Source organism: Mycolicibacterium septicum DSM 44393, assembly GCF_000455325.1.
Taxonomy (GTDB): domain Bacteria; phylum Actinomycetota; class Actinomycetes; order Mycobacteriales; family Mycobacteriaceae; genus Mycobacterium; species Mycobacterium septicum.
Genome location: NZ_HG322952.1, coordinates 1001702 through 1059372, shown reverse-complemented (window position 1 = coordinate 1059372; position 57671 = coordinate 1001702). Strand labels below are relative to the sequence as shown.

Annotated in this window: 32 protein-coding genes and 2 pseudogenes (1 of these 34 cut by a window edge); 20 read left to right on the top strand and 14 right to left on the bottom strand. The window is 64.3% G+C overall.

Translation table 11 applies throughout. From position 1 onward, the window contains the following. From TX88_RS34000 to TX88_RS25090, 3 genes are all read left to right on the top strand, one after another. Positions 1-2568, top strand: partial view of a non-ribosomal peptide synthetase gene (locus TX88_RS34000; protein WP_049925352.1) — the final stretch only. The gene continues 9693 nt to the left of window position 1, outside the view; the window shows 2568 of its 12261 coding nt (coding positions 9694-12261); the start codon falls outside the window, past its left edge; it ends in the stop codon at positions 2566-2568. Between the two features lie 119 nt (positions 2569-2687). Continuing rightward, positions 2688-4028: a wax ester/triacylglycerol synthase domain-containing protein gene (locus TX88_RS25095; RefSeq protein WP_044520655.1), complete on the top strand. Its 1341-nt coding sequence runs from the start codon at positions 2688-2690 to the stop codon at positions 4026-4028. Positions 4029-4060: 32 nt separating this feature from the next. Beyond that, positions 4061-4735, top strand: coding sequence for a methyltransferase family protein (locus TX88_RS25090; protein WP_044520654.1), 675 nt, complete (start codon positions 4061-4063; stop codon positions 4733-4735). A 48-nt stretch (positions 4736-4783) separates the two neighbouring features. On the opposite strand, the gene TX88_RS25085 is transcribed toward TX88_RS25090, so the two are convergent. Beyond that, positions 4784-6118 (bottom strand): WS/DGAT/MGAT family O-acyltransferase, encoded by a 1335-nt coding sequence (locus tag TX88_RS25085; RefSeq protein ID WP_044520652.1) that lies wholly within the window; start codon positions 6116-6118, stop codon positions 4784-4786. Between the two features lie 82 nt (positions 6119-6200). Further along, positions 6201-8152: pseudogene (htpG, locus tag TX88_RS25080) on the bottom strand (molecular chaperone HtpG). An 891-nt stretch (positions 8153-9043) separates the two neighbouring features. On the opposite strand from htpG, the gene TX88_RS25075 reads away from it, so the two are divergent. Both TX88_RS25075 and TX88_RS25070 read left to right on the top strand, forming a co-directional pair. Next, positions 9044-9274 carry an MbtH family protein gene (locus TX88_RS25075; protein WP_044520650.1) on the top strand — a complete coding sequence of 77 codons (231 nt, stop codon included), beginning with the start codon at positions 9044-9046 and terminating at the stop codon, positions 9272-9274. 161 nt (positions 9275-9435) lie between these two features. Next, positions 9436-22986: a non-ribosomal peptide synthetase gene (locus TX88_RS25070; protein WP_049925349.1), complete on the top strand. Its 13551-nt coding sequence runs from the start codon at positions 9436-9438 to the stop codon at positions 22984-22986. Between the two features lie 54 nt (positions 22987-23040). On the opposite strand, the gene TX88_RS25065 is transcribed toward TX88_RS25070, so the two are convergent. The 3 genes from TX88_RS25065 to pks2 form a co-directional block, all read right to left on the bottom strand. Next, positions 23041-23706 (bottom strand): methyltransferase family protein, encoded by a 666-nt coding sequence (locus tag TX88_RS25065; protein ID WP_044520645.1) that lies wholly within the window; start codon positions 23704-23706, stop codon positions 23041-23043. 36 nt (positions 23707-23742) lie between these two features. Continuing rightward, the gene (locus TX88_RS25060) at positions 23743-24627 is read right to left on the bottom strand and encodes a GAP family protein (protein ID WP_244438608.1); all 885 of its coding nucleotides are present in this window, start codon (positions 24625-24627) and stop codon (positions 23743-23745) included. 378 nt (positions 24628-25005) lie between these two features. Continuing rightward, positions 25006-31317 (bottom strand): sulfolipid-1 biosynthesis phthioceranic/hydroxyphthioceranic acid synthase, encoded by a 6312-nt coding sequence (gene pks2 / locus TX88_RS25055; protein WP_044520643.1) that lies wholly within the window; start codon positions 31315-31317, stop codon positions 25006-25008. 410 nt (positions 31318-31727) lie between these two features. Here pks2 and TX88_RS25050 point away from each other — a divergent pair, with 410 nt between their 5' ends. From TX88_RS25050 to TX88_RS25025, 6 genes are all read left to right on the top strand, one after another. Beyond that, complete coding sequence (locus TX88_RS25050) at positions 31728-33455, top strand: AMP-binding protein (RefSeq protein WP_044520641.1); 1728 nt, start codon at positions 31728-31730, stop codon at positions 33453-33455. A 23-nt stretch (positions 33456-33478) separates the two neighbouring features. Next, positions 33479-34279: an alpha/beta fold hydrolase gene (locus tag TX88_RS25045; protein WP_044520640.1), complete on the top strand. Its 801-nt coding sequence runs from the start codon at positions 33479-33481 to the stop codon at positions 34277-34279. Positions 34280-34582: 303 nt separating this feature from the next. Further along, on the top strand, positions 34583-35002 hold the full coding sequence (locus TX88_RS25040) for an MmpS family transport accessory protein (RefSeq protein WP_044521906.1): 420 nt from the start codon (positions 34583-34585) through the stop codon (positions 35000-35002). After that, positions 34999-37881: an MMPL/RND family transporter gene (locus TX88_RS25035; protein WP_044520639.1), complete on the top strand. Its 2883-nt coding sequence runs from the start codon at positions 34999-35001 to the stop codon at positions 37879-37881. The genes TX88_RS25040 and TX88_RS25035 overlap by 4 nt, the downstream gene beginning before the upstream one ends. Before the next feature lie 35 nt (positions 37882-37916). Further along, a complete protein-coding gene (locus TX88_RS25030; RefSeq protein WP_044520637.1) occupies positions 37917-40751 on the top strand; it encodes an MMPL/RND family transporter in 2835 nt (944 codons plus the stop codon). 135 nt (positions 40752-40886) lie between these two features. Beyond that, the gene (locus TX88_RS25025) at positions 40887-41210 is read left to right on the top strand and encodes a hemophore-related protein (RefSeq protein WP_044520634.1); all 324 of its coding nucleotides are present in this window, start codon (positions 40887-40889) and stop codon (positions 41208-41210) included. Positions 41211-41221: 11 nt separating this feature from the next. Here the strand turns inward: TX88_RS25025 and TX88_RS25020 are convergent, their stop codons facing one another. After that, a complete protein-coding gene (locus tag TX88_RS25020; protein ID WP_044520632.1) occupies positions 41222-42139 on the bottom strand; it encodes an IclR family transcriptional regulator in 918 nt (305 codons plus the stop codon). A 109-nt stretch (positions 42140-42248) separates the two neighbouring features. Between TX88_RS25020 and TX88_RS25015 the strand changes: the two genes are divergently transcribed. From TX88_RS25015 to TX88_RS25000, 4 genes are all read left to right on the top strand, one after another. Next, positions 42249-43376: a hypothetical protein gene (locus TX88_RS25015; protein ID WP_044521902.1), complete on the top strand. Its 1128-nt coding sequence runs from the start codon at positions 42249-42251 to the stop codon at positions 43374-43376. 3 nt (positions 43377-43379) lie between these two features. Then, the gene (locus TX88_RS25010) at positions 43380-44162 is read left to right on the top strand and encodes an SDR family oxidoreductase (protein WP_044520630.1); all 783 of its coding nucleotides are present in this window, start codon (positions 43380-43382) and stop codon (positions 44160-44162) included. Next, positions 44159-45307 carry a sulfotransferase family protein gene (locus TX88_RS25005; RefSeq protein WP_044520629.1) on the top strand — a complete coding sequence of 383 codons (1149 nt, stop codon included), beginning with the start codon at positions 44159-44161 and terminating at the stop codon, positions 45305-45307. Before TX88_RS25010 ends, TX88_RS25005 begins: the two co-directional genes overlap by 4 nt. Before the next feature lie 83 nt (positions 45308-45390). After that, positions 45391-46413 (top strand): TIGR03617 family F420-dependent LLM class oxidoreductase, encoded by a 1023-nt coding sequence (locus tag TX88_RS25000; protein WP_044521897.1) that lies wholly within the window; start codon positions 45391-45393, stop codon positions 46411-46413. Positions 46414-46422: 9 nt separating this feature from the next. On the opposite strand, the gene TX88_RS24995 is transcribed toward TX88_RS25000, so the two are convergent. The 3 genes from TX88_RS24995 to TX88_RS24985 form a co-directional block, all read right to left on the bottom strand. Next, the gene (locus TX88_RS24995; protein WP_044520627.1) at positions 46423-46902 is read right to left on the bottom strand and encodes a hypothetical protein; all 480 of its coding nucleotides are present in this window, start codon (positions 46900-46902) and stop codon (positions 46423-46425) included. Then, positions 46902-48065: a 3-ketosteroid-9-alpha-monooxygenase, oxygenase component gene (locus tag TX88_RS24990; protein WP_044520625.1), complete on the bottom strand. Its 1164-nt coding sequence runs from the start codon at positions 48063-48065 to the stop codon at positions 46902-46904. Before TX88_RS24990 ends, TX88_RS24995 begins: the two co-directional genes overlap by 1 nt. 107 nt (positions 48066-48172) lie before the next feature. Beyond that, entirely contained in the window at positions 48173-48808 is a 636-nt protein-coding gene (locus tag TX88_RS24985) for a hypothetical protein (protein WP_044520623.1), read from the bottom strand. A gap of 61 nt (positions 48809-48869) precedes the next feature. On the opposite strand from TX88_RS24985, the gene TX88_RS24980 reads away from it, so the two are divergent. Then, the gene (locus tag TX88_RS24980; RefSeq protein ID WP_044521892.1) at positions 48870-49394 is read left to right on the top strand and encodes a gamma carbonic anhydrase family protein; all 525 of its coding nucleotides are present in this window, start codon (positions 48870-48872) and stop codon (positions 49392-49394) included. Here TX88_RS24980 and TX88_RS24975 read toward each other — a convergent pair. The 5 genes from TX88_RS24975 to TX88_RS24955 are packed head-to-tail and all read right to left on the bottom strand — an operon-like array spanning position 49391 to position 54028. Next, a complete protein-coding gene (locus TX88_RS24975; RefSeq protein ID WP_044520622.1) occupies positions 49391-49810 on the bottom strand; it encodes a nuclear transport factor 2 family protein in 420 nt (139 codons plus the stop codon). The genes TX88_RS24980 and TX88_RS24975 overlap by 4 nt on opposite strands. Before the next feature lies 1 nt (position 49811). Continuing rightward, positions 49812-50690, bottom strand: coding sequence for a TIGR03619 family F420-dependent LLM class oxidoreductase (locus TX88_RS24970; protein ID WP_044520620.1), 879 nt, complete (start codon positions 50688-50690; stop codon positions 49812-49814). Between the two features lie 37 nt (positions 50691-50727). Beyond that, a complete protein-coding gene (locus tag TX88_RS24965) occupies positions 50728-51912 on the bottom strand; it encodes a thiolase family protein (RefSeq protein WP_044520619.1) in 1185 nt (394 codons plus the stop codon). Positions 51913-51916: 4 nt separating this feature from the next. Beyond that, complete coding sequence (locus tag TX88_RS24960) at positions 51917-52972, bottom strand: thiolase family protein (protein WP_044520617.1); 1056 nt, start codon at positions 52970-52972, stop codon at positions 51917-51919. A gap of 45 nt (positions 52973-53017) precedes the next feature. Then, a complete protein-coding gene (locus TX88_RS24955) occupies positions 53018-54028 on the bottom strand; it encodes a Zn-ribbon domain-containing OB-fold protein (protein ID WP_084622111.1) in 1011 nt (336 codons plus the stop codon). 58 nt (positions 54029-54086) lie between these two features. Between TX88_RS24955 and TX88_RS24950 the strand changes: the two genes are divergently transcribed. The 4 genes and pseudogenes from TX88_RS24950 to TX88_RS35335 all read left to right on the top strand — a co-directional run. Further along, positions 54087-55118 carry an LLM class F420-dependent oxidoreductase gene (locus TX88_RS24950; protein WP_044520612.1) on the top strand — a complete coding sequence of 344 codons (1032 nt, stop codon included), beginning with the start codon at positions 54087-54089 and terminating at the stop codon, positions 55116-55118. A gap of 194 nt (positions 55119-55312) precedes the next feature. Next, positions 55313-56020 (top strand): acetoacetate decarboxylase family protein, encoded by a 708-nt coding sequence (locus tag TX88_RS24945; protein ID WP_044521888.1) that lies wholly within the window; start codon positions 55313-55315, stop codon positions 56018-56020. Further along, on the top strand, positions 56017-57222 hold the full coding sequence (locus TX88_RS24940) for a cytochrome P450 (protein ID WP_044520610.1): 1206 nt from the start codon (positions 56017-56019) through the stop codon (positions 57220-57222). Before TX88_RS24945 ends, TX88_RS24940 begins: the two co-directional genes overlap by 4 nt. A gap of 238 nt (positions 57223-57460) precedes the next feature. After that, positions 57461-57671: pseudogene (locus TX88_RS35335) on the top strand (hypothetical protein); the annotation flags it as partial.

The following is a 57671-nucleotide window of genomic DNA, read 5'->3' as shown; positions in this document are numbered from 1 at the left end:
GCGGGTTCGATTCCGGAGGTGTTCGCGGCTCAGGTTGGGCGGGTACCTGATGCGGTGGCGGTGAGGTTCGACGGGCGTGCGTGGTCGTATCGGGAACTGGACGAGGCGTCGAATCGGTTGGCGCACTTGCTTGTCGGACTTGGTGCGGGTCCGGGTGAATGCGTGGCGCTGCTGCTGAATCGTTCGGCCGAGGCGATTGTGGCGATCTTGGCGGTGTTGAAGTCGGGCGCGGCGTATCTGCCGATTGATCCGGCTCATCCGGACGCGCGGATCGCGGTGGTGGTTGGCGATGCCCGGCCGGTCGTCGCGGTCACCACCGGTGGGCTGGCCGAGCGATTCGATGGCCTGGGTGTGGCCGTTGTCGATGTGGCCGATCCGAAGATCGATGTCCAGCCGAGCAGTGCGCTGCCGGCTCCGGGGCCGGACGACATCGCTTACCTCATATACACGTCGGGTACGACGGGTGTGCCGAAGGGGGTGGCGGTTCCGCACAGCAATGTGACGGGGTTGCTGACGTCGTTGGATGTGGGGTTGCCGGCTGCCGGTGTGTGGTCGCAGTGGCATTCGTATGCGTTTGACGTGTCGGTGTGGGAGATCTTTGGTGCGTTGCTCAGTGGCGGGCGCCTGGTGGTCGTGCCGGATACGGTCGCGGGTTCGCCGGATGAGCTGCACGCGTTGCTGATTGCCGAGCAGGTCACGGTTCTGAATCAGACTCCGTCGGCCGCGTCGGCACTGTCGTCGGAAGGCCTGGAGTCGGTGGCGTTGGTGGTGGCCGGTGAGGCCTGTCCGACCGAGTTGGTGGATCGGTGGGCGCCGGGCCGGCTGATGCTCAACGGTTACGGACCAACCGAGACGTGGTACACGTCGTTCAGCGCGCCCTTGACGAAGTCGGAGGCGGCCGGACCGAGCGCTGTCCCGATCGGTGTGCCGGTGCCGGGGGCGGGATTCTTCGTGTTGGATCGGTGGTTGCGTCCGGTGCCTGCCGGGGTGGTCGGTGAGTTGTATGTGGCCGGGTCCGGCCTTGCGAGCGGGTATCTGGGTCGGGGTGGGCTGACGGCGTCCCGGTTCGTGGCGTGTCCCTTTGCCGCGGGACAGCGGATGTATCGGACCGGGGATCTGGTGTCCTGGGCAGCCGACGGGCAGTTGCATTATCTGGGTCGGGCTGATGAGCAGGTCAAGATTCGCGGGTATCGCATCGAGTTGGGTGAGGTTCAGGCGGTGCTGGCTGAGGTGGAGGGTGTGGATCAGGCGGCGGTCATCGTCCGCGAGGATCGCCTCGGCGACAAGCGCCTCGTCGGTTACGTCACCGGTACCGCGGAACCGGCAGATGTCCGCGCTTCCCTGGCGGAGCGGTTGCCCAGCTATATGGTGCCCGCCGCCGTCGTCGCCCTCGATGCTTTGCCGTTGACTGTCAACGGGAAGCTGGATCGTCGCGCGTTGCCGGCCCCGGACTACGTCGATGGCCGGCGGTACCGTGCTCCCTCCACGCTGACCGAGGAGATCTTGGCCGGTATCTATGCCGAGGTTTTGGGTGTGGAGCGGGTCGGGGTCGATGATTCGTTCTTCGATCTGGGTGGGGATTCGTTGTCGGCGATGCGGGTGATCGCTGCGGCGAATGCCGGTTTGGGTGCCGAGTTGGCGGTGCGGGTGATGTTCGATACGCCGACGGTGCATGGTTTGGCCCAGCAGGTGGGCCGGGCCGAGAGCTCGCGGGAAGTCGTTCCGGTCGAAGTGCTCAAACCGGGTAGCGGTGTGCCGTTGTGTTGTGTTCATGACGGTTTCGGGTTGAGTTGGTCGTATCGGGCGTTGGGTCGGTATGTGGAGGGCCCGATCGTCGGGATCAACCGAGCGTCAGCCGATGGCGAGCCCGAGCCAGAGTCGATTCAGAGCATGGCGGTCAGCTACGCCGATCGGCTCCAGGAGCTGTATCCGGTTGGGCCGTATCGGATTCTGGGCTGGTCGTTTGGTGGTGTGGTCGCTCATGCGTTGGCTGTCGAGCTTCAGCGGCGTGGTTGTGAGGTTCAGCAGCTGGTGCTGCTCGATGGCTTGCTCAACCCGAACAGGTTCCGGAAAAGCATCACCAGGAAGATTGCGAAGAACGAGGCGGTGGCCGAGGGATGGGTTCTGGATTACATCCTTCGGACCAACAAGGTCCGGATTCCGTTGCATATCGGGCTGCTGTCGTATTCGCGGGTGGCCGACATCATCGCCCGGCACGGGGCCAGTCCTCCGTCGCGTCAGTTGGTGAAGTTCATGGCGCGCAGTGTGAGTACGGGGCAGTTGTTCCTTCTCGATCATCGGCCGGAATTGTTCGATGGTGATGTCGTGATGTTCTCGGCTGCCCGTCCTCGATGCGAGGAGACCGGGAAGGATGGGCTCAGGTCGAGGTTGGCGCGGCTACGCAACCGCAAGGCTGCCGGAGCGATGCTGCGCGGTTGGCGCCCTTATGTTTCCGGGAAGATCACGGTGCTACCGGTGGGGTGCACCCACTTCGAGATGTTCACCCCCGAAGCACTGGGTGAATACGTCGAGAAGCTCAAGTCTGTCCTGGAAAGAACTTCGGAATAGTTTGGCAACGATGCTCTAACGCACAAGCGTTGAGCGGCTGACGTGGGGACGGTGATCGCCAAATGCGGACCACTTACAAACACGAGAGGCGCGAATTCGACGCGGATACAGTTCCAAAAATGAGCAACGTCCTCGATGTGCTCGACCAGCGTACGTTCGATCTCGGGCTGGCGATAGGAGTGAACAGCCTTCTGCAGAGCGCCTGGATCTATGACCGCCCGATCGACATCGACGGCGTTCGGCTGTTCCACGACCATCTTCGGCGGGGACGACTGTCCCGTGGCATCGAGCGTTCACCACTGTCGTTCGGCCGCCACCGCTGGGTGGCGACGGACAATTCGACCGACCTCGAGGTCGTCGAAATACCGAGGCCGCGTGAAGAATTCGACGACTGGCTTGACGAGCAGATCAATGCTCCTCTTGATTGCGAGCACGGACCCGGCTGGCACCTTGCAGTGCTCCCGTTCACCGACGGCGGCTCAGGTGTGAGCCTGGTCGTCTCGCATTGCCTCATCGACGGGGTCGGTCTGTGTGAGGCACTCGCTGATGCCGCATTCGGCCGTGACGATCCGATCAGCTGGCCTGCTGCCGCGTCGCGCGGTCACTGGAAAGCCCTGAGGCAGGACGCCTGGCAAACCGTGCTCGACATCCCCGCCATGGCGCGGGGCGTTGTCGCCGCGATTCGGCTGGCCCGGCGCAGCCGGGAGGGGGCCGAAGCTGCGGCCCCGGCCACTCCGCCGACCACCACATCACCTGCGCCGGCCGTCATTTCAGACGAACCGATCCCGGTTCCGATGGCAACGATCCTCGTCGATGCCGACGAATGGGATTCTCGCGCAGAGGCACTCGGTGGGACCAGCAACGCTCTTCTTGTGGGTTTGGCGGCTCGGCTCGCCCAGCGCGCGGGACGGGTCGGCGCAGACGGATCGGTGATCGTCATGATGCCGGTCAATCAGCGCGCCGACGGAGATACCCGCGCCAACGCGAGAAGCAGTGTCGCCGTCACGGTCGACCCCGCGCTGGCGACCACGGACCTGCGTGAGATCCGGGCTGCGGTCAAACAAGCACTGATCCGTCACGGGGAAGCGCCCGACGAGGAACAAGCGGTGAATGCCATCATTCCCCTCTTGCCGAAGCGGTTCCTCGGGGCTACGTCCCGTGTCAGTTCACTCAACCAGGTCGGTTCGTCCAACCTCGGTGTGGTCAACCCGGCCGCCAGTCGTGCGGATGGTACGGACGCCGACCATTTCGCCGTGAAAGTTCTCCCGTACCTGGGGCTGACGGAGGCGATGCTGCACCGGTTCGGCGGGACCCAGTCATTTCTCTCCGGGCGGGCGAACGGACGGGTATTTGTCTCGGCCTTCTCGTATCTACCCGGTCGAGTCAACACGAATGAGCGATTGAGGCAAGACCTTTCACATGCATTGAACGACTTCTCGCTGACCGGCGCGCATCTTTGAGCGTCCCAGAATCGCACAAGTAGGAGGATGACATGAGCACCAATCTCCGGGTGGCTATCCAATCAGTTCTCGGCCTCGTGGCGCTGGGCGCGCTGCTGTTCGTGCCGGCGGGGACGTTCAACTACTGGCAGGCATGGGTTTTCCTGGCCGTGTACTCGGTCATGGCAATTCTGTCCACCGTCTACTTGTTGAGAAAGGACAAGGCGGTTGTCGAGCGGCGCATGCGCGTCGGACAGAAGGCCGAGTCGAGACCGGTGCAGAAGGCGGTACTCGTCGTCATCACGGTGCTGTCCATTGGGCTGCCGGTGTTCTGTGGTCTCGATCATCGCTTCGGATGGTCCCCCGTGCCCACAACCGTGTCGTGGCTCGGTAACGCGATGTTCGCGATCGGTCTCGTGATCACCATATTCACGATCGTCCAGAACAGCTACGCGTCGGCCAACATCACCGTCGAGTCCGAGCAGACGCTCGTCTCCACCGGCCTCTACGGGCTTGTGCGGCATCCGATGTACATGGGGGCGCTGCTCATGGTGGCGGGAATGCCCCTCGCACTCGGTTCATGGTGGGGACTGGCCGTTCTCGTTCCCGTCCTGGTCATCTACGCCTTCCGCATTCAGGACGAGGAGAAGCTGCTTCGGCAGCAGCTCGCCGGATATAGGGAGTACATGCAGAAGGTGCACTACCGGCTCGTACCACTCGTCTGGTGACCGTTGTGCCTCAGAGTCGTCTTCGAGGCCCGTCCAGTACAGGTTGGTTCAGAGATGCGTGCCGCTGAGCGAGAACTCACTCAGGGTGGTTGAAAGCTCCTGTCGCAATTCATCGTTCGTGTTCAGACGGTCCGGCAGAGTAGAGACCAACGAGACAAAGATCCGTCCGTCCACTGCCCCTGACAGCATCGTCTGGACTCCGCCGTACCGGTGCAGCGTCGACGTGGCCACACCGAGGTGGTGGAGCCTCAAAGCGAAGGCGTCGGCGGTTGTGCCGTCTGGACGGTTGGCAGCGGCGTCGATCACTCCGACGTTCGATGCGCCGACCAGATTGAACGGGTTGCCCCTTGTCACCCCGCGGGCGGCTTTGAGAAGCCGCTGAGACAAGAGTGGAACCAGGGCATTCACCACCTGCTGGGGGTCGGGTTCCTCGGAGTGGCGCATCAAGGCTTGTTTGACTGCTGTTCGAATCCCACTCAGGTCGGTTGTTGCTGATGCCGGGTCGACTGTGGCGCGCACGCCGCCGAGCGCGTTGGCGCGGGTATCGTCTGCGGCGCGCTCGTTGACCGGCAGCGTCACGACCACAGAACCATCGGCCGCAACCCGTCCCGCGCGCTGGGCGAGGCGAGCTGCCAGTCCCACAAGCAGTGTGTTGCGGGTCCCGCCGAGTGCGCCTGCGCGGGCGTCCCACTCGTCGGCGTCGACGAAGATCGTTGCCGTTGGGAGAAGGTGGGATTCGTCGGCTTCAGGAGATGGCGCAGGTGATGCGGTACTCGGTGGCACGGTAGCCTCGGCACTGTTGCCCCCACGCCCCAACCGCATCGAGGCGACGACGGCACGGCAGATGGCCGGGATATCCCTCACAGTTTGGCCGGCGTCTTCGCGGATGGCCTGCCATCGCCCGCGCGATGCGGCAGTCGGCCAGGTTACCGCGTCGTCGCGACCGAGTGCCGCTTCGGCTACGGCCTCCCACAGCCCGACACCGTCGGTGAGACAGTGTGAGATGACCAGGCTCATGCCCGTGCCGCCATCGGTGAAGGGGAGCGCCGCAAGGCGCCAGGCCGGCCCGTGCTCGCAATCGAGTGGGCTGTTGACCTGCTCGTCGAGCCAGTCGTCGAATTCTTCACGCGGCCTGGCTGTCTCGACGACCTCGAGGTCGGATGAGGTCTCGGGTGCTACCCAGCGATGGCGACCGAACGACAGTGGTGACCGGCCGATGCAGCGGGACAATCTTCCTCGCTGAAGATGGCCGTGGAATTGCCGCAGACCGGGGATGTCGATCGGCCGGTCATACACCCAAACACACTGCAGTAGGGTTTCCGAACCAGTCGCCTGCCCGAGGTCGAACATGGTCTGATCGAGCACGTCCAGTACATTGCTCATTTTTGTACGGTACGAGCCCGAAGGCGGTTTCACTCGGCAATTGCGACGAAACCGCACTCCGAATTGGCTGGAATGACGCGTCTTACAACGTGCGTGTCAAGCGGTCGGCGAGCAGTCCGGCGAACTTGGCAGGGTCGTCGGGCACCCCTCCCTCGGCAAGAAGAGCTGTGCCGTAGAGCAATTCGGCGGTCTCGGCGAGTCGATGCGAATGAGCATCGTCTCCGCCCGTCTTGTACGCCTCCCGCAAGCCGGTGACCAGTGGATGGCTCGGGTTGAGTTCGAGGATCCGTTTTCCGGTCGGAACAACCTGTCCGGAGGCACGGTACATGCGCGCCAGCGACGGCGTGATGCCGAACGTGGGGGTTATCAGACAGGCCGGAGATTCGGTCAACCTACTGGACAATCGCACTTCCGAGACTCGCTCGGTCAGCGTCTCCTTCAACCAGGCCAAGAGGCCGGCGAACTCTTGCTGCTGCGCCTCTCGTTCGGCCTCATGCGCGGCCTTGTCCGCATCGGAGTCGAGGTCGATCTCACCTTTGGCCACCGACTGCAGCGGCTTGCCGTCGAACTCCGGCACCGAACCCACCCAGATCTCGTCGACGGGGTCGGTGAGCAGCAGGACCTCGTAGCCCTTGGCCTTGAATGCCTCCAGGTGCGGTGACTTCAGAAGTTGCTCGGCAGACGGTCCCGTGGCGTAGAAGATCTGTTGCTGACCATCCTTCATGCGCTCGACGTACGCGGGCAGCGTCGTGAGCCTCCCGGCGTCGTCTCCTTCGGAGAAGGTGGACAGGAAGGTCGACATCCGCAGCAGCGTGTCCTGATTGTCCAGGTCGGATATCAGGCCCTCTTTGAGGACAGCGCCGAATTGCTCCCAGAAGGTGCGGTAGTCCTCGGGCTTGCTGGACTGCAGATCCGCAATGGTCGACAGGACCTTCTTGGTCAACCGACGACGGATTGCGGTGACCTGCCGGTCTTGTTGCAGGATCTCGCGAGAGACATTGAGTGACATACCCTGTGCATCCACGACGCCCTTGACGAAGCGCAGGTAGCTGGGCATGAGCTCTTCGCAATCTCCCATCACGAAGACGCGCTTGATGTACAGCTGGACTCCGGTTTTGGCGTCCCTGGTGAACAGATCGAACGGGGCATGCGACGGGATGAACAACAGGGCCTGATATTCGAAACTGCCCTCGCCCCTCATCGAGATGACGGCCAGCGGATCGTCCCAGGCATGGGCGATGTGCTTGTAGAACTCGTGGTATTCCTCTTCGGAAACCTCGTCTTTGGGTTTGGCCCACAACGCCTTCATCGAGTTGAGCGTCTGAGTTTCGACCGTGACGGTGTCCGGGCCGCCTTCCTCGGCAGCCGGCGTGTGTCGTTCGACCTGCATGCGGACTGGCCAGGCGATGAAGTCGGAGTACTTCTTGACGAGCTCTCGGATCTTGTGCTCAGCGGTGTAGTCGTGAAGCTGATCCTCGACATCTTCGGGTTTCAGGTGCAGCGTGACCGAGGTGCCCTGCGGAGCGTCATCGACGGACTCGATGGTGTAGGTGCCGTCGCCGCTCGACACCCATCGGGTAGCTCCACTCTCGCCGGCCTTGCGGGTGAGCAATTCAACCTTGTCCGCCACCATGAACGCGGAGTAGAAGCCGACGCCGAACTGCCCGATCAGTTCCTCTGAGGCGGCCGCTTTCTTGGCTTCCTGCAATTGCTGACGCAGCTCTGCGGTTCCGGACTTCGCGAGAGTGCCGATCAGCGCCACAACTTCGTCGCGCGTCATCCCGATGCCGTTGTCGCGCACGGTCAGGGTCCGTGGATCCCGCCCACCTCGATGTCGATGTGGAGGTCGGAGATGTCGGCGGTCAGGTCCTTGTTCCGCAGCGTCTCCAGGCGGAGCTTGTCCAGGGCGTCCGACGCATTCGAGATCAGCTCGCGGAGGAACGAGTCCTTGTTGGAGTAGACCGAGTGCACCAGCAACTCCAGGAGTTGCCGCGCTTCCGCCTGAAACTCCAACTGCTCGACGTGTGCAGACATGCGATTCCATCCCCCACAGATCAACCTACGTTGGGTATCTCCGAGGACGATACCGAGCTGTCGCCGACTCATTGGCTGCCCATGCCCAGAAAACATCGCCGAAAGCCCGACACCGGCCCATCAGGACACGGCCGACGGTCACCTGCATGGATTCGGCTCTATCCTTCGCGGCATCGCGAATACCGGGTCTTGAGTGAGGCCTGGACGGGGACCATCGAATATTCGCTATTAGTTGCAATCGCAAACTCAACACCGCAGACGTGATCGGGCATTGTCAGGATGTCCGTGGCTAACTCAATCTTCGCCAAGTGGGCCTGGGTCGATACCGTGGTGGACCTTGCACCTGCTCTTTGCTAAAACTGTGAAGAAGCTGAAGCGCTCTCTGCCTGGGGTTGCCCGCTGGTAGCGCTGCCCGGTGGTTTGACTCGAGCGCCGGTCCGGTCGGGCTTCGCTGGATTGAACTACACCGGCGTCATGCGTGCCTCGCTGATCCTACGGTCCCGTGACTGCTCTGTAGTGGGAAAATAGGCGGGTCGGACAGAAGGGGAGCATGTCCCGCAGGTGTGGGGCATGAACGATGCCGCGTCGGGCACGCTTCAGGGTCCGGCGAAACTGCCGACGCTGCCGCTCGAAAGCCGCAAGATCGCTCGCCGTAGTGCCGCATATTTGCTCATCTGTGGCAGATGTGTCGATTGGGAAATGGGCCAGCCCGGTTTCGGCAACGAACCAAACCAGATGACCGATTTCCTGGCCCTGCCAAAAAGAAGTAGATATGCTGACGCTCTGCAACGGGCTAATTCATTGCTGAAAGTGCCGAGGGCAGACACGGGCGCGAGTGGATGCCACATTGCGTCCTATTTCGCTGGTCGATTTGGTGCCGGGGAGGACGAGATGAGCATCAATCCGTTCGACGATGACGATGGCCGCTTTCTCGTCTTGATCAACGACGAGGAACAACACAGCTTGTGGCCGGCCTTCGCAGAAATTCCTGCCGGCTGGACGGTGGCTTACGGCGAAGCGGCCCGCGCTGTCTGTCTGGACTACATCGAGCAGTTCTGGCCGGATATCCGGCCGAAGAGCCTGCGGGACAGGGTGGCACAGGTTCAGAGCTCCTATAGGTGACGGACCTGGGATGAATGTTGGAGTGGGACCGGTGATGCTGCCGGGATCGGAGGGACTGTGGAGTTTCAACCCGGTATCTGTGACGTCGTCAGTGTCGTACGGTCGATCGATCGGTCGCGGCGGGCGTTCGTGGCGATGATGGCTGAGGCAGAGGCGTCATCGTGACGGCCGACCTGAGCCGGCGGCTGTCGTCGATGGATTTATGGGACGAGGACGAACAGTCTGAGTTGCCTGATTGGGGCAACCGTGCGGTGTTGTCGGCTTCGGTGGTGGAGTCCTCGATTCCGGAGCTGTTTGCGGTGCAGGTAGTTCGGGCTCCGGATGCGGTGGCTGTTCGTTTTGATGGTCGGTCGATGTCTTATCGGGAGTTGGATGAGGCGTCGAATCGGTTGGCGCGTTTGTTGATCAGCGAGGGCGCGGGCCCTGGCAGGTCGGTGGGCCTGTTGACGGGCCGCTCGGCTGACGCGGTTGTCGCGATCTTGGGTGTGCTGAAGTCGGGGGCGGCGTATCTGCCGATCGATCCGATGGTGCCGGATGCGCGTGTGGAGTTCATGATCGCTGATGCCGGACCTGCGGCGGTGCTGACCACGGGTGCATTGGCTTCGCGGCTTGATGGACTCGGTATTCCGGTGGTCGAGGTCGACGATGCGCGCGTTGATGCTCAATCGAGTGCTGCGCTGGCACTTCCTGCGCCGGACGATATCGCGCACATCATCTACACCTCGGGGACGACTGGTGTTCCGAAAGGTGTTGCAGTCACTCATCAGAACGTGACCCGTCTCTTCGATGGTATGGACGTGGGTATCGAGATGGGTCCGCAGCAGGTGTGGGCCCAGTGTTCGTCGTTGGCGTTCGACTATTCGGTGTGGGAGATCTGGGGCGCCCTGCTGCACGGCGGCCGTCTGGTGGTGGTTTCCGAGTCGGTGACGCGTTCACCAGATGACTTTCAGAGCTTGCTCGTTGAGGAGCGGGTGACGGTGTTGAGTCAGACTCCTTCTGCGGTAGGAGTGTTGGACCCAGAAGTTCTTGTATCTGTGTCGGCGTTGATGGTGGCTGCTGAGGCGTGCTCGCCGGATGTGGTTGCTCGGTGGGCGCCGGGTCGGGTGATGATCAACGGTTACGGGCCGACCGAGACCACGGTGTATGCCACGATCAGCCGGCCCTTGCAGGCTGGTTCGGGTGCCGTCCCGATCGGCGTGCCGGTACCGGGAGCGGCATTGTTCGTCCTGGATAGATGGCTGCGTCCGGTCCCGCCCGGTGTGGTGGGCGAGTTGTATGTCGCCGGCCGCGGGGTAAGCGCCGGGTACCTGCGCCGCGCCGGTTTGACCGGGTCGCGATTTGTGCCGTGCCCCTTCGGGACGCCGGGTGCTCGGATGTATCGAACCGGGGACCTGGTGTCGTGGGGTCCAGACGGCCAGCTGCAGTATGCCGGGCGGGCCGATGAGCAGGTCAAGATCCGCGGCTACCGCATCGAATTAGGTGAAGTCCAAACAGCTTTGGCCGACCTCGATGGTGTGCAGCAGGCGGTGGTGATCGCTCGGGAGGACCATCCCGGGGATAGGCGCCTCGTCGGCTACATCACCGGTACCGCCGATCCTGTCGAAGTACGTACCATGCTGGCTGAGCGGCTGCCCTCGTACATGGTGCCCGCGGCTGTGGTGGTACTGGATGCGTTGCCGTTGACCGTGAACGGCAAGCTCGACAAGCGGGCCCTGCCCGCACCGGAATACACCGGTGATCGCTACCGGGCGCCGAGCACCGCCACCGAGGAAATCCTCGCCGGGATCTACGCCCAGGTGCTCGGCCTCGAACGGGTCGGCGTCGACGACTCCTTCTTCGATCTGGGCGGAGATTCTCTGTCCGCAACTCGGTTGGTCAATGCGATCAACACTTGTCTTGATGCTGATCTCGCGGTTCGTTCGGTGTTCGAGACACCGACGGTGGCCGGGTTGGCGAGAGGTGTGAATGCCGGTACCGGTGGGCGGGCGCCGTTGGTGGCTCGCCAGCGGCCGCTGGTGATCCCGCTGTCGTATGCCCAGCAGCGGTTGTGGTTCCTCGATCAGCTGGAAGGCCCCTCGCCGACCTACAACATGGCGGTGGCGTTGCGGCTCAGTGGCCACTTGGACGTCGACGCACTGGGTCAGGCGTTGGCCGATGTGGTGGACCGCCATGAGTCGTTGCGTACGGTGTTTCGCGCGGTTGGTGGTGTCCCGGAGCAGTTGGTTCTGCCTGCCGAGCAGGTAGTTTTCGGATGGCAGGTCGTAGATGCCGGCGGCTGGTCGGCAGAAGGCCTACGGGAGGCTGTCGAGGGGGCGACCGGTCACAGATTCGATCTCTCGGTCGAGAGTCCGCTGAGCGCAACACTTTTCCGCGTGGATCAGGACGAGTATGTGCTGGTCGGGGTGCTGCACCATATCGCCGGGGACGGTTCGTCGGTCGCACCATTGCTGGCAGATCTCGGCGCGGCCTATGCGAGCAGATCAGCTGGCGAAGTTCCGAAGTGGTCGCCGTTACCGGTGCAGTACGTGGATTACACATTGTGGCAACGTGAGCATCTGGGTGATCTGGCCGACCCTGACAGTCGTATTGGCGGGCAGGTCGCGTACTGGCGAAATATGTTGGCGGGCCTGCCAGAGCGGTTGGACCTGCCCACCGACCGACCCTATCCGCGCGTCGCTGATTTTCGGGGAGCCAGCGTGGCGGTGGATTGGCCTGCAGAACTTCAGCAGCGGGTCGCTCAGCTGGCGCGTGAGCACAACGCGACCAGTTTCATGGTGGTCCAAGCCGCACTGGCGGTGCTGTTGGCCAAGACCAGCGCCAGTCCCGATGTGGCGATGGGGATCGCGACCGCCGGTCGTAGTGATCCAGCTCTGGATGCGTTGGTGGGCTGCTTCGTCAACACCTTGGTGCTTCGGGTCGATGCGGGCGGCGAACTCACCGTCGCTGACCTGTTGGCCCAGGTGCGCCAGCGCAGCCTGGCCGCCTACGACAATCAGGATGTGCCGTTCGAGGTTCTGGTCGAACGGCTCAACCCCGTGCGCACCCTGACCCATCACCCCCTGGTCCAGGTGTTGTTGGCCTGGCAGAACTTTGCCGGTGGGTCCGCCACGGGAGCAGCGTTGGGTGACGTGCAGGCCACGCCCCTCACAGCGGAAACCCACACCGCCAGAATGGATTTGACGTTCTCTCTGTCAGAGCGTTTCACCGAAGAAGGTCAGCCCGATGGGATCGGCGGATCTGTGGAGTTCCGCACCGACGTGTACGACGCCGCCAGTATCGAAACGCTGATCGAGCGGTGGCAGCGGGTGCTGGTGGCGATGACCTCTGACTCGACCCGGCGGTTGTCCTCGGTGGATCTACTTGATGCGCCCGACCAAGTCCGTCTGGAGTTACTCGGCAACCGGGCAGTGTTGACCGAGCCTGTGGCCGCGGTGTCGATTCCGGCGTCGTTCGCCGAGCAGGTGGCTCGGGTGCCAAATGCGTTGGCACTGACGTGTGACGGCCGTGCGATGACCTATCGCGAACTGGACGAAGCCTCGAACCGGTTGTCGCACTTCCTGGTTTCCCACGGTGCGGGTCCGGGTCGATGTGTGGTGCTGTTCTTCGATCGATGCGCTGAAGCGGTGGTGTCGATCCTGGCGGTGCTCAAGACCGGGGCGGCCTATCTGCCGATCGAACCGGCGGTTCCGGATGCGCGGGTGCAGTTCATGATCTCCGACGCCGCGCCGGTGACCGCCCTGACGACGGCCGAGCTGGCACAGCGACTCGAAGGGGCGGGGCTGGTCGTCATCGACGTCAACGACCCCCGTGTCGACACGTACCCGGTCACCGCCCAGCCGGCGGCGCCGGGACCGGACGATATCGCCTACATCATGTACACCTCGGGCACCACGGGTGTCCCGAAGGGAGTGGCGATCACCCACGGCAACGTGACCCAGCTTCTGGAGACAATGCCTCCGGCTTTGGTGACGTCGCAACAGGTGTGGACGCAATGGCACTCCTTGGTCTTCGACGTCTCGGTATGGGACATCTTCGGTGCGTTGCTCCATGGTGGTCGGTTGGTGGTGGTCCCCGAGTCGGTGGCACACTCGCCGCAGGATCTGCATGCCCTTCTCGTCAGCGAGCGGGTAACGGTGTTGAGTCAGACCCCGTCGGCGGTGGGGATGCTGTCGGCTGAGGGTTTGGAGTCGACGGCGCTGGTGGTGGCGGGTGAGGCCTGCCCGGCTGACGTGGTGGACAGGTGGGCGCAGGACCGGGTGATGATCAACGCCTACGGTCCGACCGAGGCGACGGTGTACGCCACGATCAGCGCCCCGCTCGTCCCCGGTTCGGGTACGGTGCCGATCGGTGCGCCGGTACCCGGGGCGGCCTTGTTCGTCTTGGACCAGTGGCTACGCCCGGTGCCTGTGGGCGTGGTCGGTGAGTTGTATGTGGCCGGCCGGGGAGTCGGGATGGGGTACGTGCGCCGGGCGGGGCTGTCCGCGTCCAGGTTTGTGGCGTGCCCGTTCGGTGGAGCCGGGGCGCCTGGGACACGGATGTATCGCACCGGCGATCTGGTGTCGTGGGGTGTTGACGGGCAGTTGCGGTATCTGGGGCGTGCGGATGAGCAGGTCAAGATCCGCGGGTACCGCATCGAACTCGGCGAAATCATATCGGCGCTGGCCGATATCGACGGGGTCGGACAGGCGGTAGTGGTTGCCCGCGAGGATCGGCCCGGCGACAAGCGCCTGGTCGGTTATGTCACCGAGTTGGAGGCCGGGGTAGTGGATCCGGTCCGGGTTCGCTCCGCGCTGGGTGAGCGGCTGCCCGCCTATATGGTGCCGGCGGCGATTGTGGTCATCGATGCGCTGCCGTTGACGGTCAACGGCAAGCTGGACCGGCGGGCGCTGCCGGCCCCGGAGTACTCGGACGTCGATCGATACCGGGCCCCCGCCACCCCCACCGAGGAGATACTGGCCGGCATCTACGCCCAGGTGCTCGGGTTGGAACGGGTTGGAGCCGATGACTCATTCTTCGATCTCGGTGGGGATTCTCTCTCAGCTATGAAGGTGATCGCCGCGATCAACAGCGCTCTGGACGTCGGAGTCGCAGTGCGAGCCCTGTTCGACGCGTCCACGGTCGCGCAGCTGGCGGGGCGTATCGGCGACGGTACAGCCGGATTGCCGCCATTGGCGAGGGTCGAGCGGCCTTCTGTGTTGCCGTTGTCGTATGCGCAGCAACGGTTGTGGTTCCTCAGCCAGTTCGAGGGCGAGGCTGCGACCTACAACATGCCGACCGCGTTCCGGATCGGCGGAAGCCTGGATGTAGAGGCGTTGGGCGCGGCGCTGGCCGATGTGGTCGGCCGCCACGAATCGCTGCGTACTGTGTTCGCCGCGCGTGACGGTCTGCCCCGGCAGATCGTCGTCTCCGCCGACCAAGCCGATTTCGGGTGGCAGGTCGTTGACGCCGGTGGCTGGTCACCTGACCGGCTGACGGAGGCCATCGGCGCGGCGGTGTGTTACAACTTCGACCTCGAAACCGAAATACCGGTGCGTGCATGGCTTTTCCGCGTTGCGAAGGACGACCATGTGTTCGTCGCGGTGGTGCACCATATCGCCGGAGACGGCTCGTCGGTCGGTCCGCTGGTGCGTGACCTGGGAGTCGCGTATGCGAGCCGGTGTGCGGGACGGGCGCCGGATTGGGCGCCGCTGCCGGTGCAATATGTGGATTACACGCTGTGGCAGCGTGAGTATCTGGGTGATCTGGCCGATGCGGACAGTCGGATATCTTCGCAGGTGGCGTACTGGGAGAACGCATTGGCGGGCATGCCGGAGAGGTTGGCGTTGCCCACCGACCGGCCATATCCGGTGGTGGCCGACTACCGTGGCGCCAGTGTGGCGGTGGACTGGCCGGCACATCTGCAGCAGCTGGTGACACGGGTGGCTCGCGAGCACAATGCGACCAGTTTCATGGTCATGCAGGCCGGACTGTCGGTCCTGTTGTCGAATCTGAGTGCCAGTCCCGATGTGGCGGTGGGGTTTCCGATTGCCGGACGCAATGATCCGGCGCTGGAAGATTTGGTCGGGTTCTTCGTCAACACCTTGGTGTTGCGGGTCGACCTGGCTGGCGATCCGACCGTCGCCGAGTTGTTGGAGCAGGTGCGCCAGCGCAGCCTCAGCGCCTTTGAGCACCAGGATGTGCCGTTCGAGGTATTGGTGGATCGGCTCAACCCGGCTCGCAGCCTCACCCATCACCCGCTGATCCAGGTGATGTTCGCCTGGCAGAACTTTGCCGGACAGAACGGCGGTGCCCCCGCGACAGAGTCGGCCATGGGCGATCTGCGGGCCACGCCGTTGGCCGCCGAGACCCACACCGCCCGGATGGATTTGGCGTTCTTCCTGCGGGAACGTTGGACCGAAGACGGTGAGCCGGACGGGATCTACGGGACTGTGGAGTTCCGCACCGATGTATACGACACAGCCACAATCGAGGCGCTGATCCAGCGATTCGAGCGGGTTTTGCAGGCGATGGTCGCCGCCCCGGGCGGCTTGTTGTCGTCCCTGGATGTGTTGGACGCCGCCGAGCGCATCGAACTGGATGAGATCGGCAACCGGAAGGTGCTGTCGGAGGCGGCGACACCGGCGTCGATCCCGGTGATCTTCGCTGAGCAGGTCGCACGCGACCCCGACGCGGTGGCGGTCCGCTTCGACGGCCGCTCGATGTCCTACCAGGAGTTGAACGAGGCATCGAATCGATTGGCGCGCTTGCTGATCAGCCACGGTGCGGGCCCAGGAGAATGTGTGGCCCTGCTCTTCAACCGCTGCGCCGAGGCGATCGTGTCGATCATGGCGGTGTTGAAGACCGGCGCAGCCTATCTGCCGATCGACCCGGTCCATCCCGACTCGCGGGTCGAATTCATGCTCGAGGACGCCACTCCGATCGCCGCGGTCACCACGGCCGCGTTGGCTGATCGGTTGGACGGCCATGAGTTGTTGGTCATCGACGCCGACGATCCAGCCGTCGAGTCTTTCGAGTGCGCTGAGTTGCCCGCGCCCGGCGCCGACGACGTTGCCTACATCATCTACACATCGGGGACAACAGGGACGCCGAAAGGCGTTGCTATCGCGCACCACAACGTAACCCAGTTGCTCGATTCGCTGGATCCGAGCCTGACCGCACCAGGGACGGCCTGGACGCAGTGGCACTCCTACAGCTTCGACATCTCGGGCTGGGAGATCTTCATGGTCCTCCTTCATGGCGGCCGGCTCGTCGTGGTGCCCGAGTCGGTGGCACTGTCCCCGACGGACTTCCATGCCCTACTGGTCGACGAGAAAGTCGATGTGCTGGGCCAGACGCCGTCCGCGGTGGGAGCGTTGTCTCCCGAGGGTTTGGGTTCGGTGGCCTTGCTGGTGGGAGGCGAGGCTTGTCCGGCTGAAGTAGTGGAGCGTTGGGCCCCCGGCCGGGCGATGATCAATCAATACGGCCCGACCGAGACCACGATGTGGGTGGCGATCAGTGCGCCGTTGCAGGTAGCGAGTGAGGGCGGGTCGGTCGTCGTTCCGATTGGCTATCCGATGCCGGGCACGGCGTTGTTCGTGCTGGATCGATGGCTCCGGCCGGTGCCGACGGGCGTGGTCGGTGAACTGTATGTGGCGGGCCGCGGTGTGGGAGTTGGGTATTGGCGGAGACCAGGTTTGACCGCGTCCCGGTTCATGGCGTGCCCGTTCGGCGGCGTGGGAAGCCGTATGTACCGCACCGGCGATCTGGTGCGCTGGGGTACGGACGGTCAGCTGCTGTACGAAGGACGTGCTGATGAGCAGGTCAAGATCCGCGGCTACCGCATCGAACTCGGTGAGATCCAGGCGGCACTGGCAGGCCATCCACGGGTAGCGCAGGCGGTGGTGGTTGCTCAGAAACCCGCCTCGGCCGCGGGGCAGACAGACGACATCAGCGAGAAGCTGTTGAGTGGCTACGTCGTGCTGGATCCCGAGATGATGCTCGTCCGAGAGCCCGCCCGCGAGGCACGGCTCGTGGAGCAGTGGCGGGGTGTGTGGGGCGGCGTCTATTCGGAGCCGGTGCCCGAGGTCGATGGACCCGTGGAGCTGGGAGAGGATTTCGGAGGCTGGATCAGCAGCTACACGGGTGAGCCTATTCCGCTGGATCAGATGCAGGAATGGCGGTCGGCCACGGTAGACCGGATCATGGCCCTTCGCCCACAACGGGTTCTGGAGATCGGTGTGGGATCAGGGCTTCTGCTTTCGCAGATCGCCCCTGAATGCATGGAGTACTGGGGCACCGACTTGTCCGCGCCGACGATTCAGAAGCTGCGGGCGGCCGTGGCATGGCAGTCGTGGCGAGATCGAGTTCAGCTTCGGGTTCAGCCGGCTGATGTTCCAGATGAGTTGCCGGAAGGGCACTTCGATGTCGTTGTGCTCAACTCGGTGATCCAGTACTTCCCTAGTGCTGGCTATCTGATGGATGTGCTGGCAGTGGTGACGAAGCTGTTGGCGCCGGGCGGGGCGGTGTTCCTCGGTGATGTGCGCAACCTGTCGCTGCTGCGGACGTTCACCACCGGGATCGTGTGCGCCGATCCGTCCGCTGGTGGGGACACGGCAGGGTTGCTGCGCGAGCGGGTGCGCCGGGAAATGGTTGCCGAGCAAGAACTCCTGCTGGCGCCGGAGTTCTTCACCGAGTTGCCGCAGCAGCTCGCTGATATCGGTGCGGTCCAAATGGAGCTCAAGCAATTGCGCGCGGTGAACGAACTCAGCACCTACCGCTATGACGTGATCCTGCGAAAGGCACCGGTGCCGGTGCGTTCGGTGGCGCAGTTGCCTACGGAGTCATGGCAGCGGTTCGGAAGCCTGGCCGCGTTGGGCGCGCATCTGCGATCCCAGCAGCTGCCGGAGTTACGGGTAACCGGGGTGCCGCACGCCGGCATGTTGCCGGACGTGCATCTGGCCCAAGCGCTGGACCAGGCCAGGGACGGGCTGCCAGTCGATGAATTGCGTGGCGAAGCATGCCCGACGGATGCGGTGCTGCCTTACCAGTGTCATCAGTTGGGGGACGAACTGGGATACCTCACGTCCGTGACCTGGTCGCCCACGGTCGGTCTGGTGGACATCATCTTCACGCGCGCCGCTGATGCACCGACGGCGCTGTCGGATCTCTACCTGCCGGCCACCCAGGTCGGCTCCGTCGCCGGGTACGTCAACGATCCGGCGGCAATCGAACGCGTGACTGAACTGCGCGCCTATCTGACCGAAAGACTGCCCGAGTACATGGTGCCCGCGTCGATCACGGTGCTGGATACGTTGCCGCTGACTGTCAACGGCAAGTTGGACAAGCGCGCTTTGCCGGCGCCGGAGTTCCACAGCGCGGTGGCATATCGGGCGCCGCAAACTCAACGTGAACGGGCGCTGGCAGCACTGTTCAGCGACATACTCGGAGGCACCCGGGTCGGCATTGATGACTCCTTCTTCGATTTGGGCGGGCATTCGCTGTCGGCGACACGGCTGCTCGCCCGCATCCGGACTGAACTCGGCGTCACGATACCGATTCGAGTGTTGTTCGACGTATCCACCGTGGCCGGGTTGGCCGACTGGATCTGCCTGCATGCCGACGAACGGCCAGGTGTGTCATTGACGGTTCAACAGCGGCCTCCGGTGTTGCCGTTGTCGTACGCCCAACAACGGTTGTGGTTCTTGGAGCAGTTGCAGGGCCCGTCACCGATCTACAACATGCCGACGGCGTATCGGATCAGCGGCCCGTTGGATGTTGCGGCGATGGGTTCGGCGCTGGCGGATGTGGTGGGCCGTCACGAGAGCCTGCGCACGCTGTTCGCCGTGTCAGAGGGGGCGCCCCGGCAGGTGATCCTGGAGCCGGAGCGCGCTGATTTCGGGTGGCAGGTCATCGATGCCAGTGGTTGGCCGGGCGAACGACTGGAGGAGGCCGTCGGCGAGGCGGTGCGGCATTGTTTCGATCTAGCTGCTGAGATTCCCCTGCTGGCGCGTCTTTACCGTGTCGCCGAGGGTGAGCATGTGCTGGTCGTGGTGGTGCACCATATCGCGGCCGACGGTTGGTCGATAGCTCCATTGGTGACTGACTTGGGGGTGGCTTACACCGCCCGGTGCGTCGGACGCCCCCCGGAATGGTCGCCGCTGCCCGTGCAGTACGCCGATTATGCGTTGTGGCAACGGGATTGGCTGGGAGATGAGTCTGATGCCGACAGTGTGATCGCCGAACAGGTGGCGTACTGGGAAAAGGAGTTGGCCGGATTACCCGAGCGGTTGGAGCTGCCCACGGATCGGCCGTATCCGCCGGTGGCCAACTACCAAGGGGCAAGCGTCGCGGTGGATTGGCCACCGGAATTACAGCAGCAGATCGCCCGGGTGGCCCGCGAGCACAACGCCACCGGCTTCATGGTGATGCAGGCAGCCCTGGCGGTGATGTTGTTGAAGTTGAGCTCCAGTTCCGATGTGGCAGTCGGCTTTGCGATCGCCGGGCGTAATGATCCGGCTCTAGACGATCTGGTGGGGTTCTTCGTCAACACCGTGGTGTTGCGTACCGATCTTTCTGGAGACCCCACGGTCGCCGCGTTGTTGGAGCAGGTGCGCCAGCGTAGCCTGGGGGCGTTTGAGCATCAGGATGTGCCGTTCGAGGTACTGGTCGACCGGATCAACCCGAGTCGGAGCCTGACCCATCATCCGCTGGTGCAGGTGCTGTTGACGTGGCAGAACCTGCCCTGGTCGAAGAACAGCGATGATTCCGCTGTGGCATCGACAATGGGCGATGTTCGGGTCAACCCGCTGGCGGCAGAAACCCATACCGCCCGGATGGACTTGACCTTCGCTCTGGAGGATCGTTGGACCGAGGCCGGTGAGCCTGCCGGGATCGGCGGGTCGGTCGAGTTCCGTACCGACGTATTCGACCCGAGCACCATCGAGGCGCTGATCGCGCGGTTGCAGCGGGTGCTCGTGGCGATGATGGCGGATTCGACCCGGCGGGTGTCGTCGATCGATGTGTTGGACGTTGCCGAGCATGCCTGTCTCGATGAGGTCGGCAACCGTGCGACACTGACCGCGCCCGCGGGCGTGACGGCGTCGATTCCCGAGGTGTTCGCGCGGCAGGTGGCTCGCACCCCGGATGCAGCGGCCATGACCTTCGACGGCCGTTCGTGGTCGTATCGGGAGTTGGATGAGGCCTCGAATCGATTGGCGCATCTGCTGGTCGGTCACGGTGCCGGTCCGGGTGAATGCGTGACGCTGTTCCTCAACCGTTCGGCTGAGGCGATCGTGTCGATTCTGGCGGTGCTCAAGACCGGGGCGGCGTACATGCCGATCGATCCCGCCCATCCTGATGCCCGGATCGCGGTCGTCGTCGGCGATGCCAAGCCAGTGGCCGCACTGAGCGCCGGTGCTCTGAGTGCACGTCTGCGTGTCTGCGGTGTAGACGTCATCGATGTGCAGGATCTGCGGATAAATGACCAACCGAGCACCGCATTGCCGGCGCTGGCGGGCGACGAGATCGCCTACGTCATCTACACCTCGGGCACCACCGGGGTACCGAAGGGGGTGGCGGTGCCACATGGCAACATCACCCAGTTACTCGGCTCTCTGGACGTCGGGCTGCCGCGTTCAGGCGTGTGGTCGCAGTGGCATTCGTATGCATTTGATGTGTCGGTGTGGGAGATTTTTGGTGCGCTCCTCAGTGGTGGGCGGCTGGTGGTTGTGCCTGATCTGGTGGCGGGTTCGCCGGATGCGTTGCACGCGTTGCTGATTACCGAGCAGGTAAGTGTGTTGAATCAGACGCCGTCTGCCGCGGCGGCGCTGTCGTCGGACGGTCTGGAGTCGATGGCGTTGGTGGTGGCTGGGGAAGCCTGCCCGACCGAGCTGGTGGAGCGGTGGGCGCCGGATCGGTTGATGCTCAACGGTTACGGCCCGACGGAAACGTGGTACACATCGTTCAGTGCGCCGCTGATGGCCGGGGCGGATGCTGTGCCGATTGGTGTGCCGGTGCCGGGCGCGGCGTTCTTTGTCCTGGATCAATGGTTGCGCCCGGTCCCTGCTGGAGTGGTCGGCGAGTTGTACGTGGCCGGATCCGGTGTGGCGAGTGGCTACTTGCGCCGGGGTGGGCTGACCGGCTCCCGGTTCGTGGCGTGCCCGTTCGGTGCATCCGGTGGACGTATGTACCGGACCGGCGATCTGGTGCGCTGGGGCCCCGACGGGCAGTTGCATTATCTGGGTCGGGCTGATGAGCAGGTCAAGATCCGGGGCTATCGCATCGAATTGGGCGAGATCCAAACTGTGCTTTCCGACCTGGCGGGTGTCGATCAGGCGGCAGTGATCGCTCGTGAAGACCGGCCGGGGGATAAGCGGCTGGTGGGCTATGTCACCGAGTCTGTCAGTGGGGCAGTGGATCCGGGGGCGGTGCGTGCGCAGCTTTCGCAGCGGTTGCCGGTGTATATGGTGCCGGCGGCGATTGTGGTGGTCGATGTGTTGCCGTTGACGGTGAATGGGAAGTTGGATCGTCGGGCCCTGCCGCGTCCGGTCTACGCGGATGGGCAGCAATATCATGCTCCGGCCACGCCTACTGAGGAGATTCTCGCCGGCATCTATGCAGAGGTCCTGGGTGTGGAGCGGGTCGGGGTCGATGACTCGTTTTTCGATCTGGGTGGCGATTCCTTGTCTGCGATGCGGGTGATCGCAGCAGCGAATGCCAGTTTGGGTGCCGAGTTGGCGGTGCGGGTGATGTTTGATGCGCCGACCGTGCGTGGTTTGGCTGCGCAGGTGGGTCGGACCGAGAGCTCGCAGGAAGTGGTCCCGGTCGAAGTGCTCAAACCGGGCGACGGGGTTCCGCTGTGTTGTGTCCATGACGGTTTCGGGCTGAGTTGGTCGTACCGGGCGTTGGGCCGGTATGTGGATGGCCCGATCATCGGCATCAATCAACTCCCGTCTGATGGTGAGCACGAAGCGCTGTCGATTCAGGCTATGGCGGCGGACTACGCAGACCGGCTGCAGGGCCTGTATCCGGTTGGGCCGTATCGGATCCTGGGATGGTCATTCGGTGGGGTGGTCGCCCATGCTCTCGCTGTGGAGCTTCAGCGACGCGGATGTGAGGTTCAGCGTCTGGTCTTGCTCGACGGCCTTTTGAATCCGAACAGATTCTGGAAGAGCATCACCAGGAAGATCGCAAGCACTCGAGCGGTTGCCGAAGGGTGGGTCCTGGATTACATCCTGCAGACCAATGATGCTCGGGTCCCGCTGCATTGGGGACCGCTGAGCTATTCGCGCATGGCCGACATCCTTGCGCAACAGGGTTCGAGCCCTCCTGCAAAACAGTTGGTGGAGTTCATGGCGCGCAGTGTCAGTGCGGGGCAGTTGCTGCTGCTCGATCATGAGCCGGATGTGTTCGACGGCGACGTGGTGATGTTCTCGGCTGCGCGACGTAGGTGTGATGCCGCCGATTCCGGGATCGTGTCGCGGTGGGCGCGTCTGCGGAACCGAAGTGCTGCCCGGTCGCTGCTGCGCAGTTGGCGGCCGTATGTTTCCGGCGACATTGCGGTAGTGCCGGTCGACTGCACCCACTTTGAGATGTTCATCCCCGAATCGCTGAACGCATACGCACAGAAACTCACGTCATTACTGGAAAGTACGACCGTAGCGTCTTGTGACGATGCACCGCCGTGCGTCACGGGAATCGCTGTGAATCAACACTTCACAGGTATGGAATCCTAGCCGGGCTTCCATATCGCTCACCGGTTGCCGGCAGTTAACGCTACGTCTGGTCCGTCACCAAATGAGCGGAAGCATGCGGTACCGAACCTGTTGTGTGTACTCGCGGTATCCGTCCAGCTCTTCCCGAAGTAGTCGTTCTTCGTCGTAGATGCGGAAGACAAGCACCAAAAGGCACGGGATGGCGAAGAGAAGCCCCCAATAGGAACCGAGCGCAAGTGGGATCCCCGCCAAGAGAAATATGTCGCTGGTGTACATGGGATGCCGAACCATTTTGTACAAGCCGGTGGACACAAGTTCCTGACCGTCCTCGACGCGGATTGTTACGGCCGCGTGGCTGTTCTGCGCGAGGACCAGCGTCAGACCGCCAACTCCGACCGCGACCAGAACGTTGCCGATCAGAGAGATCGATGTCGGAACCGCGGACCATCCGAAGCGATGGTCGAGCGCGCTGACCACCATCATCGCTGCCCACAACAGCAACAGGGTGGTCGCAAGGACCTTTTGCGGCTTTCGGGTCTCAGTGGCCGGCATTCGGCGCTCGAGGACCGCGGGATTCGTCCGCAGGAAGTAGCCACCGGCAACCCATCCCGAGATGACAATCACCGCCAGAAATACCCACCCTTGCCAGTAATCGAAGGTACCCGCCGGCAGGAACACCAGTAGTCCAACGATCAAAATGCCAAGCGTCCCGCTGGCGAGTGTTTTCATCAGAGATTTCATGGCACCTCGCGCTCTCCGCCTTTGTCGATCCGCATCTCAGAGGCCGCCCATGCCCCGGAGTACCAGGGAGGCCCCGACCACCGCACAGATGGCTGCCGCGAAGGTCTGACGATGTGCGGTGGCCCATTCGTGCAACTTGCGCAGCGCAGCTTGGGTTTTCGCCGGTGCCACGGCATTGCTTACGAGAATGATCTCTTCCACAAGAAGCACGCCGAAGACGAATGCGATCAGCGCGACCAACTGGATCTCGAACGAGGCACCCGAGGCGACGACGATGGCCAGGGCGAAAAGAATCCCGTCGAGTGGCGGAACCACTATGACACCGATGATGAAGGGGATCCACGGGGACCCGTTCTGCCACGCCTCGCGGACGCGTCCGACCAACCCCCGGGATCCGGGTGAGGCGTCGGCATCGTCGGAGTTGGAGTACAACAGCCTGGTGATCGCCGGAGGGGCGCCGGAATCGTCCACGAGTGTCGAGGTGGCACCGACGCCGTTGCCTGCCGACTTCCGATGAGCGCCGGCGGGGACAGGTTTCCGTAGCACGTTGCGGGCCACCAGGAATGCGGCGATCGCCAGGAGCGCGATGCCGATGCTGATTGTGATGCGCTGTGTGAGCGGGTCTGTGGTCGGGTGCGCGAATTTCTTCGCGAAGGCGGACGACGCCGGAGTGGAGTGGAGCACGACCAGTGGAATGATGAGGCTGGCGAGCCCGATCAGCACCGCTCCTGACCAATAGGCGAGCAGGTTTTGCACGGGCCGCGGCCGCGAGAGCACCAACAGGATGATTCCGAGGCGCACAGGATTGATCGTCGTCAAAAGTGCCAGTACTACCAACGAGCCCCACATGAGCGGAATCCTACCTTGTATGCTATTTGCTGATTGGTTTCTCGAAAACTGATCTTGAGTAACTTTGGCCATTCCGGCCGTGCGAATCTACTTGCCTGCGCGATTCATGGTGGCGGGAACCTGAACCGCGTGCTCCCATCGCGCACAGCCTCCTCGGACTCGGTGAAACACTGCTGCTATTCCTCCGATTCAGCGGAATCCAGACGTTCAGAACAATTGTGAAATAACCAGTTTCATATCGACGATCTCGGCGTCCCCGATGCGACGGTCAAGAACTGTCGATCGGCTTGGGTCCCTTCAGTAGCTGTGGTCGCAAGGTGGGCGGAGGTGACGAAGGATCCGCCGCGGTACTCGGGCTCCGGTTCGCGCGGTCGGGAGGAATTTGGGTGTCCGCGCCCGTATGCGTATTTGCTGTGAACAACCTGATCGAAATGCATGCGGCTCCGCATCTCAGGCAGCTCCCGCCGGAAGGAGCTTTTCGCACAGCAGGTCTGCCAACCCGTGCACGGTCGTGATTCCGGTGGCCGAGATCCGGATGCCTGTTTCGTTCTCGATGCGGGTGCGTAGTTCGAGCGCTCCCAGCGAGTCCATGCCGTACTCGGAGAGGGGGCGGTCCGGATCGACACTGCGGCGCAGGATCACGCTCACCTGATCGGAGATCACGTGCCGCAGCTTGGCGGCCCACTCGTCCGGCGGCAGCTCGTCGAGTTCGGCGCGCAACTTGCTGGTGCCCGTTGCGTTTTGGCCGGTCGATCGGAATGCCTCGGCGAAGGGGCTGCGTTCTGCGAACACGGACAACCACGGCGCACCCGTTATCGGCGCGTATCCGGTGTAGGCGCGGTCATGACGCAGCAGTGCTTCGAACGCGTACGCGCCCTCGTCAGGAGCGATGGCGATTCCGGCGCCTTCGGCCAGGGCCGTGCCACGGCCGATCTGCCCCCAGGCTCCCCACGCGATGGCCGTGCCCGGCAGCCCCTGGGAGCGGCGCCACAGGCTGAAGGCGTCCAGCCAACTGTTGGCGGCGGCGTAGGCACCCTGCCCGGGGGAGCCGACCAGCGCGGCTGCCGAAGAGAATGAGCAGAACCAGTCCAAAGGCTGGTCCGCGGTGGCGGTGTGCAGGTTCCATGCACCGTAAACCTTTGGTGCCCAGTCTCGTTCGATCAGCTCATCTGTGATGTTGGTCAGTGCGGCGTCCTCGATCACGCCCGCTGCGTGCAGTACGCCGCGTACTTCGAGCCCACCGGCGGTCGCCGCGGCCACCAACCGTTCCGCGGTACCGGACTCGGCGATGTCGCCGCACTCGACGACCAGGTCGGCCCCGGTCGCGCGGATGCGCTCGAGCAATGCCGACGCTTGAGCGCTCGGCTGCGAGCGAGAGGACAGCACGATACGTCCGCACCCGTTGACCGCCATCCTCTCGGCCATGAACAATCCGAGGCCCCCGAGGCCGCCGGTGATGATGTACGCACCGTCGGGCCGAAACACCCGCACCTGTGATGGCGGGACCACCAGCCGACTCGAGCCGGTATGCGGGATGTCCAGCACGAGCTTGCCGGTGTGCTGCGCGCCGCTGATCATCCGAATCGCGGTGGCAGCGTCGGCAAGTGGGAAGTGGGTGACCTCGGGCATCGGCAGATCGCCCTCGGCGGTCAGCAGATACACCGTTTCCAGCAACTCCCGGAGCCGATCCGGATGGCTGACGGACATCAGCGCCAGGTCGACGGCGTAGAACGACAGGTTGCGCCGGAACGGGAAGAGCCCCAGCCGGGTGTCGCCGTAGATGTCGCGCTTACCGATCTCGACGAATCGCCCACCGAACGCCAGCAATTCGAGTCCTGCCCGCTGGGCGGCACCGGTCACCGAATTTAGCACGATGTCTACGCCGTATCCGTCGGTGTCCTCGCGGATCTGATCGGCGAACTCCAAAGTCCGAGAGTCGTAGACGTGTTCGACGCCCATGTCGCGCAGAAGTTGTCTACGTTGCTCGTTGCCGGCAGTGGCGAAGATCTCCGCCCCGGCGGCGCGGGCGATGGCCATCGCCGCCTGGCCGACCCCGCCGGTTGCGGAGTGGATCAGCACCTTGTCGCCGGATTTGATCCGGGCCATGTCGTTCAGCCCGTAGTAGGCGGTGGCGGTGGCAATGGTCAGCGCGGCTGCCTCGGCGTCCGTCAGGCCGGCCGGCAAGGTGGCTGCCAGGCGTGCGTCGCAGGTGACGAACGTGCCCCAGCAGCCATCGGCGCACAAACCTCCGACCCGATCGCCGACCTTGTGGTCGGTGACGTCGGGACCGACCGCGGTCACCACTCCGGCGAAGTCGATACCGAGTTGGGGCAAACGCCCGTCGAACGCGGGGTAGCGGCCGAACGCGACGAGTACGTCGGCGAAGTTGATGCTGGACGAGCTGACCGCGACCTCGATCTGACCCGGCCCCGGGGGAACATGTTCGCAGGAAACGAGTTCCATCGACTCCAGGTCGCCCGGCGTACGGATCTGCAGCCGCATCCGGTCGCGCTCGAGATAAGCGACGGTGGTCTGCCGCTCCTCGGGACGCAGCGGGGCGAGGCACAGCCGTGCGGTGTACCACCGGCCATTGCGCCAGGCGGTTTCGTCTTCGTCGGATCCGCTGAGCAGTTGCTGTGCCACCTGCTCCACGCCGGTGGCCTCGTCGATGTCGATCTGGGTGGCGGTCAGGTGCGGATGTTCGGTGCCGATCACCCGGATCAGGCCGCGTAGCTCCGCCTGATCGAGATTGGCCACGTCGCCGGCCACCACCGTCTGGGCGTTGCGGGTCACGACGTACAGGCGAGGGAGTTCTCCGCTCACCTCCGGTAGTTCGCGGGTGATGTGCACCAGGTGACGTACGTACTCGCGACCCAGCAATGGTGACTGGTCGGTGTGATCACCATTGTTCGGCGACGTCAGGATCACCACGGCGGTGAATCGGCCGGCACGCAGATGATTTCCGAACTGTGCACAGGTCAGTGAGTCGTCGACTTGATTGGGCCAACTCATCGTGGTGCATTGTGCGCCGCGGTCTTTCAGGATGCTGCTCAACGTGTCGGTGGCCGCATCGGGACCGTCCGAGGCGCTGATGAGCAGCCAGGATCCGGCTTCGGCGTATTCGACCTCCGGGAGATCGCGCTGCCGCCACTCGACTGTCAGCAGTCGTTCGCTGAGAACCTGATCGTCGTGTCCGCTGCCGGAGGCGCCGGTGCCCAGGCGAAGCCCCTGCACCGTCAGCAGGACTGTGCCGTCTTTGTCGAGCACATCGATGTCGGCCTCGATACCGGTTGTGTCGGCCTTGATCAGTCGCGTGTAGCAGTAGTGCGCGTTGCGGGCCGAGTGGTAGGCGCGTAGCCGCCGCACGCCCAGAGGCAACCCCAGCACGTCGCCGCCGAGCGCCTGAACGTCGGGATGTGCCTCGACCGACTGGAAGCAGGCATCCAGGAGTGCCGGGTGCACGCCGTATGCGTCCTGCTGGGAGCGGATCGAGCGGGGGAGGGCAACCTCGGCGAGGACCGTGCGGGCTTCGGCCTCGCCGGTACGCACTGTGACCAGACCGGTGAACGCCGGACCGTACTGAATGCCATGCTGGCCCACGCGATTACGCACCTCGGCGCCGTCTTCGTCGCAGGGGTGGGCGGTGACGACCGCCGACATGTCGTACGCGGGCGGTTGCTCGTCCGCTGCGGCGTGCAGGACCGCGGTCGCGTGCCGAGCCTGCTGGCCCTCCTCGTCGGTCTCGACGGTGAAGGCGGCCACGCCGGGTGATGACACCGAGGCGGAGGCTCCGACCACTGTCTGTTCGTCCAGAAGCAGCGCCTGCTCGAACCGGATGTCACGGACTTCGGAAGTCTCACCCAGTACGGACTGAGCCGCGGCCAGCGCCATCTCGCAGTACGCCGCACCCGGAAGTACTGCAACAGTGCGTATTTGGTGATCTCCCAGCCATGGCTGGGCGGCGGTGCCGACGTCGGCCTGCCACACGTAGCGTTCCGGTTCCTCGTGCAGCCGCACGTTGGCGCCCAGCAGCGGGTGAACCGCGATGGTGCAGCCGCCGTGGGTCGGGTGTTCCTGGCCGCCGCCGCTGAGCCACAGCCGCCGGTGCGTCCAGTTCGGCAGAGGCGCATCCACCAGCTGGCCGTCCGGGCACAGAACCGAGAAATCGACCGCAGCACCTGCGCTGTGCAGATCGACGAGGAGCCGGCGCAGCCCATTCGGCATCTCCTGCTGTCTGCGCATCGCGGCCAGGGCGGCCATCGGCGTCTCGCGGCCGCTTGCGGTCTGTTCGAGCGCACGGGTGAGCAGCGGATGCGGTGAGAGCTCGGCGAACACGCGATAGCCGTCCTCCAGCGCGGCTTGTACGGCGGTGGCGAACCGCACCATCCGACGCATGTTGGTCACCCAGTAGTCGGCATCGCACACCGGCTGTTCGCGCGGGTCGAACAGGGTCGCCGAGTAGAACGGAATCTCCGGTGTCATGGGTTTGAGGTCGGCAAGCGCCGCGGCCAGATCGTCGACGATCGGCTCGACCTGCGGTGAGTGGAAGGCGACATCGACGGGAACCTCGCGAGCCATCACCCCACGTTGCTCCCAATCCGACACGAGATCGCGCACCGTCTGGGTGGTACCGGCGATCACGGTGGACTGTGGCGAAGCCACCACCGCCACCACGACATCGTTGATGCCGCGGCCGGTCAGCTCCGAAAGCACCTGCTTGGCAGGCAGTTCCACCGCTGCTGTGGCGCCCTTGCCCGCGATTCGGGACATCAGCCGGGACCGGCGGCAGATGAGCCGCAGCCCGTCCTCCAACGACAGCGCCCCGGCGACGACAGCTGCCGCGGCCTCGCCGAGGGAATGGCCGATGACGGCTCCGGGACGCACCCCGTGTGCCTTCATGGTGGCGGCCATCGCGACCTGCATGGTGAACAACGTCGGCTGCAACCGGTCCTGACCGGTCACGACCTCCGGCGCCGCCATCGCCTCGGTCACGGAGAATCCCGATTCGGCAGCAATGATCGGCTCGGCCTGCGCCACGATGGCGGCGAACACCGGTTCGGTCGCCAGCAGCTCGGCACCCATTCCCGCCCACTGCGAACCCTGACCGGAGAACACCCAGACCGGGCCGCGGTCGTCGCGCCCGACCGCGGGTTGGTAGGGAGTGTCGCCGTCGGCGACCTCGCGCAACGCGGCGATGAGTTCAGGCCGGCTGTTCGCGCTGACGGCGGTGCGCACCGGCCGGTGCACGCGTCGGCGGCCCAGGGTGTAGGAGAGATCCGGCAGGACGACATCCTCGTGTGCTTCTATCCACTCGGCCAGCCGGCCGGCGGTATGACGCAACTCGTCGGCCGAGGTGGACGACAGTGGGAACAGCATCGGTGTCGGCGAAGCCGGGGCTGTGGAGTCCGCAGCTGTGGATTCAGGTGTCGGGACCGGAGCCTGCTCCAGGACGGCGTGCACATTGGTCCCTGACAACCCATACGATGACACCGCCGCCCGCCGAGGATGATGTCCGTTGGTGCACCACGGCGTTGTCACCTGGGGCACAAAGAGATTGGTCTGGATTTCGGCGAGCTTGTCGGGAAGACGGGTGAAGTGCAGGTTCTGCGGCACCACGCCGTGCTGCAGTGCGAGGACCGCTTTCATCAGCCCGATGGCTCCCGAGGCGGCCTGGGCATGCCCCATGTTGGTCTTCACGGATGCGAGCGCACAGGGGCCGTCGATGCCGTACACCTTGGCCAGGCTGGAGTATTCGATCGGGTCTCCCACTGGCGTGCCGGTGCCGTGTGCCTCGACCATGCCGACCGTAGCGGGTTCGACCCCGGCAGCGGCCAACGCCGCTCGGTACACCGCGGTCTGTGCGGCATCGGACGGCGTCGCAATGTTCACGGTATGACCGTCCTGATTCGCGGCCGTGCCGCGTATGACGGCCAGGATCCGGTCGCCATCGCGAATGGCGTCGGGCAACCTCTTGAGCAGCACCACGACGCAGCCTTCGCTGGCCACGAATCCGTCGGCCGCAACATCGAAGGCGTGGCAGCGTCCGGTTGCCGAGAGCATTCCCTCGGCCGAACCCGAAGCGAATTTGCGCGGGTCCAGCGCCAGTGTGGCGGCGCCGGCCAACGCGAAATCGCTTTCGCCCTCGTGCAGGCTGCGGCAGGCCAGGTGTATCGCGGTCAGGCCGGACGAACACGCCGTGTCCACCGTGAGTGCGGGTCCGTGGACCCCGAGCGCGTAGGCGATCCGTCCGGATGCCAGGCTGAAGTTGTTGCCGCTGAAGCCGTATGCCGATTCCAGGGACTGAGCGTCGGCGGCCAGCATCTGGTAGTCGGCGTGCGTCAATCCGACGAACACGCCGGTCAGCGAGTCCGACAGGGCTTCCCGCGTGAGGCCCGCGTGCTCCATGGCCTCCCAGGAGGTCTCCAGCAACAACCGGTGCTGGGGATCGAGTGCGGCACTCTCGCGTTCGTTGATACCGAAGAACTCGGCGTCGAAGCCGGCGACGTCGTCGAGGAAAGCGCCCCACTTCGACACCGACCGACCGGGCACCCCGGGCTCCGGGTCGTAGTACTCGTCCGCGTCCCAACGATCAGGCGGAACTTCGGTGACGAAGTCATCGCCCCGAACCAGGGCCTCCCACAAGAGTTCGGGGGAGTCGATGCCACCGGGAAGCCTGCATGACATGCCGATGACGGCAACGGGAGTGACCGGCGTGCTGCGCACCTGGGGACGCCCTTCACTCACGATCTCGGATGCGGTCAATTGCCCCTCCTCCCCGCAGGCCTTTCCGCGGTTCGGCCGCTGTCAGGCTCGATACCCTGTATTCGTTCACCGGGCCACACAAATAGGCCGCCGGTTGTCATGCGGCCATTGGTGGCTCAGCGCCCGTCAAGGGCGGTCACAATCAATAACAGTATGTTCGCTGCGGAATGTTGTCTCCGAATCTGATCAATCCACCTTTGAGATAGGAACGATTGCAAGCACTTCGCGGGCCTTCTGGGCAACGGGCCATGACAGTCAAGATCAGAGGCTGTCGAAGCCGGTGCGCCAGTGTTCGCTCGTGGTGGCGAGGTGGGCGTTAATGACGCCGATGTGATTCACATAGTCATTGAATTAGAATTTGCTGATAGTTCCGGATATGCGGTCATGATTACCGCGATACCCTGACCTGCGTGGGCGAGGCATCCATTTTGACGTTGCTGCGGGAGCGTGCTGGCCTGCAGGGCGAAGACACGGCGGCGACGTTTATTGACTATGAAAATAATTGGGACGGCGCGGCACAGAGCCTGACGTACTCGCAGCTGTATCGGCGCACGTGCGGGGTTGCGCGAGAACTCGGCGGCCTCGGCTCACCGGGTGACCGGGCGCTTATCCTGGCGCCGCAGGGGCTGGACTATATCGTCGCGTTCTTCGGCGCGATGCAGGCGGGGCGCATCGCCGTTCCGCTGGCGGTTCCGCTCGGGGGCGTCAGCGATGAGCGGGTCAGCTCGGTGCTGCAGGACGCGGCGCCGACGGTCATCCTCACCACCTCGGGGGTCGCCGGCGTGGTGGCCGACTATGTGCGGTCGGATTCCGCATCGGCTCCGGCCATCGTCGAGGTCGACACGCTGGATTCCAGCGGTTCGGCCGGCAGTGGTTTGCAGAGCGAAAGTGTGACCGACACAGCATATTTGCAATACACATCCGGGTCGACCCGTCGGCCTGCCGGGGTGATGATGTCGCACCGGAACCTGCTGGCCAACTACGAACAGTTGACGTCGGGCTACTTCGCGGAATTCAACAATGTCATCCCGGAAGGTTCCACCATCGTGTCGTGGCTGCCTTTCTATCACGACATGGGTTTGTATCTGGGAGTGTGCGCGCCGGTGCTCGCTGGGATCCCGGCCGTGCTGATGAGCCCGGTGGCGTTCCTGCAACGGCCCGCGCGGTGGATGCAGATGCTGGCGACGAACGGCCGTACCTACACCGCCGCACCGAACTTCGCGTTCGAACTGGCTGTGCGCAAGACGTCGGACGATGACATGGCCGGTCTCGACCTGTCGAATGTGCTCGCCATCATCACCGGCAGCGAACGAGTGCACCCGGCCACGCTCGAGCGGTTCACCCAGCGCTTCTCCCGGATGAATCTGGGTGCATCGGTGATTCGGCCGTCTTACGGCCTCGCCGAGGCCACGGTGTACGTGGCAACGCGTGAGTCGGGTGAACCGCCGGCGATCGTGCGCTTCGAATCGGAATCGCTGACCGCGGGCACTGCGCGGCGCTGCCAGAACGGCGCGGGCATGCCACTTGTCAGCTACGGCGTGCCGGTCTCGCCGACGATCCGCATCGTCGATTCCGAGACGCATACCGAGTGTCCGGTCGGCACCGTAGGGGAGATCTGGGTGCACGGGGACAACGTCGCAAGCGGGTACTGGCACAGGCCGGAGGAGTCCGAGTCGACGTTCGGTGCGAAGCTCGTCGCTCCGTCGGCCGGGACGCCTGAGAGACCCTGGCTGCGCACGGGGGATTCAGGATTCATGTTCGACGGCGAGTTGTTCGTCATCGGTCGCATCAAGGACCTGCTGATCGTCTACGGGCGCAACCACTCTCCCGACGACATCGAGGCGACGATTCAGGAGATCAGCCGGAGCCGGTGTGCAGCCATCGCGGTACCGGACGGTCACACCGAGAAACTCGTCGTCATCATCGAAGTCAGGAAGCGGGCCGAGTCGCCCGAGGACCAGCTCTCCGACGTCAAGCGCGAAGTGACCTCGGCGATCTTCAACACGCACAGCCTGGGCGTCGCGGATCTGGTTCTGGTGCCACCTGGTTCGATTCCGATCACGACGAGTGGCAAGGTCCGGCGCGCGGCGTGCGTCGATCAGTACCGGCAGGGCGAGTTCGCCCGCCTGGACGCGTAGTCACCTGTCCGGGCGCGTAGGACGTGAACCTGGCCTATGAAGACCGCGGCGACGGTGATCCTGTGCTGTTCATCGCCGGGCAGGGCGGCGTCGGGCGCACCTGGGATCTCTATCAGGTGCCGGCATTTCGCGCCGCGGGCTATCGCGTCATCACGTTCGACAACAGGGGCGTCGGCGCGACGGCGGACACCGACGGCTTCTCGTCGGCAACGATGGTGGCCGACACTGTGCAGTTGCTCGAGCGACTCGACGTCGCACCGGTCCGGGTGGTTGCGGTCTCGATGGGCTCATATATCGCGCAGGAACTGATGCTGTCCCGGCCCGGGTTGGTGAGTCAGGCGGCGCTGATGGCCACCCGGGGCCGCCACGATCTGACGCGCGAGTTCTTCCGAACCGCCGAACGCGACCTTGCCAGGGCCGACGTCGAGCTGCCGCCCACATACGAGGCGAAACTGCGCCTACTGGAGAACTTTTCACCGAAGACCTTGAACAACGAGGCTGCCGTTCGGGACTGGATCGACACCTTCACCAGGTGGCCCGCAAAGCTGACACCCGGGGTTCGCGCTCAGTACGGCGTGGCGCCGCAGAACGACCGCAGGCCCGCCTACCGGACGATCACCACACCGGTGCTCGTGATCGGATTCGCCGATGACCTGGTGATGCCGCCACACCTCGGAGCGGAGGTGGCAGATGCACTGCCGCACGGGCGCTACGTCGAGATCGCCGACGCCGGGCACCTCGGATTCCTGGAACGGCCGAATTTGGTGAACTCGGTAATCTTGAATTTCTTTGCAGAGTCAAACAATGGTCATTCAATCCCGTGAGAACCGTTAGTCGCGTTAAATTCCGTTCCGCGCCGGAGGTCGCGCCAAATGCATTACGATCCCGTATCACCTTGGGAATGAGCAGATATGGAGGTCGCCTGAATGCTCTACTGGTCAGGTCCGGATTGTCCTGCTCGATGTGCCGCGTGTATGCCGTGACCCCTGCTCACGGCCGGTCCCGGATGCGCACCGCATTCGAGTTGCCGGCATGGCATGGGTGGCGGAATATCTGCATCGCCGGTCTCCACAAATTGGATTGTCCGGACTAGGCCACGGATTCAGGGGGTTCGTGCTTTGGGGGTTCTGAAGCGGTTATGGATTCCGCTGCTGGTACTGGTCGTCCTCGGCGCCGGAGGATTCACCGTCCTGCGGCTGCACGGTGTGTTCGGCTCACAGACCCGGCCCGCGTACGCCGACACAGAGCTCGAGAAACGAAAGCCCTACGATCCCAAACAACTCGTGTACGAGGTGTTCGGACCACCGGGGACGGTGGCGAACATCAGCTACTTCGATGTCGACGCGGAGCCGCGGTTTGTCGAAGGCGCGAGCCTGCCATGGTCGTTGAAGTTCCCGATGACCGAGGCCACGTCCATGGTCAATGTCATAGCGCAGGGCGATAGCAACAGGATCGGCTGCCGCATCATTGTGGATGACGAGGTCAAGTCGGAGAAGGTCGAGACCGGTGAAAGCGCGTTCACCTATTGCCTTCTGAAGGCCGCATGAGCACCCGGGACGCGAACACCAAACCGCCGTTCATCCCACGGATGATCCGACTGCTGGCGGTACCGCTCATCATCGGCTGGCTGGTGATTGCCTATGTCCTGGCCGCGGTCGTCCCCCCGCTGGAGCAGGTGGAGAAAGAGCACTCCGTATCACTGATCCCCAACGATGCGCCGTCGTTCGAGGCGATCCAGCGGATGGGCACGAACTTCGGCGAAGCGACGTCGAACAGCGTGGCGATCATCGTCCTGGAGGGTGACCAACCCCTCGGTGACGAGGCGCACCGGTATTACGACGATTTGATTCGTCAGCTTAAGGCAGACCCGGCGCACGTCCAGCACGTGCAGGATTTCTGGGGCGATCCGCTGATGGCGGGGGCAGCGGAAAGCGCCGACAACAAGGCTGTGTACGTCCAGCTGGGTCTCGCGGGCGACCTCGGTCAGGCACTGTCGAACGAGTCCCTCGAAGCGGTCCGGGGCATCGTCGAACGGAGTTCGCCGCCGCCGGGCGTCAAAGCCTATGTCACCGGTCCGGCGGCAACAGTCGCTGACCTGAGTGCGAGCGGCAACCGGACGGTCCTACTGGTGACGGGTCTGAGCCTCGCGGTCATCCTGGCGATGCTCCTGTTCTTCTTCCGCTCGATCTTCACGGCGGTGATCCTGCTTTTCCTGGTCGGAATCCAATTGCAGGTGGCGCGAGGGGTTGTCGCACTTCTCGGCGATCAAGGCTTCATCGGTCTGTCCACCTACGCCGTCAATCTCCTGGTGACCCTCGGCATCGCGGCGGGCACCGACTACGGCATCTTTTTCGTCGGGCGCTATCAAGAGGCGCGCCAGGCGGGGGAGGACCGGGAAACCGCCTTCTACACCACCTATCGCAGCGTCGGCAAGGTTGTGCTGGCATCGGGATTGACCATCGCCGGCGCGGTTTTCTGCCTCAGCTTCACCCGCCTGCCCTACTTCCGGACCCTGGGTATCCCGTGCGCCCTGGGCATGGTGGTTGCGGTTGCGGTTGCGCTGACCTTGATCCCGGCGGTTCTGTCGCTGGGGAGTCGATTCAAACTGTTCGAGCCCAAACGCAAGATCAGCGTCCGTCGGTGGCGCCGGATCGGTACGGCGATCGTTCGCTGGCCCGCACCCATTCTGGTGGCGGCGTGCGCTGTATCGCTGATCGGCTTGTTGGCGCTGCCCGCGTACCAGCCCGGCTATAACGACCAGCAGTATCTGCCCAAGGACATTCCCGCCAATGCCGGGTATGACGCTGCCGCCCGGCACTTTACGCAGTCGCTGACGGCATCGCCCGACGTGTTATTGGTCGAGGCCGACCACGATATGCGTAACTCGGCGGACTTCCTGATCCTGAACAAACTCGCCAAAGGGGTGCTGTCCGTTCCCGGGGTTTCCCGGGTGCAGTCGGCGACCCGGCCCGAGGGGGTTCCCCTCAAGCACACGACGATTCCGTTCATCATCAGTTCCTCGAACGCGGGCCAACTGCAGCTTTTGCCGTTTCAGAAGGCCCGGATGAATGATCTGCTCGCCCAGGCCGACGAGATCACAAAAACGATCGCCGTGATGCAGCGCATGTTCGAGTTGATGCAGCAACTCGCTACCGCGACCAACAGCCTGGTCGGCAAGACACACGACCTGGAAGACGTCACGCTCGAGTTGCGGGACCACATGGCGGACTTCGATGACTTCTGGCGGCCGGTTCGCAATTACCTGTACTGGGAGCCGCACTGCTTCAACATCCCGCTGTGCTGGTCGATAAAGTCCCTCTTCGAGACGCTTGACGGTGTCGACAAGCTCACCGTGACAATGCACCGGCTGATCGGAAACCTCGATCAACTCAACCTGCTCCTGCCGCAGATGATCGCCCAGTTCCCCGCCATGATCGCGACGATGCAGAGCACGCGGACCATGATGTTGGCGATGCGCAGCACCATGGCGGGGATTCTCTCGCAGATGGATGAGATGTCCGATGGTGCAACCGCTATGGGCAGAGCCTTCGACGACGCCCAGAACGACGATTCCTTCTACATCCCTCCTGCTGTCTTCAAGAACGCCGACTTCAAACGGGTCATGGACGTGTTCTTGTCGCCGGATGGGAAAACTGCACGACTGCTGATCTCCCAGCGAGGGGATCCCGCGACACCCGAAGGCATTGCGCGGGTCAATCCGATCAGGACTGCGGCAGAGGAGGCCCTCAAGGGAACGCCCTTGGAAAACGCCAGGCTGTACCTCACCGGCACCTCGGCGATGGCGAAAGATCAGGTAGACGGGTCGACCTATGACCTGCTGATCGCCGGAATCGCCGCGCTGTGCCTGATCTTCATCATCATGCTCATCATGATCAGGAGCTTGGTCGCGGCCTTGGTGATCGTCGGAACGGTCGCCCTGTCGCTCGGGGCGGCGTTCGGGCTTTCGGTGCTCATCTGGCAGCACATTCTCGGAATCCAGTTGAACTGGATCGTGCTCGCCATCGCCCTGATCATTCTTCTGGCTGTCGGTTCTGACTACAACCTGCTGCTGGTGTCCCGGATGAAGGAGGAAATCAGCGCGGGTATCAACACCGGCATCATCCGCGCCATGGCCGGCAGTGGAAAGGTGGTGACCGCAGCGGGTCTGGTGTTCGCCGCAACCATGTTTGCGTTGTTGGCCAGCGACGTGCGCACCATCGGTCAGGTGGGTTCCACGATCGGCATCGGCCTGCTGTTCGACACCCTGATCGTGCGCGCACTCATGACGCCGTCCATCGCCGCCCTGCTGGGCCGGTGGTTCTGGTGGCCGCTACACGTTCGTCAGAGGCCCGCCAGCGCGCTTCTGCGGCCCACCGGCCCTCGCCCACTGGTCCGCTCGCTCTTGCTGAAACCCGACGAACGCTGACCGCGTTGAACGACCGTCCACCGTTCATTGCGCGGATGATCCACCGCCTGGCGGTGCTGATCATCCTCGGCTGGCTCGTGATCGTCGCGGCACTGACTTTCGCCGTTCCGTCGCTCGAGCATGTGGGGCGGCAGTATTCGGTCTCGCTGGTTCCCCAAGACGCCCCGTCGTTCCAGGCGGCGCAGCGCATGGGCAAGAGCTTCGGCGAATCCGATTCTGACAGCGTGGCAATGATCGTGCTGGAGAGCGACCAGCCTCTCGGGGACGAAGCCCACCGCTACTACAGCGATTTGATCCGGCAGTTGAAAGCCGACACCCGCCATGTGCAGCACGTGCAGGACTACTGGGGTGATCCGCTCACGGCGCCCGCAGTCCAGAGCGCCGACGACAAAGCTGTTTATGTCCAGCTGAATCTGGCTGGTAATCAAGGCGAATCGCTGGCGAACGAGTCGGTGGACGCCGTCCGGGGAATCGTGGACCGTACACCGCCACCCCCGGGGTTGAAGGCCTACGTCACGGGCCCCGCACCGTTGGTCTCGGATATGAACCACGCCGGAGACAAGTCCATCATCAAGATCACCGTGGTGTCGCTCGTGGTGATCCTGACGATGCTGCTCCTCGTCTACCGTTCGATCGTCACCGCGGTCCTGCTTCTGCTGATGGTGGGAATACAGGTTCAGGCGGCCCGTGGAGTGGTCGCGCTACTCGGTGTACATCAGGTCATCGGGCTGTCGACATTCGCGGTCAACTTGCTGGTATCGCTGGGGATCGCGGTAGGAACCGACTACGGCATATTCTTCCTCGGGCGCTATCAGGAGGCGCGTCAGGCCGGCGAGGACCGGGACGCCGCTTTCTACACCACGTATCGAAGTGTGGCCAAGGTGGTTCTGGGTTCCGGCCTGACCATTGCCGGGGCGATCTTCTGTCTGAGTTTCGCTCGACTGCCGTATTTCCAGACGATGGGTGTTCCCACCGCCGTGGCGATGGTCGTCGCGGTCGCGGTGGCGCTCACGCTTGTGCCGGCCGCGCTTGTAGTCGGCGGTCGATTCGGGTTGTTCGAGCCCAAGCGCAAGATCATCGTCCGGCGGTGGCGGCGATTGGCGACGGCGATCGTCCGGTGGCCGGCGCCCATCCTCGTCACGGCCAGCGTGATCGCGCTCATCGGTTTGTTGGCGCTACCGGCCTATCAGACCAGCTACAACGACCGCCTGTACGTGCCTGCCGACATTCCCGGCAATGTCGGCTATGCGGCCGCCGAGAGGCACTTTCCGCAGTCCCGCATGACCCCCGACGTCCTCATGCTCGAGTCCGACCACGACATGCGTACTCCGGCAGACCTACTGATACTGAACAAGGTGGCCAAGGCGATCTTCGCCGTTCCCGGCATATCCCGCGTGCAGGCGATAACGCGGCCAGAGGGCAACCCGATCGATCGGACCTCGATCCCGTTCCTGCTCAGCCTGCAGAATGCCAATCAGGAACAGATCATGCCGTTCCAGAAGAACCGCATGAAGGACCTGTTGAAGCAGGCCGACGATATGACCACGATGATCAACATCACCCAGCGTCTCTACAACGTGGGTCTCAGAATGAGCAACACGACTCATCAGATGACCCGGGACACGCGGGAACTGGCGGAGGTCACAGACGAGTTGCGCGACCACATCGCCGATTTCGACGATTTCTTCCGGCCCATCCGAAATTACTTCTACTGGGAGCCGCACTGCTTCGACATCCCGTTCTGCTGGTCGTTCCGATCCCTGTTCGACGCACTCGACGGAGTCGATGAGGTTTCCGACGGAGTACTGGACCTCAGTCGGGAAACCGATCAGCTCGACGTGCTCATGCCCCAGATGATCGCCCAGTTCCCGAAGATGATCGACAGCATGAAGGCGATGCGGGCCGCTATTCTCACGATGCACAGCACCATGGCAGGTTCCATCGCCATGATGGACGAGGTCAGCGAGGACGCCACCGCGATGGGGCAGGCGTTCGACGCGGCACGAAACGATGACTCGTTCTACCTTCCGCCCGAAGTTCTGGAGAACAAGGACTTCAAACGCGCGATGAACCTGTTCTTCTCGCCGGATGGGAAGTCGGTCCGCTTCATCATTTCGCACCGGGGGGATCCCGCGACGCCCGAAGGCATTGCACGGGTGGACGCGGTACACAGGGCGGCCGAAGAGGCACTCAAATTGACTCCCCTGGAGAGCGCCAAGATCTACCTGACCGGTACCGCTCCGACGTTCAAGGACATGCGTGACGGCTCGAGATACGACCTGTTGATCGCGGGAGTTGCCGCGCTCTGCCTGATTTTCGTCATCATGCTGATGGTCACGCGAAGCTTGATCGCCGCCCTGGTCATCGTCGGCACCGTGGCGCTGTCGCTCGGGGCGGCGTTCGGGCTTTCGGTGCTCATCTGGCAGCACATCCTCGGCATAAATCTGCACTGGCTGGTGCTGGCCATGTCGGTGATCATCCTGCTGGCGGTGGGTTCCGACTACAACTTGTTGCTGGTGTCCCGGATGAAAGAGGAGATCGGTGCCGGGATCAACACCGGCATCATCCGGGCCATGGGCGGTAGCGGAAAGGTGGTGACCGCCGCGGGTCTGGTGTTCGCGTTCACGATGATGTCGATGGTGGCCAGCGATCTGCGCATCATCGGCCAGGTGGGTTCCACGATCGGTATCGGTCTGCTGTTGGACACTCTCGTTGTCCGCGCCCTCATGACGCCGTCCATCGCCGCGCTGCTGGGCCGCTGGTTCTGGTGGCCGCAACAGGTCCGCCAGCGGCCGGCCAGCATGCTGTTGCGCGACACGGCTCCCCGGCCGGTGGTCCGGTCGCTGTTCTTGCGCCCTGACGAGCCCTGACGCTCGAGCCTCGACCGCAAACCGTTTTCTCGGGCAAATACCTGGCCGGGTCTGGCGCAGCAAATTACGAAAACCCGTAAGTGATCATGCTTTGCGCGTTAGAGTCCGGAAATCGGGGGAGGAGGTCTACACGTCATGAAGCAAAATTCGGTCAAACTGGCTGTCACAGTAGGCGGTCTGGCGGTGTTGTTGACCGCCGGAGCGGGTGTCGCATCCGCGGACCCCAGACTGGATTCGGCCGTCAACACCACCTGTAGCTATCCGCAGGTGATGGGGGCACTGAATGCGCAGAGCCCCATGGCCGGGGCGTCGCCCGCGGTCCAGGATGTGCTGCGGCAGTTCCTGGGCTCCGGGCGGGATCAACGGCAACGCATGGCCGAGGGGATCGCCGCTCAACCGGCCAACCAGCCGTACCTCGGGTTGCTGCAGACGGTCTTCGACACCTGCAACAACTTCTGAGCGCAGCGCCCTCAGTACGCCGGCTTGGTTCCGCCGAGCTGTTTGGTCAGCGCGTCGGCCGTCGCCACCAGCGCACGCGCCCGATCGCTGATCTCCTTGTCTGTCAATGCCGTTCCGATGTGCAGTGACACCGCCATGATCTGGCGCTGGTAGTGGTCGAACACCGGCGCGGAGATGACGCTGATGTCATGTGGCCTCCGGCCGGCCGGTCCCTCGTCGCGCAGATACACCCGCTCGCCGATATCGGACACCAACTCGCTCAGCAGCGCACGAAGTTCGTCGGGCAGATTGGTCGACATTCCCGCCATCAGTGCATAGAGCCTGCGGCCCCCGGGGGTCAGTCGTTCCACCAGATATCCGTCTGCGCGGCAGCTTTCGATCACCCGGTGCAGCCGGGCGGATTCGGTGCGCAACGGAATGGTCGGGACCTTGGCCAGCCAGGCACGCAGCGCGTCGTCGTCCCACAGGACGAACATCAGTCCGACCGGCGGTGCGAACGGATAGCTCTGCCCGACCCTCACCCCGGGATCCCGGCCCGGTGGGCCGATCAGCTCCAGCACGGTGATCCGGTCGTCGACGACGGCGGTCAGGCCCGCGGAGGTGTCGAAAGCGGCTGACAGCGCGCGCAATTCCGCCCGTGCCGCCGGGTTGACGCGCATCGACTCCTGGGCCATCTGGCCGAGCGAGATGAGCGCCGGGCCGAGGCGGTACGACTTGTCCCGGCTGTTGTCCCCCGTTTCGCACACCAGATAGCCCGATTCGGTGAGCGTGCTCAGGATCCCCAGGCAGGTCGGCTTGCTCAGCCCGACCCGGCGGGTGAGCTCGGAGAGCCCGAACCGCTCCTGCGGATGGCGGGACAGGAAATCCAGGATGGCCACCACCCGGGCAGTGGGTGGTGAAGCGCGGCCGGCCGATTCGGCGTCTGACATCCGTCCTCCTGGCGGCAATCGGGCGTTGACTCGAATTGGAACGCGTTCTAGTGTCAGGTAGGAAACTCTACCACTGTGGTCCAATATTGGACCGAGAGAGCAGATGCTGATGTACTCACAACCATTGGTCGAGGCCATAGCCGAAGCTGAACGCCTGGTGACCGAGGCTGCCTTCATCGAGTCCGAGGCCGATCTCCTCGAGGGTCTGCAATACCTGGCCGGGTGCATCGCGGCGTGCACCCACGTCGCGTTCGACTACGACCGCGATCATCCGTTCCTGCACAGCGGCACCGGGCCGTTCACCAAGATGGGTCTGGACAATCCCGACACCATGTACTTCGGCACCCGGGTCCAGCCCGGCCACGAGTACGTGGTCACCGGACGCCGTGGCACCACCACAGACGTGAGCTTCCAGCTCCTCGGCGGTGAGTACACCGACGACAACGTGCCCGACAGTGAAACCGCGTTCGACGATCGCAAGCTCGACATCGCCGCCGACGGCACCTTCGAGTGGCGGTTCACCCCGGCCACGCCGTCGCAACTGGTGATCCGCGAGGTGTACAACGACTGGGCGGCCCAGCGTGGGTCGTTCGCGATCGCGCGCACCGACACCGCGGGGACGGCCCCGGCGCCGCTGACCAAAGAACTGATCGAGAAGCGTTACGCCACTGCAGGCAAGCAACTCGTGCAGCGCGTCAAGACGTGGCTGCAGTTCCCGAAGTGGTTCTACGACAACCTGCCCGTCAACACCCTCACCGCGCCGCGGTTGACGCCGGGCGGACTGGCCACCCAGTACTCATCGGTCGGACACTACGATCTGTCGCCCGATCAGGCCATCGTCATCACGCTTCCGGTCAGCGACGCGCCCTACCTCGGCTTCCAGCTGGGCAGCCTCTGGTACATCTCGCTGGACTACATCAACCACCAGACCTCGCTGAACGGCACACAGGCCCAGGTCGATCCGGACGGCAAGATCCGCATCGTCGTGTCCGACGCCAATCCCGGCATCACCAACTGGTGCGAGACGCTCGGGCACGCCAAGGGTTACCTGCAGTTCCGGTGGCAACGGGTGTCACGTGAGTTGAGCGCCGGGGACGGGCCGACCGTGGAGTTGGTGGGCATCGGTTCCGTGGCCGAGAAGCTGCCATATTTCGAGGGCAACAAGATTTCCGACGACGATTGGCGGGCGCGGATCGCGCTGCGTCAGAAGCTTATTGGCGAAAGGATGGTGGGCTGACCGATGGCCGGACTGCTCGATGGCAAGGTAGTGGTGATCAGCGGGGTCGGGCCCGGGCTCGGGACGACACTGGCCCGCCGATGTGCGGAGAACGGCGCCGACCTCGTGTTGGCCGCCCGCACGGTGGAGCGGCTCGAGGACGTGGCCAAAGAGGTGACGGCACTGGGCCGTCGCGCTCTCGCGGTGGGTACCGACATCACCGACGAGGAACAGGTCGCCAACGTGGTGGCCCGCACGATGGAGGAGTACGGCAAGGCTGACGTGTTGATCAACAACGCGTTTCGGGTGCCATCCATGAAGCCGTTCGCGAACACCACCTTCGAGCACATGCGGGATGCGATCGAGCTGACCGTGTTCGGCGCACTGCGCATGACCCAGGGCTTCACACCAGCCCTGGAAGCCGCCAAAGGCTCAGTGGTAAATGTCAATTCGATGGTCATGCGGCACTCGCAGGCCAAGTACGGCGCCTACAAGATGGCCAAGTCGGCCCTGCTGGCCATGTCCCAGACCCTCGCCACCGAGCTGGGGGAGAAGGGCATCCGGGTCAACTCGGTGCTGCCCGGCTACATCTGGGGTGAAACTCTGGAGGGGTACTTCAACCACCAGGCGCAGAAGTACGGCACCACCGTGGAACAGATCTACAACGCGTCGGCGGCCGGGTCCGATCTCAAGCGGCTGCCGACCGAGGACGAGGTGGCCTCGGCCATCCTGTTCATGGCCAGCGATCTGTCCAGTGGCATCACCGGCCAGACCCTCGATGTGAACTGCGGAGAATACAAAGCATGAGTTCCCCGCGGACCAACGTGGGTACCGTCGAGGATCTGCATGCCTCGGCGGTGAAGGCCTGCGGTCTGGACGATTTCGGTACCGACGACGACAACTACACCGAAGCGCTCGGGGTGCTGCTGGACTCCTACCAGCGCGACGCCGATCTGACCGAGCTCGGCAGCAAGATGCAGCGGTTCTTCACCAGGAACGCACTGGTGGCCCGCCTCGTCTCGGAAGCCGCGTTCAAGCAGTACCCGCAGCATGTCGACGTGCCGATCGAGCGGCCGATCTTCGTCACCGGCCTGCCGCGCACCGGGACCACGGTGATCCACCGGTTGCTGACCGCGGACCCGATGCACCAGGGTTTGGAGATGTGGCTGGCGGAGTTCCCGCAGCCGCGGCCGCCGCGGGAAACCTGGCCGGACGACCCGGTCTTCAGCGCGCTCGACGCCCGGTTCAAGAAGGCGCACGAAGAGAACCCGGATTACACAGGCCTGCACTACATGACCGCCGACGAGGTCGAGGAATGCTGGCAGTTGCTCCGCCAGTCGTTGCACTCGGTGTCCTACGAGACGCTGGCCCATGTACCGACCTACGCGCAGTGGCTGGCCCGTCAGGACTGGACCAAGCCGTATGCGCGGCACCGGAAGAACCTGCAGCTGATCGGCCTCAACGAGCCCGAAAAGCGTTGGGTGCTCAAGAACCCCAGTCACCTGTTCGCCCTCGACGCGCTGTTCGCGACGTATCCGGACGCATTGGTGGTCCAGTGCCACCGACCGGCCGAGACCATCATGGCCTCGATGTGCTCGCTGGCGCAGCACACGACCGAGGGCTGGTCCAACACGTTCACCGGAAACGTGATCGGCGAAGACTCCATGGAAACCTGGTCGCGCGGGCTGGAATTGTTCAATACCGAACGGGCCAAGCATGATCCGGCTCAGTTCTGCGACGTGGACTACTTCGAGTTCGTCGAGGACCCGATCGGCGCGGTCGAAGGCATCTACCGGACGTTCGGGCTGGACTTCACCGACGCCGCACGGCAGGCGATGGTCGACAGTCACAATGCCAGCAAGCAGGGGCCCCGCGCACCGAAGCACACCTACTCGCTGGCCGACTACGGATTGTCCGCCGAGACGGTCAAGGAGCGGTTCAAGGGGCTGTAAAAACCCCCGCGAGCAGACGTGAATGTACCCGGAAACCAGCATTTCCGGGTACATTCGCGTCTGCTCGCGGGAGGGAAATGATCATGAAGGTCTATCTGGCGCTCGACCCGCGTAAGCCGCTGACCGCCACCCCGGACTACGCGCGGCGGGCCGAGCGCCTGGGCTGTGACGGCCTGCACGTCGCCGAGACCGTGCACGACTCCCTCGCAGTCTCGCTCCTGGCACTCGAACACACGTCGCGCATCACCGTGCGTACCGCCGTGACCCTGGCATTCGTGCGCAGTCCCACGCTGACGGCGTACACGGCCTGGGATCTGTCAGTGCTCTCCGGTGGGCGGTTCGAACTGGGCCTGGGCACGCAGATCAAGCAGAACATCCGCGACCGCTACGGCATGCCGTGGAGCGATCCGATCACCCGGCTCAGGGACTACGTGGGTGCGCTGGACGCCCTGTTCGACGCGTTCCGAACCGGGGACACAGTGCATTTCGAGAGTGACAACTACCGGCTGACCCGGATGCAGCCGTACTTCAACCCCGGCCCCAGCGACGCGGTACGCCCGCCGATCTGGCTGGGTGCGGTGAATGCCGGTATGTGCGAACTCGCGGGCGGCGTCGCGCGCGGGATCGTCACGCACTCGACCAACTCGGACCCTGGTTACCTGCATGACGTGGTGCGTCCGGCGCTGGCGCGGGGCGCCGAGACTTCGGGCAGGGCAGACGAACCGCTCGTGGTCGCCTCGACGGCGATCGCCACCGGCCGCACCGATGAGGCGGTGGCCGGGGAACGGGAACGGCAGCGCCGGATGTTGGCATTCCTGTATTCCACGCCCGCGTATGCGACCGGTCTGGCCCGGCGTGGCCTGGCCGACCTCCAGGAGCGGCTGCGTTCGCTGGTGCGGACCGAGCTGTGGGACGAATTACCTTCGGTGTTGACCGATTCCATTCTGGACGAGCTGGTGGTCTGCGGGCGTCACGACGAGATCCCGGTGTTGCTGAAGACAAGATTCGGCGATGTGGCCGACGGCATCGTGTTGCCGCCGCTGGGCGACGGGGATGACGACGAGTCGTTGGGTGCCTGCGTGGCCGAACTGCAGACGGCGAACTAACCGAGTGAACTAGCCGTCGCCGGGGGAGGGCGCGGAGGACACCTCTTCCAGGCACCCTTCGGCGACGGCATGCTTGATGCTGTCGGTCAGCCGAGGGCATGACCGCGCCCGGGCCGGATCTCCTCCGGTGGAACGGATCTCCTCGAATGTCGCGCAGCGTCGCACGGCTTCGGAATTCCACTGCACCGAAGTGTGTTCTGCGCTGAGCTTTTTCACCTGAACCGCGACATGGCAGAACCGGCAGTCGACCGACACCAGGCCTGAGGTCAGGTAGCGCTCGCGGTCGCGCGCGCTGGATTCGCGGACAGCGGCGGCACGCTGCGGATCGGACGCGAAACTCGGTGCCTTGGCCCACGATCCGGGAGACGAACCCTCGGGGTTGCTGCCGGCGTGATGATCGTCGTCGTCATGTGCGCCATGCAGCAGCAGCATCGAGCGGGCCAGGTCGTCGACGTCCGGCGCCTGGCTCCGCTCGTTGCGTGTCGTCATCAGCTGGACTGTGCCGTTTCTTTCTCGGCCGCCTTCTCCTCGGCCTGGACCTTCAAGTTCTCCTCGACCTCCACATGCCACTTCTCATTGGCCGCGGTGGTGTCGATCTCCATCTCGAAGCGGTCGGTCATGTCGGGCGTGATGTCCGCGACGTCGACGTAGAACTGCTGGTACCAGCGGCGCATCTGGTAGACGGCGCCGTCCTCCTCGACCAGCAACGGGTTGTCGATGCGGGTCTTGTGCTTCCAGATCTCCACGTCCTGCAGGAAGCCCTGGCTGACACCGTCCGTCATCGCGTTGGCCAGCTTCTGGGTGGTCTTGTCGTCCATGCCCTTGGGCTTTTCGACGATGACGCCCCACTGCAGCATGAAGGCGTCCTGGCTCACCGGGTAGTGGCAGTTGATCAGGATCGACTCGGCCTTGTAGCCGCTGTAGTTGTTGTGCAGCCAGTTGATCATGAAGGACGGCCCGAAGTAGGAGGCTTCGGAATCCAGGTGCGACTCGCCGTACTGGGTGCCCATGCCGCCGATGTCCTGACGTCCGACGTTGTGCAGGTACTGCGAGGCGATGTGGCCTTCGAAGACGTTCTTGAAGTACGTCGGCAGGCCGAAGTGGATGTAGAAGAAGTGCGCCATGTCGGTGACGTTGTCGATGATCTCGCGGCAGTTGCTGCCCTCGATCAGCATCGAGTTCCACTGCCACTCGGTCCACTCGTCGCTGGCGGCCTCGGGAATCTCCGGGATCTGAACCTCGGGCTGCGGGTCATTGCCCTCGTGGTCGTGCCAGACGAACAGCAGGCCACCGCGCACGTCGGTGTGCCAGGCACGGGTGCGCGCGAGTCGCGGGGTGCGCTTGGCGTAGGGGACCAACTTGCACTTGCCGTCACCGCCCCAGCGCCAGTCGTGGAACGGGCAGGCCACGGTGTCGCCCTTGATGGTTCCCTGCGACAGGTCGCCACCCATGTGCCGGCAGTAGCCATCAAGAACTTTCAGGGACCCTTCCGAGTCCGCGAACACCACCAGCTTGGTGCCGAATATCTCGACAGAGTGTGGCTGACCGTCAAGGAAACCCTTGACCGGTCCCAGGCAGTGCCAACCCCGCGCATAGCGGTCTGGCAGGGCGCCGGTGTCGATCTCTCTGATGCCGGCAGTTTCGGTAGTCACGGTGGGCCTCCCGTATCGGTGCTCTTAACTAGAACACGTTACAGTTTTTGGAGCCCTCATGGCAATAATTGAGGCGTGACCTGCGGCATACCCGTTGTGAGCGGGGGTTACTCCCGCTCCGGAAGGCCTATTCTCAGCGCGATCTGTTGCATTCGGCCGACACTGGCCACGGTCTGCGGAGACACCGGATCGTCCGGGTTGCTGTCGAATTCCAGCCGCACCACCGCGCGGCCCTGGGTGTACATCAGCAGCGTCACGGCCTTCTTGCCGTCAGGTGCGGTCCCCGAGATGACGGTGCCGTTCGAACCCACCGGCACCGGCTGCGGCTGTCCACCGGTCACCATGGTGCTCACCGCCGCGGAGGCCTGCTTGAGCGTTGCCGCCGCGGTCTCCGCATCCGGGTAGATCAGGATCGTGTCGGCGATTGCCCTGGTGTCGTCGGCGTTGACGAACAGCGCGCTTGCCCCGGACTGACCGTCGGGGTTGACGTTGCTCGACCGGGCCGTGAACGAGTCCGGTGGAATGCTGACATCCTCGGCCTGCAGCAGCAGATGGCTGTAGTCGGACGCCTGCGATTTCGGCGACTTCGGGGCCGCCGCCGATGTCGACGTGGACGGTGTGGCAACCCACGGCGTACTCGGCGAATCGCCGGCCGGGGAGCATGCGACCGCCGTGCCGACGACGGCCGCGGCAAGACCGATGGTGATCAAGAACCTGGGGTGATTGGTTGTCGTGAGCGACATAGTTACTGTTCAGGGTACGCGTCGCTGCGCCGCGGCCGGTTTCCTGCGGTATATGTGGACGATGCCGCTGTATTCGTTCGAGGGCCGGGCGCCCGTGGTGGACCCAAGCGCGTTTGTGGCCCCGACGGCAACATTGATCGGCAACGTGACGGTCGAGGCCGGTGCCTCGGTGTGGTTCAACACGGTGCTGCGAGGTGACTTCGCCCCCATCGTCATCCGCGAGGGGGCCAACGTCCAGGACGGTTCGGTGCTGCACGCGCCACCGGGGATACCGGTCGACATCGGACCGGGCGCGACGGTCGCCCACATGTGTGTCGTACACGGCGCACACGTCGGCGAGGAGGCGCTGATCGCCAACCACTGCACGGTGCTCGACGGGGCGGTGATCGGCCGGCGCAGCCTGATCGCCGCGCATTCCCTGGTGGTCGGGGGCACCAAGATTCCCGACGAGGTCTTGGTCACCGGTGCACCCGCGAAGATCCGGGGACCCATCGCGGGCACCGGCGCACAGACGTGGGTGCGGACCAACCCGGCGGCGTACCGGGAGCTGGCCCAGCGCTACCTGACGGGGCTCGCCGAGCTCTAGCTTTCGATCTTCTCGGCGCTCGCGCGGTCCACTTCCCAGTAGGCCCGCAACGCCACCAGCTGTCCTGCGTCATTCACGCGGTAGGTGAAGACTCCCGGAGTGGTGATGCGGTGTCCGCCCATCGTGGTGACGATGCTGCCGACGTTGGCTTCCTCGTCGCCGCACTGGAACGTGTCGACGAAGTTGAACTCGAGGTTGTCGGTCGGGGCGATGGCCTTGTCCCAGAACGCCGCAATGGCTTCCTTGCCCCGGTGGCCATTGCCCTCGGGATCGAAGAACGACGGCCCGATGGGGTCCTGCACGATCGCGTCGTCGGCGAAATTCTCCAGCCAGGTCTGCTTGTCCCGGGCGGCAACCGCATCCCGGGATCGCTTGCCCGCCAGGTGCGCCGGATGTTGAGGATCGGTGACGGCCATGTCAGTCCTGCCAGCCCGAGTGGATGTAGGTGTCGGCGAACCGCTTGAGCGAATCCTGCTTCTTCTCCAACGGAGCGTCGAAGCCCAGACCCTCGAGCATCCACGGGATGACGATGTTGTCGGTGATACCGGCCTCGGCCAGCTGGCGGTGCCCGTCGACATCGAACTTGTCGATACACACCGACTGGAACTCGAACGGCTCATCGGCCCGGCCGTATTCGCTCCGCAGCTTGTTGATCGCCGTCACGGTCTCGGCCAGCTGTGCACAGGTCATCATCGCGCTGGTCCAGCCGTCACCCACGCGAGCGGCGCGCTTGAGTGCCACCGGCGTGTGCCCGCCGACGTAGAACGGCACGGGCTCGGACGGCGCCGGGCTCATCTGCAGACGCTCGAAATCGTAGAACTCGCCGTGGAACTCGACCATGCCGCCGCCGAGCACGAGCTTGAGCACCTCGATCATCTCGTCGACGCGTGCCCCGCGCTTGGCGAACGGAACCCCACACCATTCGAATTCCTCTGGTGCCCAGCCGATCCCGACGCCGAACCCGAACCGGTTGTTGGTCAGGTTGGACACCGAGCCGACCTGGCGGGCCAGCAGCAGCGGGTTGCGAGACCCGAGCTTCATGACGTTGGTGTAGAACCGCAGCGTCGAGGTCGCCGCACCCATCGACGCCGCCGCGATCAGCGGATCAACCCACGGGGTCTCGGCGTTCCACATCCGCGAACCGTCCGGGGTGTACGGATAGTCGGCGGCCTGCTTCTCCATGTAGAACAGCGAGTCGGGCAGCGCGATCGAATCGAACCCGACTTCCTCTGCGGTGCGGGCCAATCCGGTCAGATGCTCCAGCGGGCCCATGGCCACGCTGAGGGTGTACTTCATCATCGATGGCTCCTCGCGCAAGCGCTCGTCGGCCGCGTCATGACGCCGGCTTACCTGGCTTGTCAGCGCCCACCACCCACATGGAGTAGTACTGCGCGCCACCGCCATAGGCGTGGCCCAGTGCCTTGCGGGCACCCTCGACCTGGTGGTCGCCGGCCTTGCCCATCACCTGGATCGCCGATTCGGCGAACCGGATCATGCCCGACGCGCCGATCGGGTTCGAGCTCAGCACACCGCCGGAGGCGTTGAACGGGATCTTCCCGCCGATGGCCGTCTCGCCGGCCTCGGTGAGCTTCCAGCCCTCGCCCTCGGCGGCAAAACCGAGGCTCTCCAGCCACATCGGTTCGTACCAGGAGAAGGGCACGTACACCTCGGCGGCATCGATCTCGTCGATGGGGCTCGTGATGCCGGCTGCCTTCCACAACGCTGCGGCGGCATCCCGGCTGGCCTGCGGGTTGACCTGATCGCGGCCGGCGTAGGCCAGCGGTTCGGTGCGCAGCGCGGTGGCGTGGATCCAGGCGACGGGATGCCCGTTCGACAGGTGTGCCTCCGCTGCCTCTTCATTGCCGATCACCATGGCCGCCGCGCCGTCGGACGACGGGCAGGTCTCGTCGTAACGGATCGGATCCCACAGCATCGGGGAGGACATCACCTTCTCGACCGTGATGTCCGGCTGGTGCAGATGCGCCAGTGGATTCTTCGCGCCGTTGAGCCGGTCCTTGACCGCCACCATGGCGCCGATGTGGTTGGGCGCGCCCGACCGGCGGATGTAGGCACGCACGTGCGGTGCGAAGTACCCGCCGGCACCGGCGCCGACCGGCTTGGTGAACGGCACCGGAATGCTCAACGCCCACATGGCGTTCGATTCCGACTGCTTCTCCCACGCCATCGTCAGGACGCGCTTGTACTTACCGGACTGCACCAGGCTGGCCGCCACGATCGCCGTCGAACCACCCACGGATCCGGCGGTGTGCACCCGGATCAACGGCTTGTTCGTCGCGCCCGTGGCATCGGCCATGAACAGCTCGGGCATCATGACGCCTTCGAAGAAGTCGGGCGCCTTGCCCACCACGACGGCGTCGATGTCGTCGAACGTCGAACCGGAATCCGCCAGCGCACGGTCGATGGCCTCGCGGACCAGACCGTTCATCGACACGTCGTGCCGCTTGGCCACGTACTTCGTCTGCCCGGTGCCCAGCACCGCGGCGAGCTGTCCTGCCACGATTTTATTTCCCTTCCAGGACGGCGACGAGATTCTGTTGCAGTGCAGGGCCGCTCGTGGCATGCGCCAGGACGCGCTGCGCGGAACCGTCGAAGATGTGCTGCGCGGCGAAACCGATGCGTTCCAGTCCGGCCGAGAACATCGGGTTGGCGGCAAGGGCGCCGCCCGACGGATTGACCTTCGTCGACGAGCCCAGCCCGATCGCCTCGGTGAGGATCAGCTGCTGATGGGTGAACGGGGCGTAGATCTCCGCGATGTCGATGGAGCCCACGTCACCACCGGTGGCCGCCTTGGCCGACGCAGCGGTCGAGGGTGAGGTGGTCAGGTCCCGGGCGCCCAGGATCGGTGTCTCGATCCGATGCTCGAAACCGGTGATCCAGGCCGGGTTTTCACGGAGTTCGCGGGCCTTGTCGCCGGCGGCCAACACGATCGCGGACGCGCCGTCGGTGATCGGGGCGATGTCGTGACGGCGCAGGGGATCGGCGAAGTACGGCCGGGCCAGCAGCTCGTCGATGGACCCGGTGACCTGTTCGCGATCGGTTCGTCCGCCTGCGGCGTAGGAATCCAGCGCCACCTGAGCCATCTGTTCGGCGGTCCACTTGCCGGCATCCAGGCCGGCCCGCGCCTGCAGGCCCGCCATCGACACCGAGTCCGGCCAGAGCGGCCCCACGGTGTAGGGGTCGGTCTGCAACGCCAGAACCCGGCGCAAGGTGCCGGCGGACGACTTGCCGAAGCCGTACACCAGCGCGGTTTCCACCTGGCCGGTCAGCAACTTGATGTAGGCCTCGTACAAGGCCCAGGCCGCGTCCATCTCGACGTGCGACTCGTTGATGGGCGGGATGGCGCCGATCGAGTCGATCGCGGAGATGAACGAAAATGCGCGGCCGGCAAGGTAATCCGACGATCCGGAGCACCAGAATCCGATATCGGTCTGCTTGAGGCCGAGTTCTTCGTAGAGCTTGTGGAAACACGGCATCAGCATCTCGACGCCGTTGGTGGTGCCGTCGGTGCGGCGGACGTGGGGCGCGTGCGCGAAGCCCACCACTGCGATATCAGTCATGCTCAAGTCCTTTGCTCTTCGCGCAAGCGCTCATCGGCGGGCACCTCACAGGTGGTGCTTGTAGGAGTCGTAATCGGCATCGGGTTCGCCGGTGGGCTTGAAGTAGTCGATGTTGTCGATACCCAAGCCCCATTCCTCGCGGGGCTTCCACACGGCCTGCACGCGCATACCCATCCGCACGTCCGCCGGGTCGATCTCGGTCACCAGGTGCAAGAACGGGATGTCGGCGCCGTCGAGCAGCACGTACGCCGCGACATAGGGCGGCTTGATGCGCTGGCCGGGGAACGGGATGTTGATGATCGCGAACGTGGTGACCGTGCCCTGGTCCGGCAGCTCGATGAACTCGTCGAGCTCCAGACCGGTCGCGGGATCGGCTTCCTTCGGCGGGAAGTAGACCTTGCCGGGCTTGCCGTCGCGGCTCTTCTTGGTCCGGCCGCCGAGCAGCTTGCCTTCTTGGAGAGCCTTGAGGAACGTGGTCTCGGGCAGCGATGCGGTGTGCTGGATCTCGATGAAGCTGGGGGTCACCTGCACCGTGATCGGCTCGCGATCATCGGCACCGGAGGCCGGGGTGGCTTCCTCTTCATCGCCGGGCACGAAATAGGCGATATCGGTGATCGCGCCGACCGGCTCGTCGATCCAGTGCGCATGCACGCGGTCGCCACTTTTGATGGAGGAGGCAGCTCCAACATCAACGGCATGCAGCAGCGCGGTGTCGGCGCCGTCGAGTTTGATCAGCGCCCAGGCGAACGGCCGGTCCAACGGCTGCCCCTCCAGGGGGGTCGACTGCCAGGTCCAGGACTGCACCGTGCCGACCGCGCTGACGGGCACGACCTCGGTCAGAGCCGCGTAGGTGACCGGGTCATACTCAGCGGGTGGTACGTGCACCCGACCATCCGACCCGCGTACGCCGACGATGCGTCGGTCGCGCAGTGCGGTGAAGAACTGGGACAGGAGCGGTCCGACTGAACGGGTGTAGTCGAATGAGAGCTTCAGCGGCGCCGAGAGGGGCCGCTCATGCTTGTCGATCTGCACCGGGCTGCTTTGGCCTGTGGTCACAGCATCGAGTAGAACAGGTTCTAAGAATGGTTTCAACCGTGTGTGGAAAGGCGAGCTAATGAAGTTGGGTCTTCAACTCGGATACTGGGGCGCCCAGCCGCCGACCAACCACGCCGAACTCGTCGCCGCCGCAGAGGCGGAGGGCTTCGACACCGTCTTCACCGCAGAGGCCTGGGGCTCGGACGCGTACACCCCGCTGGCCTGGTGGGGGCGGGAGACCACCCGCATGCGGCTGGGTACCTCGGTCATTCAGTTGTCCGCCCGTACCCCTACCGCGTGCGCGATGGCCGCGCTGACGCTGGATCACCTCTCCGGCGGCCGGCACATCCTCGGCCTCGGTGTATCCGGGCCGCAGGTGGTCGAGGGCTGGTACGGCGCGAAGTTCCCGAAGCCGCTGGCCCGCACCCGCGAGTACATCGACATCCTTCGTCAGGTCTGGGCGCGCGAGGCCCCGGTGCACAGCGACGGCCCGCACTACCCGCTGCCCCTGACGGGCGAGGGCACCACCGGCCTTGGCAAGAACCTCAAGCCCATAACTCATCCGCTGCGTGCCGACATCCCGGTGATGCTGGGTGCCGAGGGGCCCAAGAACGTCGCCCTGGCTGCCGAGATCGCCGACGGTTGGCTGCCCATCTTCTACTCGCCGCGCATCGCCGGTATGTACAACGAATGGCTTGACGAGGGCTTCGCCCGCCCCGGCGCGCGGAACACCCGGGAGACCTTCGAGATCTGCGCCACCGCGCAGGTCGTGGTCACCGACGACCGGCCCGCGATCATGGAGCTGATGAAGCCCCACCTCGCTCTCTACATGGGCGGGATGGGCGCCGAGGGCACCAACTTCCACGCCGACGTGTACCGCCGGATGGGTTATGCCGAGGTCGTCGACGACGTGACCAAGCTGTTCCGCAGTGACCGCAAAGATGAAGCGGCCAAGGTCATTCCCGACGAATTGGTCGATGATTCCGCGATCGTCGGCAACCTCGACTACGTCAAGGAGCAGATCAAGGCCTGGGAGGCCTCGGGCGTGACCATGATGGTCGTCGGCGCCCGCTCCGTCGAGCAGATCAAGGATCTCGCCGCCCTCGTGTAGGCCTGTCTCCAGCCGCGAGCAGACGCGCCGGTACCCGTGAAAGCGCGTTTTCGGGTACGTCCGCGTCTGTTCGCTCCCGATGAGTAGACACTTTGTTGCAACCTGTCTACTCGAGGTTCTAGATTTATGGCGTGAGTCACAGCGCGCCCGCTTCGGGACCCTCGCAACACTCTGTGCTCGGCACCGTGTTGACGATGCCGGTGCAGATCCGTGCCGCCGAACAGCACATGGCGATGTATTCGGTCGATGCCGACGCCGCGCAGCGCATGATCGACTACAGCGGCCTGCGCGTGTACCGGCACCGGCCGAACCGCGCGATGGTCGTGTTGATGCTGATGCACTACATCGACGGTGATCTGGGTCCGTACCTGGAGTACGGCACCAATGTCATGGTGAACCGGCCCGGGTCGGCGGAATCAGGCCTGCGTGGCCTCGGCTCGGCGGGTGCGTTCGTGCACCACCTTCCGGTCGACGGTGAGTTCACCTTGCAGGCCGGCCGGCAGATCTGGGGCTATCCGAAAGTCCTGGCGGACTTCACCGTCCGCGGTGCGGACAATGGGGCCGGGGTCCGCGACGGTAGGCCGTTCGGCTTCGACGTGAGCATCGACGGCCGGCTCGCGGTGGGTATGGACTTCAAGCCCGGCCTGCCGGTGCCGTCGGCGTTCACCGCCAAACCCCAGGTGCAGTCCACCTTTTCCCACCTCGACGGCGTCCTGCGCGAAACCGAAGGCCAGATGCGGCTTTCCGGCGTGCGGTACCGACCGGGCGGGGTCCGGATCCGGCTCGGGGACCACCCGTATGCCAAAGAACTTGCGGCCCTGGGCCTGCCCAAACGGGCGTTGCTGTCCAGTTCGGTCCGCAATGTGCAGATGACGTTTGCTGACGCCAAGGAGATTTCGTGACCCAAGTCCTGCTCAAGCCCGATGTGGACCTCACCAACGGCACTTTCTATGCCGACGGTGGCGCGCGGGAGGCCTACCGATGGATGCGGGCCAACGAGCCCGTGTTCCGCGATCGCAACGGACTGGCCGCGGCCGCCACCTATCAGGCCTTGCTCGACGCTGAGCGGAACCCCGAGCTGTTCTCGTCCACCGGTGGGATCCGGCCCGACCAGCCCGGCATGCCGTACATGATCGACATGGACGATCCCGCACATGTGTTGCGCCGCAAGCTGGTCAACTCCGGCTTCACTCGCAAGCGCGTGATGGACAAGGTGCCCTCGATCGAGAAGCTGTGCGACACCCTGATCGATGCGGTGTGTGAACGCGGGGAATGCGACTTCGTGCGCGATATCGCCGCGCCGCTGCCGATGGCGGTCATCGGCGACATGCTCGGGGTGTTGCCCCAGGAGCGCGACATGCTGCTGAAGTGGTCTGACGACCTGGTGTGCGGGCTGTCCTCGCACGTCGACGAGACCGTGATCCAGAAGCTGATGGAAACCTTCGCCGCCTACACGGCTTTCACCATGGAGGAGATCAAGAAGCGGCGGGCCAACCCGACGGACGACCTGTTCTCGATCCTGGTCAACGCCGAGGTCGAGGGCCAGCGGATGACCGACGACGAGATCGTCATGGAGACGCTGCTGATCCTCATCGGTGGGGATGAGACCACCCGGCACACCCTCTCCGGTGGGGTGGAACAGCTTCTGCGCCACCGTGATCAGTGGGATGCGTTGGTGGCTGATCCGGAGAAACTCCCCGGCGCGATCGAGGAGATGCTGCGCTGGACCTCGCCGGTGAAGAACATGTGCCGCACCCTGACCGCCGACACCACGTTCCACGGCACCGAGTTGAAGGCCGGCGAGAAGATCATGCTGATGTTCGAAGCGGCCAATTTCGACGAAACGGTGTTCGAGAACCCGGATGAGTTCCGGATCGACCGGAACCCCAACAGCCACTTGGCATTCGGTTTCGGGACACACTTCTGCCTGGGCAATCAGCTGGCTCGACTGGAACTGCGGCTCATGGTGTCCCGGCTGTTGCAGCGCCTGCCGGACCTGCGGCTGGCCGACGGCGCGCACGTGCCGCTGCGCCCGGCCAACTTCGTCAGCGGGCCGGAGGCCATGCCGGTCGTCTTCACCCCGACGGCTCCGCTGGGCACCTAACTGGAGTTCGCGCGAGTGTGGATCCACTGCGAGAAACCGCCCGATTCTTCGCAGTGGGTCCACACTCGCCGATGGGTGTCTCTGTGTATCCCTATGTCTTGGTTAAGTGTTCGCTGTGCAAGGTCCTTCACAGGTTTCGCATAGCCCATCTAATTAGATAGCCTCGCGATATCGGGGGATATGACGAGACGATTGAAGGGTGCATGTGATGGCACGACATTTGACTGGGCGAACTGTGATGAGTGGAGTGGTGCTGGGTGGGGCGCTGCTGGCCGGAGCAATCGGAATTGCAGGCCAGGCCGGTGCGGCGCCGCTCCCGGCGCCGACGAGCCTGCAGGCCGGGGGACCGGCCCCACTGTCCTCGATGCCCGCCCCGCCGTTGCGGCCGTGGGGCCCGCCGCCTCCTCCGCCGCCCCCGCCGTTCTGGGGACCACCGCCTCCGCCCCCTC

Coding starts and splice junctions, on each gene's coding strand:
- TX88_RS25095 (WP_044520655.1), top strand. CDS start 2,688: ATGAGCAACGTCCTCGATGTGCTCGACCAGCGTACGTTCGATCTCGGG.
- TX88_RS25090 (WP_044520654.1), top strand. CDS start 4,061: ATGAGCACCAATCTCCGGGTGGCTATCCAATCAGTTCTCGGCCTCGTG.
- TX88_RS25085 (WP_044520652.1), bottom strand. CDS start 6,118: ATGAGCAATGTACTGGACGTGCTCGATCAGACCATGTTCGACCTCGGG.
- TX88_RS25075 (WP_044520650.1), top strand. CDS start 9,044: ATGAGCATCAATCCGTTCGACGATGACGATGGCCGCTTTCTCGTCTTG.
- TX88_RS25065 (WP_044520645.1), bottom strand. CDS start 23,706: ATGAAATCTCTGATGAAAACACTCGCCAGCGGGACGCTTGGCATTTTG.
- TX88_RS25060 (WP_244438608.1), bottom strand. CDS start 24,627: ATGGCCAAAGTTACTCAAGATCAGTTTTCGAGAAACCAATCAGCAAAT.
- TX88_RS25035 (WP_044520639.1), top strand. CDS start 34,999: ATGAGCACCCGGGACGCGAACACCAAACCGCCGTTCATCCCACGGATG.
- TX88_RS25030 (WP_044520637.1), top strand. CDS start 37,917: ATGATCCACCGCCTGGCGGTGCTGATCATCCTCGGCTGGCTCGTGATC.
- TX88_RS25025 (WP_044520634.1), top strand. CDS start 40,887: ATGAAGCAAAATTCGGTCAAACTGGCTGTCACAGTAGGCGGTCTGGCG.
- TX88_RS25020 (WP_044520632.1), bottom strand. CDS start 42,139: ATGTCAGACGCCGAATCGGCCGGCCGCGCTTCACCACCCACTGCCCGG.
- TX88_RS25015 (WP_044521902.1), top strand. CDS start 42,249: ATGTACTCACAACCATTGGTCGAGGCCATAGCCGAAGCTGAACGCCTG.
- TX88_RS25010 (WP_044520630.1), top strand. CDS start 43,380: ATGGCCGGACTGCTCGATGGCAAGGTAGTGGTGATCAGCGGGGTCGGG.
- TX88_RS25005 (WP_044520629.1), top strand. CDS start 44,159: ATGAGTTCCCCGCGGACCAACGTGGGTACCGTCGAGGATCTGCATGCC.
- TX88_RS25000 (WP_044521897.1), top strand. CDS start 45,391: ATGAAGGTCTATCTGGCGCTCGACCCGCGTAAGCCGCTGACCGCCACC.
- TX88_RS24995 (WP_044520627.1), bottom strand. CDS start 46,902: ATGACGACACGCAACGAGCGGAGCCAGGCGCCGGACGTCGACGACCTG.
- TX88_RS24985 (WP_044520623.1), bottom strand. CDS start 48,808: ATGTCGCTCACGACAACCAATCACCCCAGGTTCTTGATCACCATCGGT.
- TX88_RS24980 (WP_044521892.1), top strand. CDS start 48,870: ATGCCGCTGTATTCGTTCGAGGGCCGGGCGCCCGTGGTGGACCCAAGC.
- TX88_RS24975 (WP_044520622.1), bottom strand. CDS start 49,810: ATGGCCGTCACCGATCCTCAACATCCGGCGCACCTGGCGGGCAAGCGA.
- TX88_RS24970 (WP_044520620.1), bottom strand. CDS start 50,690: ATGAAGTACACCCTCAGCGTGGCCATGGGCCCGCTGGAGCATCTGACC.
- TX88_RS24960 (WP_044520617.1), bottom strand. CDS start 52,972: ATGACTGATATCGCAGTGGTGGGCTTCGCGCACGCGCCCCACGTCCGC.
- TX88_RS24950 (WP_044520612.1), top strand. CDS start 54,087: ATGAAGTTGGGTCTTCAACTCGGATACTGGGGCGCCCAGCCGCCGACC.
- TX88_RS24945 (WP_044521888.1), top strand. CDS start 55,313: ATGCCGGTGCAGATCCGTGCCGCCGAACAGCACATGGCGATGTATTCG.